51 protein-coding genes and 1 pseudogene (1 of these 52 only partly in view) are annotated in these 55101 nt (G+C 68.1%); 13 read left to right on the top strand and 39 right to left on the bottom strand.

Annotated features, from left to right (window positions below; translation table 11 throughout):
• On the top strand, positions 1-921 hold the 3' portion of the coding sequence (locus tag ACFOMP_RS16775) for an ABC transporter permease (RefSeq protein WP_379032605.1). The gene continues 66 nt to the left of window position 1, outside the view; the window shows 921 of its 987 coding nt (coding positions 67-987); its start codon lies off the left edge, out of view; its stop codon occupies positions 919-921.
• Positions 922-962: 41 nt separating this feature from the next.
• Here the strand turns inward: ACFOMP_RS16775 and ACFOMP_RS16770 are convergent, their stop codons facing one another.
• From ACFOMP_RS16770 to ACFOMP_RS16760, 3 genes are read right to left on the bottom strand one after another with little or no spacing between them, the layout of a single operon-like run.
• Positions 963-1607: a thiamine diphosphokinase gene (locus ACFOMP_RS16770; RefSeq protein ID WP_379032602.1), complete on the bottom strand. Its 645-nt coding sequence runs from the start codon at positions 1605-1607 to the stop codon at positions 963-965.
• The gene (locus ACFOMP_RS16765; RefSeq protein ID WP_019353909.1) at positions 1604-1816 is read right to left on the bottom strand and encodes a DUF2842 domain-containing protein; all 213 of its coding nucleotides are present in this window, start codon (positions 1814-1816) and stop codon (positions 1604-1606) included. The genes ACFOMP_RS16770 and ACFOMP_RS16765 overlap by 4 nt, the downstream gene beginning before the upstream one ends.
• A 10-nt stretch (positions 1817-1826) precedes the next feature.
• Complete coding sequence (locus ACFOMP_RS16760; protein ID WP_379032598.1) at positions 1827-3119, bottom strand: adenylosuccinate synthase; 1293 nt, start codon at positions 3117-3119, stop codon at positions 1827-1829.
• Between the two features lie 272 nt (positions 3120-3391).
• On the opposite strand from ACFOMP_RS16760, the gene ACFOMP_RS16755 reads away from it, so the two are divergent.
• Complete coding sequence (locus ACFOMP_RS16755) at positions 3392-3613, top strand: hypothetical protein (protein ID WP_289893252.1); 222 nt, start codon at positions 3392-3394, stop codon at positions 3611-3613.
• 75 nt (positions 3614-3688) lie between these two features.
• Here the strand turns inward: ACFOMP_RS16755 and ACFOMP_RS16750 are convergent, their stop codons facing one another.
• The 4 genes from ACFOMP_RS16750 to recA all read right to left on the bottom strand — a co-directional run bounded on the left by ACFOMP_RS16750 (position 3689) and on the right by recA (position 8891).
• Complete coding sequence (locus tag ACFOMP_RS16750) at positions 3689-4483, bottom strand: class II glutamine amidotransferase (RefSeq protein WP_379032595.1); 795 nt, start codon at positions 4481-4483, stop codon at positions 3689-3691.
• A gap of 67 nt (positions 4484-4550) precedes the next feature.
• Positions 4551-4841: a DUF1330 domain-containing protein gene (locus ACFOMP_RS16745; RefSeq protein WP_289893249.1), complete on the bottom strand. Its 291-nt coding sequence runs from the start codon at positions 4839-4841 to the stop codon at positions 4551-4553.
• Positions 4838-7498: an alanine--tRNA ligase gene (alaS, locus tag ACFOMP_RS16740; protein ID WP_289893248.1), complete on the bottom strand. Its 2661-nt coding sequence runs from the start codon at positions 7496-7498 to the stop codon at positions 4838-4840. The genes ACFOMP_RS16745 and alaS overlap by 4 nt, the downstream gene beginning before the upstream one ends.
• Before the next feature lie 322 nt (positions 7499-7820).
• Entirely contained in the window at positions 7821-8891 is a 1071-nt protein-coding gene (gene recA, locus ACFOMP_RS16735; RefSeq protein WP_289893247.1) for a recombinase RecA, read from the bottom strand.
• Positions 8892-9131: 240 nt separating this feature from the next.
• On the opposite strand from recA, the gene ACFOMP_RS16730 reads away from it, so the two are divergent.
• Positions 9132-9716: a hypothetical protein gene (locus tag ACFOMP_RS16730; protein ID WP_379032590.1), complete on the top strand. Its 585-nt coding sequence runs from the start codon at positions 9132-9134 to the stop codon at positions 9714-9716.
• Positions 9717-9745: 29 nt separating this feature from the next.
• Here the strand turns inward: ACFOMP_RS16730 and ACFOMP_RS16725 are convergent.
• The 5 genes and pseudogenes from ACFOMP_RS16725 to ACFOMP_RS16705 all read right to left on the bottom strand — a co-directional run bounded on the left by ACFOMP_RS16725 (position 9746) and on the right by ACFOMP_RS16705 (position 16488).
• Positions 9746-11789 (bottom strand): annotated as a pseudogene (locus ACFOMP_RS16725) (ATP-binding protein).
• A 58-nt stretch (positions 11790-11847) separates the two neighbouring features.
• Positions 11848-12999, bottom strand: coding sequence for an RsmB/NOP family class I SAM-dependent RNA methyltransferase (locus ACFOMP_RS16720; protein ID WP_379032587.1), 1152 nt, complete (start codon positions 12997-12999; stop codon positions 11848-11850).
• Between the two features lie 67 nt (positions 13000-13066).
• Positions 13067-13741, bottom strand: a complete 675-nt coding sequence (locus tag ACFOMP_RS16715; protein WP_379032636.1) for a hypothetical protein — start codon at positions 13739-13741, stop codon at positions 13067-13069.
• 200 nt (positions 13742-13941) lie between these two features.
• Positions 13942-15390, bottom strand: coding sequence for an IMP dehydrogenase (gene guaB, locus ACFOMP_RS16710; RefSeq protein ID WP_289893242.1), 1449 nt, complete (start codon positions 15388-15390; stop codon positions 13942-13944).
• Positions 15391-15459: 69 nt separating this feature from the next.
• On the bottom strand, positions 15460-16488 hold the full coding sequence (locus ACFOMP_RS16705; protein WP_379032584.1) for a TDT family transporter: 1029 nt from the start codon (positions 16486-16488) through the stop codon (positions 15460-15462).
• Positions 16489-16653: 165 nt separating this feature from the next.
• Between ACFOMP_RS16705 and ACFOMP_RS16700 the strand changes: the two genes are divergently transcribed.
• Positions 16654-17775 (top strand): OmpP1/FadL family transporter, encoded by a 1122-nt coding sequence (locus ACFOMP_RS16700; protein WP_289893239.1) that lies wholly within the window; start codon positions 16654-16656, stop codon positions 17773-17775.
• Between the two features lie 158 nt (positions 17776-17933).
• Here the strand turns inward: ACFOMP_RS16700 and murD are convergent, their stop codons facing one another.
• The 9 genes from murD to ACFOMP_RS16655 all read right to left on the bottom strand — a co-directional run bounded on the left by murD (position 17934) and on the right by ACFOMP_RS16655 (position 28762).
• Positions 17934-19334: a UDP-N-acetylmuramoyl-L-alanine--D-glutamate ligase gene (murD, locus tag ACFOMP_RS16695; protein ID WP_379032581.1), complete on the bottom strand. Its 1401-nt coding sequence runs from the start codon at positions 19332-19334 to the stop codon at positions 17934-17936.
• 79 nt (positions 19335-19413) lie between these two features.
• Positions 19414-20496 carry a phospho-N-acetylmuramoyl-pentapeptide-transferase gene (gene mraY / locus ACFOMP_RS16690; protein ID WP_379032578.1) on the bottom strand — a complete coding sequence of 361 codons (1083 nt, stop codon included), beginning with the start codon at positions 20494-20496 and terminating at the stop codon, positions 19414-19416.
• Positions 20496-21881 carry a UDP-N-acetylmuramoyl-tripeptide--D-alanyl-D-alanine ligase gene (locus ACFOMP_RS16685; RefSeq protein ID WP_379032575.1) on the bottom strand — a complete coding sequence of 462 codons (1386 nt, stop codon included), beginning with the start codon at positions 21879-21881 and terminating at the stop codon, positions 20496-20498. Before ACFOMP_RS16685 ends, mraY begins: the two co-directional genes overlap by 1 nt.
• Positions 21878-23377 carry a UDP-N-acetylmuramoyl-L-alanyl-D-glutamate--2,6-diaminopimelate ligase gene (locus ACFOMP_RS16680; RefSeq protein ID WP_379032572.1) on the bottom strand — a complete coding sequence of 500 codons (1500 nt, stop codon included), beginning with the start codon at positions 23375-23377 and terminating at the stop codon, positions 21878-21880. Before ACFOMP_RS16680 ends, ACFOMP_RS16685 begins: the two co-directional genes overlap by 4 nt.
• On the bottom strand, positions 23377-25185 hold the full coding sequence (locus tag ACFOMP_RS16675; RefSeq protein WP_289893234.1) for a peptidoglycan D,D-transpeptidase FtsI family protein: 1809 nt from the start codon (positions 25183-25185) through the stop codon (positions 23377-23379). Before ACFOMP_RS16675 ends, ACFOMP_RS16680 begins: the two co-directional genes overlap by 1 nt.
• Positions 25182-25562 carry a cell division protein FtsL gene (gene ftsL / locus ACFOMP_RS16670; RefSeq protein ID WP_289893233.1) on the bottom strand — a complete coding sequence of 127 codons (381 nt, stop codon included), beginning with the start codon at positions 25560-25562 and terminating at the stop codon, positions 25182-25184. Before ftsL ends, ACFOMP_RS16675 begins: the two co-directional genes overlap by 4 nt.
• Positions 25562-26530, bottom strand: a complete 969-nt coding sequence (gene rsmH / locus ACFOMP_RS16665) for a 16S rRNA (cytosine(1402)-N(4))-methyltransferase RsmH (protein ID WP_379032568.1) — start codon at positions 26528-26530, stop codon at positions 25562-25564. The genes ftsL and rsmH overlap by 1 nt, the downstream gene beginning before the upstream one ends.
• A complete protein-coding gene (mraZ, locus tag ACFOMP_RS16660) occupies positions 26531-27037 on the bottom strand; it encodes a division/cell wall cluster transcriptional repressor MraZ (RefSeq protein WP_289893230.1) in 507 nt (168 codons plus the stop codon).
• A gap of 618 nt (positions 27038-27655) precedes the next feature.
• Positions 27656-28762, bottom strand: coding sequence for an Mrp/NBP35 family ATP-binding protein (locus ACFOMP_RS16655; protein ID WP_289893229.1), 1107 nt, complete (start codon positions 28760-28762; stop codon positions 27656-27658).
• Positions 28763-29103: 341 nt separating this feature from the next.
• Between ACFOMP_RS16655 and ACFOMP_RS16650 the strand changes: the two genes are divergently transcribed.
• Positions 29104-29334, top strand: a complete 231-nt coding sequence (locus ACFOMP_RS16650; RefSeq protein ID WP_289893228.1) for a DUF1127 domain-containing protein — start codon at positions 29104-29106, stop codon at positions 29332-29334.
• Positions 29335-29982: 648 nt separating this feature from the next.
• A complete protein-coding gene (gene rlmJ, locus ACFOMP_RS16645) occupies positions 29983-30750 on the top strand; it encodes a 23S rRNA (adenine(2030)-N(6))-methyltransferase RlmJ (protein WP_379032563.1) in 768 nt (255 codons plus the stop codon).
• Here rlmJ and ACFOMP_RS16640 read toward each other — a convergent pair.
• Genes ACFOMP_RS16640 through gatC form a run of 4 tightly spaced genes read right to left on the bottom strand, consistent with a single transcriptional unit; the run spans position 30747 to position 33827 of the window.
• Positions 30747-31472 carry an N-acetylmuramoyl-L-alanine amidase gene (locus ACFOMP_RS16640; protein WP_379032560.1) on the bottom strand — a complete coding sequence of 242 codons (726 nt, stop codon included), beginning with the start codon at positions 31470-31472 and terminating at the stop codon, positions 30747-30749. The two genes, rlmJ and ACFOMP_RS16640, sit on opposite strands and share 4 nt — an antisense overlap.
• Positions 31469-32038 (bottom strand): hypothetical protein, encoded by a 570-nt coding sequence (locus ACFOMP_RS16635; protein ID WP_379032557.1) that lies wholly within the window; start codon positions 32036-32038, stop codon positions 31469-31471. Before ACFOMP_RS16635 ends, ACFOMP_RS16640 begins: the two co-directional genes overlap by 4 nt.
• A gap of 23 nt (positions 32039-32061) precedes the next feature.
• Positions 32062-33543, bottom strand: coding sequence for an Asp-tRNA(Asn)/Glu-tRNA(Gln) amidotransferase subunit GatA (gene gatA, locus ACFOMP_RS16630; protein WP_289893191.1), 1482 nt, complete (start codon positions 33541-33543; stop codon positions 32062-32064).
• Positions 33540-33827: an Asp-tRNA(Asn)/Glu-tRNA(Gln) amidotransferase subunit GatC gene (gene gatC, locus ACFOMP_RS16625; RefSeq protein ID WP_289893189.1), complete on the bottom strand. Its 288-nt coding sequence runs from the start codon at positions 33825-33827 to the stop codon at positions 33540-33542. Before gatC ends, gatA begins: the two co-directional genes overlap by 4 nt.
• Before the next feature lie 142 nt (positions 33828-33969).
• Here gatC and ACFOMP_RS16620 point away from each other — a divergent pair, with 142 nt between their 5' ends.
• The gene (locus ACFOMP_RS16620; protein WP_379032553.1) at positions 33970-34662 is read left to right on the top strand and encodes a metal-dependent hydrolase; all 693 of its coding nucleotides are present in this window, start codon (positions 33970-33972) and stop codon (positions 34660-34662) included.
• Positions 34663-34752: 90 nt separating this feature from the next.
• Here the strand turns inward: ACFOMP_RS16620 and ACFOMP_RS16615 are convergent, their stop codons facing one another.
• The 13 genes from ACFOMP_RS16615 to ACFOMP_RS16555 all read right to left on the bottom strand — a co-directional run bounded on the left by ACFOMP_RS16615 (position 34753) and on the right by ACFOMP_RS16555 (position 43997).
• Complete coding sequence (locus ACFOMP_RS16615) at positions 34753-35589, bottom strand: urea carboxylase-associated family protein (protein WP_289893187.1); 837 nt, start codon at positions 35587-35589, stop codon at positions 34753-34755.
• A 182-nt stretch (positions 35590-35771) separates the two neighbouring features.
• Entirely contained in the window at positions 35772-35933 is a 162-nt protein-coding gene (locus tag ACFOMP_RS16610) for a hypothetical protein (RefSeq protein ID WP_289893186.1), read from the bottom strand.
• Positions 35934-36061: 128 nt separating this feature from the next.
• Entirely contained in the window at positions 36062-36844 is a 783-nt protein-coding gene (locus ACFOMP_RS16605; protein ID WP_019352677.1) for a succinate dehydrogenase iron-sulfur subunit, read from the bottom strand.
• A gap of 69 nt (positions 36845-36913) precedes the next feature.
• Positions 36914-37204, bottom strand: coding sequence for a hypothetical protein (locus ACFOMP_RS16600; RefSeq protein WP_379032548.1), 291 nt, complete (start codon positions 37202-37204; stop codon positions 36914-36916).
• A 23-nt stretch (positions 37205-37227) separates the two neighbouring features.
• Positions 37228-37578 carry a hypothetical protein gene (locus tag ACFOMP_RS16595; RefSeq protein ID WP_289893183.1) on the bottom strand — a complete coding sequence of 117 codons (351 nt, stop codon included), beginning with the start codon at positions 37576-37578 and terminating at the stop codon, positions 37228-37230.
• Complete coding sequence (sdhA, locus tag ACFOMP_RS16590) at positions 37578-39380, bottom strand: succinate dehydrogenase flavoprotein subunit (RefSeq protein ID WP_289893182.1); 1803 nt, start codon at positions 39378-39380, stop codon at positions 37578-37580. Before sdhA ends, ACFOMP_RS16595 begins: the two co-directional genes overlap by 1 nt.
• A gap of 9 nt (positions 39381-39389) precedes the next feature.
• Positions 39390-39779 (bottom strand): succinate dehydrogenase, hydrophobic membrane anchor protein, encoded by a 390-nt coding sequence (gene sdhD, locus ACFOMP_RS16585; protein ID WP_019352759.1) that lies wholly within the window; start codon positions 39777-39779, stop codon positions 39390-39392.
• A 16-nt stretch (positions 39780-39795) separates the two neighbouring features.
• Positions 39796-40188: a succinate dehydrogenase, cytochrome b556 subunit gene (gene sdhC / locus ACFOMP_RS16580; protein WP_289893181.1), complete on the bottom strand. Its 393-nt coding sequence runs from the start codon at positions 40186-40188 to the stop codon at positions 39796-39798.
• A 314-nt stretch (positions 40189-40502) separates the two neighbouring features.
• A complete protein-coding gene (locus ACFOMP_RS16575; protein WP_379032543.1) occupies positions 40503-41537 on the bottom strand; it encodes a MaoC family dehydratase in 1035 nt (344 codons plus the stop codon).
• Positions 41538-41546: 9 nt separating this feature from the next.
• Entirely contained in the window at positions 41547-41753 is a 207-nt protein-coding gene (locus ACFOMP_RS16570; RefSeq protein ID WP_289893179.1) for a DUF1737 domain-containing protein, read from the bottom strand.
• A 1-nt stretch (position 41754) separates the two neighbouring features.
• Positions 41755-42297: an NnrU family protein gene (locus ACFOMP_RS16565; RefSeq protein ID WP_379032540.1), complete on the bottom strand. Its 543-nt coding sequence runs from the start codon at positions 42295-42297 to the stop codon at positions 41755-41757.
• A 45-nt stretch (positions 42298-42342) separates the two neighbouring features.
• The gene (locus ACFOMP_RS16560) at positions 42343-43182 is read right to left on the bottom strand and encodes an HpcH/HpaI aldolase/citrate lyase family protein (RefSeq protein ID WP_379032537.1); all 840 of its coding nucleotides are present in this window, start codon (positions 43180-43182) and stop codon (positions 42343-42345) included.
• Between the two features lie 80 nt (positions 43183-43262).
• A complete protein-coding gene (locus tag ACFOMP_RS16555) occupies positions 43263-43997 on the bottom strand; it encodes a sulfite exporter TauE/SafE family protein (protein WP_289893175.1) in 735 nt (244 codons plus the stop codon).
• A 187-nt stretch (positions 43998-44184) separates the two neighbouring features.
• On the opposite strand from ACFOMP_RS16555, the gene mdh reads away from it, so the two are divergent.
• Positions 44185-45147 (top strand): malate dehydrogenase, encoded by a 963-nt coding sequence (gene mdh, locus ACFOMP_RS16550; protein ID WP_289893174.1) that lies wholly within the window; start codon positions 44185-44187, stop codon positions 45145-45147.
• Between the two features lie 66 nt (positions 45148-45213).
• Here the strand turns inward: mdh and ACFOMP_RS16545 are convergent, their stop codons facing one another.
• Positions 45214-47757, bottom strand: a complete 2544-nt coding sequence (locus tag ACFOMP_RS16545) for a beta strand repeat-containing protein (RefSeq protein ID WP_379032533.1) — start codon at positions 47755-47757, stop codon at positions 45214-45216.
• A gap of 332 nt (positions 47758-48089) precedes the next feature.
• On the opposite strand from ACFOMP_RS16545, the gene sucC reads away from it, so the two are divergent.
• The 5 genes from sucC to ACFOMP_RS16520 all read left to right on the top strand — a co-directional run.
• On the top strand, positions 48090-49283 hold the full coding sequence (gene sucC, locus ACFOMP_RS16540; RefSeq protein WP_289893172.1) for an ADP-forming succinate--CoA ligase subunit beta: 1194 nt from the start codon (positions 48090-48092) through the stop codon (positions 49281-49283).
• Between the two features lie 4 nt (positions 49284-49287).
• The gene (gene sucD, locus ACFOMP_RS16535; protein WP_289893171.1) at positions 49288-50172 is read left to right on the top strand and encodes a succinate--CoA ligase subunit alpha; all 885 of its coding nucleotides are present in this window, start codon (positions 49288-49290) and stop codon (positions 50170-50172) included.
• Between the two features lie 182 nt (positions 50173-50354).
• Positions 50355-51518 carry a glycosyltransferase family 2 protein gene (locus tag ACFOMP_RS16530; protein WP_379032529.1) on the top strand — a complete coding sequence of 388 codons (1164 nt, stop codon included), beginning with the start codon at positions 50355-50357 and terminating at the stop codon, positions 51516-51518.
• A 20-nt stretch (positions 51519-51538) separates the two neighbouring features.
• A complete protein-coding gene (locus ACFOMP_RS16525; RefSeq protein WP_289893168.1) occupies positions 51539-54505 on the top strand; it encodes a 2-oxoglutarate dehydrogenase E1 component in 2967 nt (988 codons plus the stop codon).
• A 1-nt stretch (position 54506) separates the two neighbouring features.
• Positions 54507-55101 (top strand): biotin/lipoyl-containing protein (locus tag ACFOMP_RS16520; protein ID WP_379032526.1); only part of this gene is annotated, 595 nt, incomplete at its 3' end.

Genomic DNA, 55101 nt, shown 5'->3' with positions numbered 1-55101 from the left:
CCGCCCGCCGATCCTGCCGGGGGCGGGACGCCGCCCGAGGTCCCGGCCCGCAGCCAGGGACGCGACATCTGGCGGCAGTTCCGCAGCCATCGCGTCGCCATGGTGGCGCTGGTGCTGTTCGTGGCGATCATCCTGTTCGTGACCGCCGGGCCGCTGGTCTGGACCATCGAGCCGACCTTCGTCGACATCCGCGCCCGCAACCAGGGCTTCAGCGTCGCGCATCCGCTGGGCACCGACCAGCTGGGCCGCGACCTGCTGGCGCGGCTGATGGCCGGGGGACGGGTGTCGCTGGCGGTGGGGCTGACCGCCATGGCGATCGCACTGACGCTGGGCAGCCTGATCGGCATCAGCTCGGGCTATTTCCGCCGGCTCGACGCGCCGCTGATGCGGCTGACCGAGCTGTTCCTGGCCCTGCCGCTGCTGCCGCTGCTGCTTCTGATGGTGACGCTGTTCCGCGAGCCTTTGGGCAAGGCGATGGGCCCGGCCGGCGGCACCTTCCTGCTGATCGTCGGCGCCATCGGCGTCACCTCGTGGATGCAGACCGCGCGCATCGTGCGCGGCGAGGTGCTGGGGCTGAAGGAGCGCGAGTTCATCCTGGCGGCGAAATCCATCGGCACGCCGGCGCCGCGGATGATCCTGCGTCATGTGCTGCCCAACGTGGTCTCGCCCATCGTGGTGGCGGCGACGCTGGGCATCGCCACGGCGATCATCACCGAAAGCGCGCTGTCCTTCCTGGGGCTGGGCTTTCCGCCGGATTTCCCGACCTGGGGCCGGCTGCTTTACGACGCGGTGGACCAGATGCAGATGTATCCCTGGCGGGTGGTGCTGCCGGGGCTGCTGATCTCGCTGACGGTGCTGTCGGTGAACTATATCGGCGACGGCTTGCGCGATGCCATGGACCCGCGGATCCGCAAGCGCTGAACGGCGCGGCTGCGGGGGTATTTGGAAAACGGTGAAGGCGGTCAGAGGGCGCCTGCGAGCGCCGGAAGCTCGGAACGCGGCAGGATCAGGAGCATCGGCCCCTCGCATTCCAGCGTGACCGGGCCCGTGGCTTCGTTCGAGGTGCCGCTGCGGCCGGTGGGCGCGAAGGCGAGCCCGTCGATGGGCCATTTCAGCCCGGTCGAGCGGCCCGAGGCCGGGCCCATCGGGAAAAGCGAGACCCGCGTGCCCGGCGCGAGGTCCAGCGCCAGGCGCGGCGGCGCAAGGGTGATCACGTCCTCGCCGGCGATCAGCAGGCAGGGCGGGCCGATGCGGCGGGCGAGCACGCCGAGCGCCGAGAGGAAATGGTCGTGGCGCGCGCCCGAGAACCCCAAGGCGATGACGAAGGGCGTGTCGAGCCGGGCCAGGCATTTCTCGAAATCGGTGCTGTCCTGTTCGGCGATGGGGTGCTGGTTCTCGGCCGGGATCTCGGCCCGGGCACGGGCCGAGATGCTGTCGAAATCGCCCCAGACCGCCGCCGGCATCAGCCCGTGGCTCAGCGCGGTGTCGGCGCCGCTGTCGGCGGCGGCCACCACCGGGGCAAGCCGCAGCGCCTGCTGCAGGTCGGCCCGGGCGACGACCGGCGCGCCGCCGATCAGCGTGACCGGGCGGGCGCTGGCGAGCCTCATTCGCCCTTGCCGATGCCGGTGAACACCTTGCGGAACGGCAGCGCCCAGAGGATGCCGAGGACCACATAGACTGCAAGCTCGACCAGGATCGGCTGGCGGCCCCAGCTCCGGTCCATCCAGTTCACCAGGCTTACCGCCACCACGATATAAAGCGGCAGCCCGACCAGCAGGATCAGCAGCGACCAGCGTTTGCGCGTCTTGAGGTCCATGGCGTCCCTATCAGTCCGCGAAGGGATCGGTGACCAGGATGGTATCGTCGCGCTCGGGCGAGGTCGAGAGCAGCGCGACGGGGCACTGGATCAGCTCTTCGATGCGGCGGACGTATTTGATCGCATTGGCGGGCAGATCGGCCCAGCTGCGCGCGCCTTGCGTCGAGTCCTGCCAGCCCTCCATCTCCTCGTAGACGGGTTTCGCGCGGGCCTGCAGCGCCGCGGCGGTGGGCAGGTGGTCGTAATGCTGGCCATCCACATCGTAGCCGGTGCAGATCTTCAGGGTCTTGAAGCCGTCCAGCACGTCGAGCTTGGTCAGCGCGATGCCGTCCACGCCCGAGATGGCGCAGGTCTGGCGCACCAGCACCGCGTCGAACCAGCCGCAGCGGCGCTTGCGGCCGGTGACGGTGCCGAATTCATGGCCGCGCTCGCCCAGGCGCTGGCCGTCGGCATCGTCCAGCTCGGTCGGGAACGGGCCTTCGCCGACGCGGGTGGTATAGGCCTTGACGATGCCCAGCACGAAGCCGATGGCCGAGGGGCCGAGCCCGGTGCCGCTGGCCGCCATGCCCGACATGGTGGTCGAGCTGGTCACATAGGGATAGGTGCCGAAATCGATGTCCAGCAGGCTGCCCTGCGCGCCCTCGAACAGGATGCGCTTGCCGGATTTGCGGGCGTCGTTCATCACCTTCCAGACCGGCTGGGCGTATTGCAAGAGCTTCGGGGCGATGGCCAGCAGCCTGGCGCGCAGCTCGGCCCGGTCGATGGGCGTGGCGCCCAGGCCCTGGCGCAGCGCGTCGTGATGCGCCAGCAGGCGGTCAAGGCGGGACTCCAGCGTCTCGGCATCGCCCAGATCGGCGACGCGGATGCTGCGGCGGCCGACCTTGTCCTCATAGGCCGGGCCGATGCCGCGGCCGGTGGTGCCGATCTTGCTGGCACCGGCGGCTTCCTCGCGCAGCTTGTCGAGATCCTGGTGCAGCGGCAGGATCAGCGGGGTGTTTTCCGCGATCATCAGGTTTTCCGGCGAGATCTCGACGCCCTGCGCGGCCAGCTTGTCGATTTCGGCGAACAGCGACCAGGGGTCCAGCACCACGCCATTGCCGATGACCGCCATCTTGCCCTTGCGCACGATGCCCGAAGGCAAGAGCGATAGCTTGAAGACCTGGTTGCCGATGACCAGCGTGTGGCCGGCGTTGTGGCCGCCCTGGAAGCGCGCGATCACATCGGCGCGTTCCGACAGCCAGTCGACGATCTTGCCCTTGCCCTCGTCGCCCCATTGCGCGCCGACGACCACCACATTGGCCATAGTGCTATCCCCTTGCGGTCATGAATGCCGCGGCTGGTATAATGGCCGAACCGCGCGGGGGAAAGCGCATTCCGCCCGCGGCACCAAATGCCGGGGATGCGCAAGACGCGCCGGCCGCCGGCCGCCCAGGGGCCGGGATTTCCCTTGCGCAGGCCCGCCTGGGCCGCCAATGCAATGCTGCATTGCAAAAGAAGCGGTGGCGGCGGCCGGAGGGCTGGCCTAAATTCGGCAGCAGGGGAGGAAACCATTCGCCGATACCGAAAGGGTTTCCCATGGCTACGATCTCGACCAACACTTCCGCGCCCCGGCTGCCGGCGCTGTTCGACGCGTTCCTGAAATGGCTGTCGCGCGGCACCGAGGCCTATATCGCCAGTCGTTCGCGCCGCGCCGAGATCGAGGCGCTGGAGGCGAAATCCGACGCCGAACTGGCCCGGATGGGTCTGACCCGCGACCGGATCGCGCTTTACGTCTTTGCCGATCGCTTCTACATCTGATCCCGCAGAGCGGCGGCTGCGGCCGGCGGAACCATCCGCTGGCGGCGGCCGGATCTGCGCGACCCCACCGGCGATTCAGGCGACGCTGCGCAGCGGCTCGGGCTGGAAGGGCGTGATCCCCAACTCGGCGCCGTCGAAGACACAGAAACTTTGCGCCGGCACTTCCAGCCAGCCGGTCTCGTCGCTTTCCAGCGGTTCCGAGACCACCGCCCGGCCGCCGCGCGTATCGGACCAGCGGTGGAACAGGCTCGGCGCGAGGTCGTCGCTGGCATAGCGCAGGGCATAAAGCCTTTGCCCGTCCGAGAAGGCCGCCGTCAGCCGCACATGCGGGGCGCTGCCCCTTTGTCGGGCCAGCGCCTCGAATTTCGCGGTGGCGCGGGCCATGGCGCCGGCGGGATCGTCCTCCAGCCCCTCGCCCAGGGCCATCAGGAACAGCGCCTCGCTGTCGGTGGCGCCCTTGCGATGCGGGTAAAGCTCATCCGGGATCAGCACCTCGGCATGGCGGCGATAGCTGTCATAGCCGCCGAACTGGCCGTTATGCATGAAGCTCCAGCGGCCGACCACGAAGGGATGGCAATTGTTGCGGCTGGTCGCCGTGCCGGTCGAGGCCCGCACATGGGCCAGGAACAGATGCGATTGCACCGTGGCGGTCAGGCTGCGCAGGTTGCTGTCCGACCAGGCCGGCATGATGTCGCGGTAAAGGCCGGGCTCGTCGCGTTCGCCATACCAGGCGATGCCGAAGCCGTCGGCATTGACCGGCGTGTGACAGCGCGTCGCCCCGTGGCTTTGCCGGACCAGCGAATGGCCGGGCCGGCAGATGACGTCCTCGAGATAGATCGGACTGCCGACATAGGCTGCCCAGCGGCACATTATCCTGCCCCTTTCCGCGCTTTTTCCAAGAGCTAGCACGAAAAGCCTGACGAATCACCAAAAAGTCTCAGGCGGGATTCTCTTCCACGATCACAAGGTCGCGCTCGGCCGCATCCCGGGCATGGTCCAGCGCCGCCTGGTATTCGGCCGAGCGGTAGCAGGCCACCGCATCCTCGACGCTGGGGAAGCGCGCCACGACATTGCGGGCGCGCTCCTTGCCCTCGAGCTGCACATAGCGCGAGCCGCGGGCCAGGAAGGTGCCGCCATGCGCGGCGATCGCCGGCCCCGCCAGCCGGGCATATTCGCCATAGGCTTCGGGGTCGGTGACGGTCACATGGGCGATCCACAAAGCGGTCATGCTTTCTCTCCGATCAGGGTTTCGACGGCCGAGATGGCGTTGTCCGCCGCGGCCAGGCTGGGCGCCCCGCCCTGGGCGCGGTCGGGACGGCCGCCGCCGCCCTTGCCGCCAAGCGCCGCGGTCGCGGCCTGCACCAGTTCGACGGCGCTGATCCGGCCGGTCAGGTCGGGGGTCACGCCCGCCGCCACCGTCGCCTTGCCATCCGCCTCGGCCAGCACCACCACGGCGCCCGAGCCGAGCCGCGCCTTCATTTCGTCGACCAGCGGGCCCAGTTCCTTGCCGGTCACGCCCTCGACGCGGCGGGCGATCAGCTTGATGCCGTTGATCTCTCTGGGCCCGTCCTCGGACCCGCCGCCGCCCATGGCCAGCTGGCGCTTGAGCTGCGCGATCTCGTTGGCGAGCGCCTTGCGCTCCTCGGCCAGGGCGCGGACCTTGTTCACCACGTCGCCCGATTGCGCCTTGAGGATGCCGGCGATCTCGGAAAGCTCGGCGTCCACGCGGCGCAATTGCTCCATCGCCGCCTGGCCGGTCAGCGCCTCGATGCGGCGGATGCCGGCGGCCGAGGCGGTTTCGGCGGTCAGGGCGAACATGCCGATATCGCCGGTGCGCGCGACATGGGTGCCGCCGCACAGCTCCAGCGAATAGGTCTGGCCGCCGGTGCCCTTGCCCGAGCCCGCCAGCTCGCCCATCGAGACCACGCGCACCTCGTCGCCGTATTTCTCGCCGAACAGCGCCTGCGCACCTAGGGCGCGGGCATCGTCGGGGGACATGATCCGGGTCTCGACGGGGCTGTTCTGGCGGATGAAGTCGTTCACCTCGCGTTCGACCTGCGCCAGTTCCTCGGCGGTCATCGCCTTGGCATGGCTGAAGTCGAAGCGCAGCCGGTCCGGCGCGTTCAGGCTGCCGCGCTGCGCGACATGCTCGCCCAGGGCGCGGCGCAACGCCTCGTGCAGCAGATGCGTGGCCGAATGGTTGGCGCGGATGGCGCTGCGGCGGTCGTGATCGACGGCAAGCTGCGCGCCCTGGCCGCGCTGGATCGTGCCCAGCGTCACCTCGGCGATATGGATGAAGACGCCGCCCGACTTCCGGGTATCGGTGACGCGCGCCGCGCCGGTTTCGGTCTTGATCAGGCCGGTATCGCCGACCTGGCCGCCGGATTCGCCGTAAAAGGGCGTCTGGTTCACCACGATCTGCACCGTCTGGCCCTCGGCCGCCGCATCCACCGCGGCACCGTCCTGCACCAGCGCCAGGATCTGGCCCTCGCTGATCTCGGTATCATAGCCGAGGAATTCGGTGGCGCCGTGCTGTTCAGCGATGTCGAACCAGATCGCGGCATCCTTGGTCTCGCCCGAGCCGGCCCAGGCGGCGCGGGCCTTGGCCTTCTGCTCGGCCATGGCGGCGTCGAAGCCGGCGGTATCGACCGCGCGGCCCTTTTCGCGCAGCGCATCCTGGGTCAGGTCCAGCGGGAAGCCATAGGTGTCGTACAGCTTGAACGCCGCCTCGCCCGGCAGGTTCGCGTTCTCGGGCAGCTTCGCCAGCTCGTCGTCCAGCAGCCGCAAGCCGCGGTCGAGCGTCTGCTTGAAGCGGGTCTCCTCCAGCTTCAGCGTCTCCTCGATCAGCGCCTGGGCGCGGCCGAGTTCGGGATAGGCGGCGCCCATCTCGCGCACCAGCGCCGGCACCAGGCGGTGCATCACCGGATCCTTGGCGCCCAGCATATGCGCGTGCCGCATGGCGCGGCGCATGATGCGGCGCAGCACGTAGCCGCGGCCCTCGTTCGAGGGCATCACCCCGTCCGCGATCAGGAAGCTGGTCGAACGCAGATGGTCGGCGATGACCCGATGATGCACCTTGCCGGGGCCGTCCGGCTCGGCGCTGGTCGCATGCGCGCTGGCCTCGATCAGCGACCGCATCAGGTCGGTGTCGTAATTGTCATGCTTGCCCTGCAGAAGCGCGCCGATCCGCTCCAGCCCCATGCCGGTGTCGATCGACTGCATGTCGAGCGCGCGCATCGAGCCGTCCTCGAACTGCTCGTTCTGCATGAAGACCAGGTTCCAGATCTCGATGAAGCGGTCGCCATCTTCATCGGCCGAGCCGGGCGGGCCGCCCCAGATCTGGTCGCCGTGGTCGTAGAAGATCTCGGTGCAGGGGCCGCAGGGGCCGGTGGGGCCCATGCGCCAGAAATTGTCGTCGGTCGGGATGCGGATGATGCGGTCGTCGGTCAGGCCCGCGACCTTCTTCCAGATCGTCGCGGCCTCGTCGTCGGTGTGATAGACGGTGACCAGCAGCTTGTCCCCGGGAATGCCGAAATCCTTGGTCAGCAATTCCCAGGCAAAGGGGATGGCATCCGACTTGAAATAATCGCCGAAGCTGAAATTCCCCAGCATCTCGAAGAAGGTATGGTGGCGCGCGGTATAGCCGACATTGTCGAGGTCGTTGTGCTTGCCGCCGGCACGCACGCATTTCTGCGCGGTGGTGGCGCGCTTGTAATCGCGGGTCTCGACGCCGGTGAACAGGTTCTTGAACTGCACCATGCCCGAATTGGTGAACATCAGGGTCGGGTCGTTTCGCGGCACCAGCGGGCTCGAGTCGACGACGCGATGGCCGTTGCGTTCGAAATAGTTCAGGAAGGTTGAGCGGATCTCATTCAAGCTGGGCATATCGGGCCTTCATCGCAAAGCGGTCTTTCCGGCCAGAACCGGGTCGCCGCCCGGTCTAGCCCCAGCCATGGCGGCTGTCCAGCAATCCCGCACGGCCGGGCGCGGGCCCGGCTGCTTCACACGCAAATCGCCGGAAGGACACCTCCGGCACCCAGCGGGGGACAGAAGGTGAGACGTGCCGGCGAAGCATCGAAGCGGCGCGCACCCCGTTGAGAGCCGCGCGAAACGCTGAAGCAAAGCCCCCGGGGCACGCGAAATGCGCGGGGGCCGCGCCCCGCGCATCGGGAAGCGAGAGCCGCATGGGAAGCCGCGCAGCCTCCGATCAATCCTCGGTCAACGCCTCGTCGCCATCGTCCGTGGCGCCGAAATCCAGGCCGTGGCTGGCGCGGATCTTGTCCTCGATGGCATAGGCGGCATCGGGATTGTCGCGCAGGAACTGCTTGGCATTCTCGCGGCCCTGGCCAATGCGTTCGTCACCATAGGAATACCAGCTGCCGGATTTCTCGACCACGCCGGCCTTGATGCCAAGATCGATCAGTTCGCCGACCTTCGAGATGCCCTCGCCATACATGATGTCGAATTCGACCTGGCGGAAGGGCGGCGCGACCTTGTTCTTGACCACCTTGACGCGGGTGGCGTTGCCGACCACCTCGTCGCGGTCCTTGATCGAGCCGGTGCGGCGGATGTCCAGGCGCACCGAAGCATAGAATTTCAGCGCATTGCCGCCGGTCGTGGTTTCCGGATTGCCGAACATCACGCCGATCTTCATGCGGATCTGGTTGATGAAGATCACCATGCAGTTGCTGCGCCCGATGCTGGCGGTCAGCTTGCGCATCGCCTGGCTCATCAGCCGGGCTTGGCTGCCCATCTGCATGTCGCCCATGTCGCCCTCGATCTCGGACTTGGGGGTCAGTGCCGCCACCGAATCGACCACGACCAGGCTGACCGCGCCCGAGCGCACCAGCGTATCCACGATTTCCAATGCCTGTTCGCCGGTGTCGGGCTGGCTGATCAGCAGCTCGTCCAGGTTCACGCCCAGCTTCTTGGCATATTGCGGATCCAGCGCATGTTCGGCATCGACGAAGGCGCAGACGCCGCCCTTCTTCTGCTCCTCGGCCACGACATGCAGCGTCAGCGTGGTCTTGCCCGAGCTTTCCGGGCCGAAGATCTCAATGATCCGGCCCTTGGGCAGGCCGCCGATCCCCAGGGCGATGTCGAGCCCCAGCGAGCCGGTCGAGGTCGCCTCGATCTCGGCCACCGGGCTGTCGGCGCCCAGCTTCATGATCGAGCCCTTGCCGAATTGCCGTTCGATCTGGGCCAGGGCGCTGTCCAGCGCCTTCTGTTTGTCTGCGGATCGCTTGTCGTTCATGTCGAAAAGTGTTGCCCCTGCCATGCGGTCCTCATGCTTATTTCACACCCCGCCATCCGGGGCAATCAGCGCCCGCCCGCCCATTTTGTTCACGGGTTGTTCTTATTTGCGCCCTCTAGCGCGGAATTGCAAGTCCTGGTTGGCGAATCGGTCGGGCCGCGCCCTTCCCCACGCCAGACTGCCGGCGGAAGATTAAGAAACGGTTTACAGCCGTGAGGCGAATGGCTAATCCACGGCCTGCCGCAACGGCTTGAAGAGTCGGGAATGCTGATATTCTGGGAAAGACGTCTGGTCTTCCTCGCCACGCCGAAAGCCGGGTCCACCGCCATCGAATCCGCGCTCGAGCCGCTGGCCGAACTGGCGGTCCGGCGCCCGGCGGCGCTGAAACATGCCGACCTGTGCAGCTATCGCCGCCATGTCGAGCCCTGGTTGCATTCGGCCACCGGCGACCGCTTCACCACCGTGGCGCTGATGCGCGAGCCGCTGGGGTGGTTGCGCAGCTGGTATCGCTTTCGCCTGCGCGACGACGGCGAGACGCCCGACCATGTCATGCAGGGCGTCAGCTTCGCGGATTTCGCCCGGGCCTATGCCGATCCCGACGGCCCGCAGATCGCGCGGGTGGGCAGCCAGGCCGATTTCCTGACCGAGGCCGGGGATCGGGTGGACCGCATCTTCCGCTACGAGGACATGGAGACCTTCACCCATTTCCTCGAGGATCGGCTGGATTGCGCCATCAGCCTGCCGCGCGTCAACGTGCCGCCGGCCGTGGATGTCAGCCTCAGTCCCGAGCAGGAAGCGGACCTGCGCGACGTGATGGCGCGCGATTTCCGGCTTTACGACACGCTCTGACCGCCGTCCCCGGCAGCCGGTATCCCTAGCTAGCGCTCGACCCGTTCAAGCTGCCGCGTCACCAGCGCCGTCAGGTCCGACAGCGAAAAGGGTTTCGACAGGAACGCCGCGCCCGGCACCGGCGGCCGCCCCTCGGAGAAAATGTCCTCGGCATAGCCCGACATGAAGATCACCCTGGTGTCCGGCCGGTCGCGCAGCGCGGTGCGCACCCAGGCGGGACCGTCCATGCGGCATCACCACGTCGGTCACGAAGACATCCACCACAAGGCGCTGATCGGCCCGCAGCGACAGCGCGTCCTCGGCGCAGGCGGCCTCGAGCACGTTGAAGCCCTGCAGTTTCAGCGCCCGGCTGGCGAAAGCGCGGACCGGCGCCTCGTCCTCGACCAGCAGGACGGTGGCCTCGACCTCGCGCCGGGCGCGGATCGCACCGGCCGCGGCGGGCGATTCGGGCGTCTCGGCCATCTCGCCCCGGTCATGCGCCGGAAAGAACAGCGAAAAGCAGCTGCCCTCGCCCGGGGTGCTGTCGCAGAAAATGTAGCCGCCCGTCTGCTTCACGATGCCATAGGCGGTCGAGAGGCCGAGCCCCGTCCCCTCGCCGGTGCGCTTGGTGGTGAAGAAGGGCTCGAAGATCTTGGCCAGGTCGTCGGCGGCAATGCCGCAGCCCTGGTCGCGGACCTGCACGCGCACATAGTCGCCGGCCGGCAGGGTGGCGCGGCCGAATCCGGCCGAGCTCTCCAGCCGGACATTGTCGGTGCCGATGGCGATGTCGCCGCCATCCGGCATGGCATCGCGGGCATTCACCACCAGGTTCATGATCACCTGTTCCAGCTGGCGCCGGTCGGCGCGGATCATCCGCAGCGAGGGATCGAGATCGAAGGTCAGCACGATCCGCTCGCCCACCAGGCGATTCAGCAGATGCGTCAGCTCGGACAGGGTGTCGCGCAGGTCCATGATCTGCGGCTTGAGCGTCTGCTTGCGCGAAAAGGCCAGCAATTGCCGCACCAGTGCCGCCGCCCGGTTGGCGTTCTGGCTGATCTGGTCCAGGTCGGCGTAATCGGGATCGCCCTTGTCGTGGCGCAGCATCAGCAGGTCGCAATGGCCGGTAATCGCCGTCAGCAGGTTGTTGAAATCATGCGCGATTCCGCCGGCAAGCTGGCCGATCGCCTGCATCTTCTGGCTTTGCACGAACTGCGCCTCAAGCGTTTTCAGCGCGCTGGCATCCGACAGCACCGCAGTGACGCAATCGCCCCGCCCCCGGGTCAGCGAGACCTGCACGAAACGCTGCGGCCCCTCGGCCTTGACATGCAGCACCTCGGTGCCGCCCTGGGTGCGGCCGGCGCAGACATCCGCGACCCAGTCGCCGAGCTCGCGGCCCAGCCCGTCCAACAGGGCCGACAGGTTCTGGCCGGCAATCTCGCCGCCGAGCAACTGGCAGGCGGCGGCATTGGCCCGCAGGATGCCGGCCGCGGGATCCAGCACCAGCACCGCGACCGGCAGCAGGTCGAAATCGTCGCCCCCGGTTCGGGAGGGGGCCTGCGGCGGTGCCGGGCGTTCGGCCAGCGCCGCCTGCCAGAGCTGCACCGCCGCCCCGGCCTCGCGCGTCACGACATATTCGCCGAAATCGCCCAGATCGGCGCGCAGGCGGCCGTTCCGGGCCAGGCTGATACCCAGCTCGCGCCATTTCGCCTGCGGATCGGCATGCCGGCGGCCCAGCCGGTCCTGCACCTGCCGGCCGACCAGATCGCCCAGCCGGTCCAGCGCCAGCTGATTCTGGGCCAGGACCAACCCATCGGGATCGACGGCAAAGGCGGGAAGATCATGGCCCAGAACCCCCGGCGCGACCCGGGCCAGGTCGCGGCGGATGGCCAGCCCCCGCCACAGATGCCGGGCCGAGATGGCGCCGCCAAGCAGATACCAGGACGCCGCCGCCGCGCCGAAGCCCAGAAGCGCGATGCCGGCTTCCGCGTCGGCCGGCCGCAGCGCCAGCCAGAGCGCGCCGATCACCGCCGGCAGCGCCAGGAAAGGCACCAGGATTTGCGCGGAACGCAGGATCTCTGCCCGTTCGGAAATCATCAAACCCCTCGCCAGCGACCGTTTCCGCCGGGAATAGCGCATGGGCATTAACGAAGGGTTAACGGCGCCGCATCAGCGCGAGGTAAAAGCCGTCCGAGGCGGTCAGCGGCGAATAGCGGCGCTGCAGGATCTCGTCGAATTGCGGATTGCGGGCCAGGAACGCGGTCCTCTGGTTCTCGTTCTCGGCGGCAAGAACCGAGCAGGTCATATAGGCCAGCCGCCCGCCGGGCGCGACGAAGCCGGCGGCCTGGTCGAGGATGCGGGCCTGCAGCACCAGCAGGCGCTGCAGATCCTCGAGCGTCAGACGCCATTTCGCATCGGGGGTCCGCCGCCAGGTGCCGCTGCCCGAACAGGGCACATCGGCGACGACCGTATCGTATTGCCCGGCGACCTTCCCCGGCGCGGCGATGCGGATGCGCAGCCCGGCCCTGTCGGCCCGGGCCGGCAGGTCGGCCATGCGCCCGGCGTCGATGTCATGCGCGGTCACCGGCCCCGCCCCGCGCGCCGCCAAGGCCAGCGCCTTGCCGCCGCCGCCGGCGCAGAAATCCAGCAGGCTGCCGCGTGGCGGCAACAGGGCGCAGGCCATCTGCGGCGACAGGTCCTGCAGCTCGACCAGACCGTCGCGATAGGCGCGCGATCCCGCCAACCGCCGGGCGCCGTCGGTGACGCGCAGCGCCGAGGGCAGTTCGGCATGCGGCTCGGCCGCGATGCCTTCGCCGGCCAGCGCGGCCACGGCCGCCCCGGATTCGGCGCGATGCAGGTTGACGCGCAGCCAGACCGGCGCGCGATCGCGCATCGCCAACGCCACGGCTTCCGCATCCGGCCCCAGCGCCGCCCGCCAGGCCGGCAGGATCCAGCCGGGCAGATCCAGCGCCGCCTCGGCATCCGGCGCCTGGCCGCCGGCGCGTTCGGCGTCCGAAAGCGCCGGCGGGGCGTGCCGGTCGCCGGTGAAGATCGTGTCGGGGTCGATCCCCTCCTCGCGGCACAGGCCCAGCATCAGCCCGCGGCCGGAACGCCCGCCGCCCAAGGCCGCGCGCGAGCGCAGCCGGCGCAGGCTGTCGAACACCAGGTCGCGCACCGCTGCCCGGTCGCCGGACCCGGCAAAGCGGCTGGCGCGCGACCAGCGCAGCAGCGCGGCTTCGGCAGGCTGGCCGGCAAGGATCTGGTCGAGGATGGCGGTCGCCGCATCGACGCGGGCGGCTGGAGTCATGATGCCTGCGCCCCCGGCGCGGAAGGTTGCTGAACCGCGGTGCAGAAAATCCGCGGGGCCGCGAATGTCAATCCCAGGCGTCGGGCGGCCCGCCCCCGCGCGCCGGCACCGCCAGCAGCGGCCCGCGCGAGGCCAGCAGCAGCGGTCCGCGCGGCGCGGTGATCGCCGCGCCGCGCCCTTGGCCGATGGCAGCCAGCGAGCCGGGCGTGCCGGTGACGCCGGTGCCCAAGGGCGCGCCCAGCAGCATCACCCGTTCCCGCACCCGCTGGCGCTGGCCCGAGGCGATGGAGGCGAAGCTGTTATAGGTCTCGGGCCCGCCGGTCAGGCCCTGGAAGCCGCGCTCGCGCAGCATCTGGCGCAGCGTGTCGAAGCGGGCGAGGTATTTTTGCGCGTGAACCTGCGTGCGCGAGTGGAATGCCCCGGCCGCGCGGCGCCAATCCCCGGTCTCGCCATACAGATCGCGCACGAAACGCGCGGCATAGCGGGCATTCTGCAACGGATCGAACATCTGCGCGACCGAGGAGAAGTTCCCGCCATGCCAGCGATAGTTCAGCTGGAAGCAGCCGATGTCGATATTGGTGCGGCCCTGCGCCACGCGATCCTCGACAAAGGCAACGGCGCTGGCGGGGTCGTCGAACCATGTCCCCTCGCCCTCGGCATTGGCGCTCCAGGCCCAGGGGCGGACGAGGCCGTCCAGCCGCCGTCCCGTCTCGGTCAGGGTCAGGGCGCCCATGATGTCCATGGGCACGCCATATTCCTGCGCCGCCTGCTGCGCCGCCCATTCGCAGACTGCGGCCGAAGGCAGGGCCAGGCCCCGGCCGGGACCGAAAACCGCAAGGCAAAGCGCCAGAAGACAAGGGAAAGCCCGAAGAAACATGAAAGGCCGCGAAGGTGGTTCCCCCGCGACCTTAAGGCCAATCCGGTCAAGATTCGGTAAACGGCTCAGCCCATGCGGTAGTTCGGGCTTTCGCGGGTGATCTGCACGTCATGGACGTGGCTTTCCTTGAGCCCGGCGCCGGTGATGCGCACGAACTGGCAGCCGCCGCGCATCTCGGCCACGGTGGCGTTGCCGGTATAGCCCATGGCGGCGCGCAAGCCGCCGACAAGCTGGTGGATCACCGCGGCGGCCGAGCCCTTGTAGGGCACCTGGCCCTCGATCCCTTCCGGGACCAGCTTGTCGCTGGCCGCGTCCTTCTGGAAATAGCGGTCGGCCGAACCGCGCGCCATGGCGCCAAGGCTGCCCATGCCGCGATAGGATTTGAAGCTGCGGCCCTGATAGAGGATCACCTCGCCCGGCGATTCATCGGTGCCGGCGATGGCCGAGCCGACCATGGCGCAGGACGCCCCCGCCGCGATGGCCTTGGCGAAATCGCCCGAGAACTTGATGCCGCCATCGGCGATCACCGGCACCTCGCCGGCGCCGCGCACCGCGTCCATGATCGCGGTCAATTGCGGCACGCCCACGCCCGCGACGATGCGGGTGGTGCAGATCGAGCCCGGACCGATGCCGACCTTGATCGCGTCGGCGCCGGCATCGACCAGCGCCCGGGCCGCCTCGGCGGTGGCGACATTGCCGGCCACCACCTGCACCTGGTTGGAATGCGCCTTGATGCGGCTGACGGCGCGGGCCACGCCCTCGGAATGGCCATGGGCGGTGTCGATGACCACCAGGTCCACCCCGGCCTCGACCAGCGCCAGGCTGCGCTCATAACCCTCGTCGCCGACGGTCGAGGCGGCGGCGACGCGCAGCCGGCCCAGCTCGTCCTTGCAGGCCAGCGGGTTCAGCACCGATTTCTCGGTATCCTTCAGCGTCAGCAGGCCGGTCAGCCTGCCATCGGCATTGGTGATCAGCAGCTTCTCGATGCGGCGGGCCTTCATCAGGTCGATGGCCTCGGCCCGGTCGGCGGGCTCGCGCAGGATGGCAAGGTTCTCGGCCGTCATCACGGCCCGCACCGGCATGTCGTCGCTGTTGGCGAAGCGCATGTCGCGGTTGGTGATGATGCCGACGACCCGGCCGGCGGCGTCCACCACCGGAAAGCCGGTGACGTTGTAGCGTTCCTGCAGGGCCTTGGCATCGGCGATGGTCTGGTCGGGGGTCAGGGTGATCGGGTCGTAGACGATGCCCGATTCGAAGCGCTTCACGCGGCGGACCTCGTCGGCCTGCTGCTCGGCGGTCAGGTTGCGGTGGATCACGCCGATGCCGCCGGCCTGGGCCATGGCGATGGCCATGCGGCTTTCGGTGACGGTATCCATGGCGCTGGACAGCAGCGGAATGTTCATCCGGATCTGCTTGGTGACATAGGTCGTCACATCGGCGGTCGAGGGCATCACCGAGGACGCCGCAGGAACCAGAAGAACATCGTCGAAGGTCAGAGCCTCACGAATCTGCATGGGAGCATCCTTGTCAGGGGTTCGTTTGGCAGTTTCCCATTTCACGCGCGGCCGGGAATGTCCAGCCTGTCAGGCGACGGCCGCGTTGGTTTTCGCGGCCAGCCCGCCCGCCGCCCAGGCCCGCCAGATCCGGAACAGGATCCACAGCACCACCAGGCTGGCCATCACCAGCAGGATCAGCGCCGGCAGCGCCCAGCCGGGCGCGAAGCCGGCGACCGCGCTCCACAGCCCCGCCGTCGCCGCCAGCGGGAAGGTGAAGGCGCCCCAGAGCGGCGAGAAACCGGCCTCGGTCAGCCAGCGCCCGCGCAGCACGGCAAGCCCCAACACCGCCGCCGCGACGAAGGCGAGGCCCAGCGCCACCCGCGGCCAGCCCAGCGCGGCGGCGACATGGCCCAGCATGGCGACCGGCGCCAGATGGATCATCAGAAGCGGCCGCAGCGGCGCCGGCACGCGCTCGGCCAGGGCCTGGCGCAGGCTGAGCAACCAGACCAGACCGGCCGTCGCCGCCATCGGCCACCACAACCCCTGCGCGAGCGCGGTCCAGCCAAGCCCCGCCGCCGCCTGCGCGGCGACGATGGGCCCGACGAAGGTCAGTTGCCAGACCGGCGTCACCCGCCCCTGCCCCGGCACCCGCGTCATGACCGGGATCGCCACCGCCCAAAGCACCAGTTGCGCCGCCATGCCGGTCGCCAGCACCACCCGGGCCAGCGCCGGCGCAAACGGGGACAGCAGATGCGCCGCGGCATAGATGCCGACGACGGCGGCAGCGATACCGGCGCGGCCGGGCAGGATGCGCAGCTCCTCGGCCAGCACCGCGGGACGGCGCAGCAGCTTGCTGCCATAGGCCAGCATGGCAAAGCCCCATGCCGCGATGGCCATGCCCGCCATCAGCCCCGGGACCGCCGGCGCAAGACCCAGCGGCAGCGCCGCCTGCCATGCCAGCGCCAGCCCCAGCGCGCCCAGCAGCGGCGGAAAGATCGCGGGCGGGACGCTGCGCCAGAGTCCGGGCGGCCTGGGACGGGCCATCACCGGACGGGGCAGCACCGGGCGGGGCATCATGGGGCGGGGCAGCGGGGCACGGGGCGGGGTGAACGGCATGGCGACCTCCTGCCCCGCATCTCATAGCGTTGCCGGCCGGCCACGCCAGAGCGGCCGGGCGCTTCAGAACGCCGCGTCATGGAGCCCAGCCGATTGACGCAACCGGGGAGCGTGCCGCAGGCTGGATGCAGCGGCCCGGCAAGGGCCAGACCATGGGAGGAAATCATGAAAAAGATCGTCACCGGCATCGGCGCTCTGCTGGCCACGGCCGCGCCTGTCCTGGCCGGCGGGATCGAACGCGCGCCGCAATCGCTGGCGCCGCTGTTCGAGAACGGGAACTATGCCGAGCTGAGCTTCGGCGGCGTCAATCCCAGCGTGCGCGGCACCGACGCCGCGGGCTTCGAGACCGGCGATGTCGCGCAGGGCTATGGCTTCTTCGGCCTCGCCTACAAGCACCAGTTCACCGACAACCTTTCCGGCGCGATCATCGTCGAGCAGCCTTTCGGGGCGGATGTCCTTTATCCGATAGCGAGTTCGCCGGTACTGGGCGGCACGCGGGTCGAGGTGAACTCGACCACCTATACCGCGCTGCTGCGCTACAAGTTCGACAACAACTTCTCGGTGCATGGCGGTGTCCGGGGCTCGCATGCCGATGGCGGCGTCCGGCTGCAGGGCGCGGGCTATGCGACCACCTCGGGCTACAATCTGGACATCGACGGCGCCTGGGGCGTGGGTTGGGTCGCCGGCGTCGCCTATGAGATGCCCGAGATCGCGGCGCGGGTCTCGCTGACCTACAACTCGCCCATCGAGCACGACTTCGACATGTCGGAAAGCGGCGGGCCGCTGCCGATCACCTTCAAGGACCAGTATACCGTCAAAACCCCGCGCAGCTGGACGCTGGAGGGCCAGACCGGCATTGCCAAGGATACCTTGCTGTTCGGTTCGATCCGCTGGGTGAAATGGTCCGAGTTCGATGTGGACAACCTCCTGTTCCCGATCGCTTCACCCGCCGGAGAGATCCCGCTGGTCGAACTTGAGGACACCACCACCTACACCATCGGCGTCGGGCGCAAGTTCACCGATAACTGGTCGGGCTCGGTTTCGTTCCTCTATGAGCCCAGCGAGGGCGACACGGTGTCGCCGCTGGCGCCGGTGAACGGCCGCAAGGCGGTGACGCTGGCGGCGATCTACTCCATGGACAACATCAAGATCACCACCGGCATCAACTACACCAAGCTGGGCGACGCCACCCTGGGCGTCGGCCCGAGCGGCGCCAAGCGCGAGGTCGCCAAGATGGACGACAGCGAGGCCTGGGGCATCGGCGTGCGGATCGGCTATTCCTTCTGATCCGGGCGGCAACGATCAAGGCCCCGGCGGCTCTGCCCCGGGGCCTTTTCATGCGCTTCATGCCCCAGGCGGCCCGGCTGCATGCGCATTGGGGGAACGATGCGCCGGGTGCCGACCTCTGGGTCCACGCGCCTTGGGTATTTGGAAAACGGTGAAGGTCAGCCCTGCAGCGCCCGGACCAGGGCGATGAAATGCTCGCCGCGTTTCTCGAAGTTCGGGTATTGGTCGAAACTGGCGGCGGCGGGGGCGAGCAGCACGGTGTCGCCCGGCTGCGCCTCGGCCGCGGCATGGGCCACGGCCTGTTCCATGGTCTCGGCGATCTCGTAGGGGGTCTGGCCGATCTCCAGCGCGAAGTCGCGGGCGGAATGGCCGATCAGATAAGCCTTGGTGACATGGCCCAGATGCGGTTGCAGGGCGGCGATGCCGCCCTCCTTGCCAAGGCCGCCGGCGATCCAGCGGATGTTCCTGAACGCCGTCAGCGCCTTGGCCGCGGCATCGGCATTGGTGGCCTTGCTGTCGTTGACCCAGGCCACGCCGCCGATCTCGGCCACGGTCTGGCTGCGATGCGGCAAGCCTTCGAAACTGTGGAAGGCGCGCTCGATCTCGCGCGGGGCAAGGCCCAGGGCGCGGGTCGCGGCATAGGCGGCGCAGGCGTTCTGGTGGTTGTGCTCGCCCGGCAGGCCCTTGATGTCGCGCAGGTCGATCGCGGCCACCTGGCGGCCCTTGCGGTATTCCGCGAGATAGCCCTTGCGGGCAAAGACCGACCAGCCGAACCGTTCGAGTTTCAAACCCGAGGAGATGCGGATCACCCGATCGTCCGAGGGCGCCATGGCAAGCTGGTCGGCAAGATAGCGGCCCTCGATCTCGTCGACGCCGATCACGGCCCGGTCGGGGCCGCCCTCGGCGAAAAGCCGGCGCTTGGCGGCGAAATAGCCGCCCGGGCCGCCATGGCGGTCGAGATGGTCGGGCGAGAGGTTGGTGAACACCGCGATATCGGGGGTCAGGGCGCGGGCGAGGTCGGTCTGGTAGCTGGAAAGCTCCAGCACCACCACCTCGCCGTCATGGGCCGGGTCGAGCGACAGGACCCCGGTGCCGATATTGCCGCCGATTTGGGTCGGGCGGCCGGCCTCGCGCAGGATGTGGTGGATCAGCGCCGTGGTGGTGGACTTGCCGTTCGAGCCGGTGATGGCGATGACGCGCGGCGTGGTGTCGTAGCTTTCCCAGTCGCGGGTGGCGAAGCTGCGGAAGAACAGCCCGATGTCGTTGTCGACGGGGATCCCCAGTTCATAGGCCTTGGCGATGACCGGATGCGGTTTCGGGTAGAGATGCGGGATGCCGGGGCTGGTGATCAGGGCCGAGATGCCCTCCCAGTGGGCGTCGCGGGTCAGGTCGAGGATGCGCAGCCCCTGCTGTTCGGCCTGTTCGCGGGTGTCGGCGCCGTCGTCCCAGGCGACGACATGGGCGCCGCCGGCGGCGAGCGCGGCGGCGGTGGCGCGGCCCGAGCGGCCGAGGCCGAGCACGGCGATGGTCTGGTTTTCGACGCCTTGGACGGGGATCATGGTTCTGCCTTCGGTAGAGGAAGGCCGGGGGCGCTTCGCCCCCCGGACCCCCCGAGGGTATTTGTCAAACGGAGAAAGATCAGCGCAGCTTGAGCGTGGCAAGCCCGATCAGCGCCAGGATCAGCGCGATGATCCAGAAGCGGATGACGATCTGCGCCTCGCCCCAGCCCTTCTTCTCGAAATGGTGGTGGATGGGGGCCATCAGGAACACCCGCTTGCCGGTGCGCTTGAAGTAGAGCACCTGGATGATCACCGAAAGCGCCTCGACCACGAAGAGACCGCCGACGATGGCCAAGACGATCTCGTGCTTGGTCACCACGGCGATGGCGCCGAGCGCGCCGCCGAGCGCGAGGCTGCCGGTATCGCCCATGAAGACGGCGGCGGGCGGCGCGTTATACCACAGGAAGCCCAGGCCGCCGCCGATCAGCGCCGCGACGAAGACCGCCAGCTCGCCGGTGCCGGGCACGAAATGCACGCCGAGGTAATTGGCGAAATTCGCGTTGCCGACCATATAGGCGATCACCGCGAAGGTGGCGGCGGCGATCATCACCGGCATGATCGCCAGCCCGTCCAGCCCGTCGGTCAGGTTCACCGCATTGGCGGCCCCGAGGATCACGATAACGGTGAAGGGCACGTAGAGCAGCGACAGGTTGATCAGCGCGTTCTTGAAGAAGGGCAGCGCCAGTTCGCCGCTGAGCGGGGCCGGGTGCAGATAGGCGGCGGCGGCTCCGGCGGCGGCAGCGATGCAGAGGCCGATCAGCAGCCGGACCCGTCCCGAGAGCCCGGCGTGGTTCTGCTTGGTGACCTTGGCATAGTCGTCGGCGAAGCCGATGGCGGCAAAGCCCAGCGTCACCAGGAGCACGATCCAGACATAGCCGTTGTCGAGCCGCGCCCAAAGCAGCGTGCCGAGCGTCAGCGCCGCGAGGATCAGCAGCCCGCCCATGGTCGGGGTGCCGGCCTTGGACAGGTGGCTTTGCGGGCCGTCGTCGCGGATCGGCTGACCCTTTTTCTGCTTGCGGCGCAGAAGGTCGATCAGCGGCCGGCCGAAGAAAAAGCCGAAGATCAGCGCGGTAAAGAAGGCGCCGCCGGCGCGAAAGGTGATATATCTGAAAAGATTGAAGAAATCCCCGCCGTCGGAGAGGTTGGTGAGCCAATAGAGCATTACGCTGTCCTTTCGCCAGGCGGCGTGCTTTGGCGCGTCCGCCGCAGCGCGTCAACCACCGTCGAGACCTTCGAGGACTTCGAGCCCTTCACGAGCACGATATCGCCGAGCGCGACCAGCTCGCCCAGCCGCGCCGCCAGTTCAGCGGCGGTTTCGGCATGCAGCCCGCGGCGGGTTTCCGGCAGCGCCTCGTGCAGGGCGCGCATGCGCGGGCCGGCGGTATGGACCAGATCGACGGCGGCCATCGCCGGATCCTCGGCCATGCCGGCATGCATGGCGATCTCCTCCGGCCCCAGTTCCAGCATGTCGCCCAGGATCGCCACCCGCCGCCCGCCGGTCAGCCGCGCCAGCGTCGCAAGGCCGGCCGAGAGCGAGGTCGGGTTCGAGTTATAGGCATCGTCGATCAGCCGGATGCCGCCCAGTTCCTCGACCGCGCCGCGACCCAGCGGCGGGTTCCAGTCCGAGAGATGCTTCGCCGCCGCGGCCAGATCGGCGCCGGCGGCCGACAGCGCAGCCAGCACGCCGACCGCATTCATCACGAAATGCGCGCCGGCGGTGGCGAGGGTGAAATCCACCGTCTCCCCCAGGATGCGGGCGCGGACCCGGGTGGCGCCGTCCACGGTCTCGGCCTTGACCGGCTTGGCCATGCCGTGCTGGCCGAAGCCGATCACCAGCGCGCCCGCCGCATCCGCGCAGTCGCGCAGGATCTGCGTCACCGCCAGGTCCTCGGGGATGATGGCATGGCCGGCGGGTTCAAGGCCGGCAAAGATCGCGCCCTTCTCGCGGGCGATGCCCTCGATGGCCCCGAAGGCTTCCAGATGCGCGGCCGCGACGGTGGTGATCATCGCCACCTGCGGGCGGGCGAGGCGTGCCAGCGGCTCGATCTCGCCGGGATGGTTCATGCCGATCTCGATGATGGCGAAATCGGTGTCGGCGGGCATCCGCGCCAGCGTCAGCGGCACGCCCCAGTGATTGTTGTAGCTGGCTTCGGCCGCGTGGATTCGTCCCTGCCCGGAGAGGGCGATGCGCGCCATTTCCTTGGTCGAGGTTTTGCCGACCGAGCCGGTGATGGCGACGACCTTGCCGCGCATCCGGGCGCGGCCGGCGCGGCCAAGCGCCTCCAGCGCCGCCAGCACGTCGGGGACGACCAGCAGCGGCGCATCATCCGCCACGCCCTCGGGGATGCGGCTGACCAGCGCGGCGCCGGCCCCCTTCTGCAGGGCCTGGGCGACGAAGTCGTGGCCGTCGCGGGCCGCTTGCAGGGCGACGAACAGATCGCCCGGTCGGATGGTGCGGGTGTCGATGGAGACGCCGCCGATGGTGAAATCACGGGTGGCGCGGCCGCCGGTCGCGGCGGCGGCATCCGGCGAGGTCCAGAGCGTCATATCTTGCCATCCAGCGCCGCGACGGCGACCGAGGCCTGTTCGGCATCGTCGAAGGGATAGACGTCGCTGCCGATGATCTGACCGGTCTCGTGCCCCTTGCCGGCGATCAGCAGCGCATCGCCCGGCTGCAGCGCATCGACGCCGCGCAGGATCGCCTCGGCGCGGTCGCCGACCTCGATGGCGTCCGGACCGGCGCCGGCGATGACCTCGGCGCGGATCGCGGCCGGATCCTCGGACCGGGGATTGTCATCGGTGACAAAGACCACATCGGCGAATTGCCGCGCCGCCTCGCCCATCAGCGGGCGTTTCAGGCGGTCGCGATCGCCGCCGGCGCCGAAGACCACGACAATGCGGCCCATGACATGCGGGCGCAGCGATTGCAGGGCCGAGGCCAGCGCGCCGGGCTTGTGGCTGTAATCGACAAAGACCGCGGCGCCGTTTTCGCGCACCGCGGCCAGTTCCATGCGACCGCGCACGGTGGTCAGGCCTGGCAGGGTCCCGATCACGCGGGCGGGATCGTCGCCGGCGGCGATGGCGAGGCCGGCGGCGGCCAGCACGTTCTCGGCCTGGAAGCCGCCGATCAGCGCCAGCCGCACCAGATGCGCCTGGCCGAAAAGGCTGAAACGCAGATCCTGGCCGGTGGCGTCGTAGCGCTGGCCGAGGATGCGCAGGTCGGCGCGCTCATCCTTGCCGATGGTGGTCAGTTCCAGGCCACGCTCGCGCGCGATCTGCGCCATCTGCCGGCCGCGCGGGTCGTCGATGTTGATCACCGCCCCGGCGCCCTCGTCCAGGATATGGTCGAAAAGCAGCGCCTTGGCGGCGAAATACTCGTCGAAATCCTTGTGATAATCCAGGTGATCCTGGCTGAAATTGGTGAAGGCGCCGGCCTTCAGCCGCACCCCGTCCAGCCGGCGCTGGTCGAGCCCGTGCGAGCTGGCCTCCATCGCCGCATGGGTGACGCCGGCCGCGGCCGCCTCGGCCAGCACGCGGTGCAGGGTGATCGGTTCGGGCGTGGTATGGGCCAGCTTGGCCTGGTAGTCGCCCTGCACGCCCATGGTGCCCAGGCTGATCGCCTTGTGGCCCAGCGCCTGCCAGATCTGCCGGGTGAAGGTCGCGACCGAGGTCTTGCCCGAAGTGCCGGTGACGGCGACCATGGTCTCGGGCTGGGCGGCGAACCACAGCGCGGCGGCCCCGGCCAGCGCGGCGCGCGGATCCTCGGCCACCACCAGCGCCGCGTCCGATCCGGCCAGTTCGGCCGCCGCGATCTCGGCGCCCTTGCGGTCGGTCAGGATCGCGCCCGCACCCTGACGCAACGCGTATTGGATGAATGCGCCGCCATGCGTGGCCGAGCCCGGCAGGGCCGCGAACAGATGCCCGGGCCTGACCTGCCGCGAATCGACGGACAGCCCCGTCACCCCGGGGTCGCGCCCCTTGTCCCCCCGAAGCCCCAGAAGGGACAGCCGCATCACCCGTTCGGTCACGGAACCTCCGCTCATCAGTTCGAGACGAGCTTTAGCCCATCGGGCAAAGGCCGTTCAACCATCGGCAGTTCGGATTCGGTGGCGGGGCGCAGGCCCAGCAGCGGTGCGACGCGGCGGATCACCTCGGCCGCCACCGGGGCCGAGGTCGCGCCGGCGGTGCGGGTTTCGCCGCCCCCGCGCATGGTCGACGGCTCGTCCAGGGACAGCACCAGCACATATTGCGGATCGCTGGCCGGGAAGATCGAGGCGAAGTTCGACACCACCTTGTTGCCGTAATAGCCGCCGGTCGGGCGCGGCTTGTCGGCGGTGCCGGTCTTGCCCGCCACCTCGTAACCCTCGACATTGGCGCTGCGGCCGCTGCCGCGGATCACCACCTGGCGCAGCATCTGCACCGCGATGCGCGCCGCCTCGGGCGACAGCACCTGTTCTCCCGGGCGCTGCTGGTTGCGGTCGTGGATCAGCGTCGGCACCACGCGCCGGCCGCCATTCGCGACCGTCGCATAGGCGGTGGCAAGATGCAGCGGGCTGGCGGCCAGGCCATGGCCGAAGGCCACGGTGGCCGAGGTCACCGCCGGCCAGCGCTTGGGCACCAGCGGCTTGCCGGTCGGCGCCTCGCTCATCTCGATCGGCGTCGGCTCGAAGAAGCCCAGCTTTCCCAGGAACTCCTTCTGCCGCTCGGCGCCCAGCAGCTGCGCGACGCGGACGGTGCCGACGTTCGAGGATTTCACGATGATGTCGGTCACCGAAAGCGTGCCGTAATTGTGGCCGCGGAATTCGTTGATCAGGTATTTGCCGATTTTCATCGGCGCCTTGGCGTTGATCATGGTGGTCGGGCTGATCAGCTTCAGGTCGATCGCCTGCGCCACCGGAAAGATCTTGAAGGTCGAGCCCAGCTCGTATTGCCCCTGCACCGCGCGGTTGAACAACGGGCTGTCCGAGGGATCGCCCTTGAGCAACGGCCGCGGCCGGTCATTGGGGTCGAAATCTGGCAGGCTGGCCATGGCGACGATCTCGCCGGTCCTGACCTCCATCAGGATGCCGGTGGCGCCCTTGGCGTTCATGACCTTCATGCCGTTCGACAGCACCTCCTCCATCGCCGCCTGCACGGTCAGGTTCAGCGACAGCACCAGCGGCGCCCCGTCATTGGCCGGGTCGCGCAGCCAGTGGTCGAAGGCTTTCTCGACCCCGGCCACGCCGACGACCTCGGCGCTGGCCACGTCCTCCTTGCCGAAGGTGGCGCCGCCCAGGATATGGCTGGCGATGCGGCCGTTCGGATAAAGCCGCATCTCGCGCGGGCCGAACAGCAGTCCCGGCTCGCCGATGTCGTGGACGGCCTGCATCTGCTCGGGGCTGATCTTCTTCTTGATCCAGACGAAGGTGCGCTTGCCGGTGAAGTCCTTCAGCATCCGCTCGAGGTCCAGATCGGGGAAGATCTTCTTCAGCTCATGCGCGGCGCGTTCCGGCTCGACCATCTGCTGCGGGTGGGCGTAAAGCGAATGGGTCAGCAGGTTGGTGGCCAGCACCCGGCCCTGCCGGTCGGTGATGTCGGCGCGCTGCGAGATGATCTGCGCCCCGGTGGTCTGCACCCGCGGCTCGCTGGGCTGGCTCGAGGCCAGGACGCCCATCTTGGCGCCGACGGTGCCAAAGGCGACGGCGAAGGCGCAGGACATGAAGAACAGCCGCGTGCGGGCGCTGCCGCGCGCCCGTTCCTGGATCTCGGCATGCCTCTGGGCGCGGTTCTCGGCCTCGATGGCGTCGGGATTCTCGCCTTTTTCGCGGGCGCGAAGGATGCGGGCCAGCGGGCGCAGCGGGGTGCGGATCATGGCGTGCTCTCCTGTGGTCGGCGCGGCGGATAGCCGGCGGGGCGTTCGGCCGGGATGCCTGCGGCGGCGGGCGGCGGCTCGGGGGCCTTGGGCGCCGGGAAGGCCACCTGCCCCACATCGACGAACTGGTCCGAGCCGAAAGGCACCAGCTTCAGCTTGTCGAAATTCAGGTTCACCAGCTGGCGCAACCGCTCGGGCCGGTTCAGATAGGCCCATTCGGCGCGCAGGACACCCAGATCCTCGCGCAGCCGGCCGATCTGGCGCTGGATGTCGCTCATCTCGCTGATCGCGGACTGGGTGCGGTAATTCTCGCGATAGGCCCAGAAGGCCAGGCCCATCACCACCAGCGCGGTCAGCAGGTACAGCACGGATCGCATCACGCCCCCCTTCCGGACAGCTGCGGCAGGCCCAGCATCGCCGGGTCGACCCGGCCGGCCGGCGCCCCGGTGCGGATGCCGACGCGCAAGAGCGCCGAGCGCGCCCGCGGATTCGTCGCCAGTTCCGAATCGTCCGGGCCGATGGCGCGGCGGAAGGGCAGCGTGAAGGCAGGCTCCTCGCGCGCGGCCTCGGGCGCGTAGCGACTGCCGCCGCCGGCGCTGTTCGAGCGCGCCTGCATGAAGCGCTTGACGATGCGGTCCTCGAGCGAATGGAAGCTCACCACGGCGAGCTTGCCGCCCGGCCGCAGCGCCCGCTCGGCCGCCGCCAGCCCGGCGACGAGCTGGCCGAACTCGTCGTTCACCCAGATGCGGATCGCCTGAAAGCTGCGGGTCGAGGGATGGCTCTGCCCCGGCTTCGCGCGCGGCAGGCAGCCGGCGACGACATCCGAAAGCTGGCCGGTGCGCGACAGCGGCCGCGCCGCCACGATGGCCTTGGCGATGCGGCGCGAGGCACGTTCCTCGCCGTAAAGGTAAAGCACGTCGGCGATGACGGATTCGGGCGCGGTGTTCAGCAGGTCGGCCGCCGTCGGCCCCTCGCCGCTCATGCGCATGTCCAGGGGGCCGTCGCGCAGGAACGAGAAGCCGCGCTCGGGCTGGTCGAGCTGCATCGAGCTGACGCCCAGGTCCAGCACCACGCCGTCGACCGGCCCCCCGGCCAGCGTGTCGAGTTCCGAGAAGGTGCCCTCGACCAGCCGCAGCCGGTCGCCGTATGCGCCGGCCCAGGCCGCGGCCATGCGGAACACGGCCGGGTCGCGGTCGATGCCGATCACGCACTCGGCGCCCTGTTCCAGCAGGCCGCGCGCATAGCCGCCGGCGCCGAAGGTGCCGTCGACCCAGGTGCCCTTCACAGGCGCAACGGCCCGCAACAGCGGGCCAAGCAGGACGGGAATATGCGGATCCTCGGCCATCTATCCCTCGTCCTTCGAGACCGGGGCCAGCAGCGACAGCGGATCGGCGCCCGGCTCCAGCTCGGGCACGCGGGCCTCCAGCGCACGTTCTTCCTCGGCATAGGCTTCGGGGGTCCAGACCTTCAGGCTGTCGCCGGCCGAGATGAAGAAGGCGCTGTCGGTCAGGCCGATCTTCTCGCGCAGCTTCTGGGCCAGGACCAGACGGCCGTCGCCGTCGATCTCGGCCTCGTCGGCATGGCCCTGATAGATGTTTTCCAGAAGGTTGCGGGCGGCCGAGCCGCGCGGCATGCGGGCGATGCCGTCCTCGATCTCTTCCATGGCGTCGATGGTGAAAAGCTGCAGCCAGTTCCAGTCGCGGGTGCCGTAGACGATCACCAGTTGCGCGCGCTTGCCGGCCTGCCAGTCGGGATCGGAGGCTTCAAAGACCCGGCGGAACTTGGCCGGGATGGAAACGCGGCCCTTCGCGTCCACCTTGACCTCTTCCGATCCTCTGAAACGGCGTGCCAAGGGCGCGCCCTCCTTTCACTGTCCCGACCCTTTCGGTCATTGCCGAAAAGGAAAGGCGGACCGGGCTGCTGCCACTGCCCGATCCGCCGCCCTCGTTCCCATCTCTGGGCCCCGTAGTTTCGGGGATCGCGCCCTGCGTTTCGCGCCACCTGGGGGAGGTGCTGCTCGCGCGCCGCAGAGGTCGTTTCGGAAGCGGGTTGCCTGTATGAAAGCTGCTTGTCGCCTTATGGGGTCTTGCTGCCCCTTCTGCCCGTTCCGTGAGGAAAGGGATGCCATGGGAATTTATGGGACGCAATGGATTTATTCGGGCCCAAACCCCAGGCAGGCAAAGCTCCGCCGGCGAACAGCCAGCGAACAAGTTCACAGCAATGCGAGGTATCGGAGTTTGACGCGGCGCCACCACTAGATATGGTGTCAGCCCAGCTGTGGCAAATAAATCCCACGCATTCCCGAAATCGACAGCGGCGGCCCCGAAGGCCGCCGTTCGGCCCCGGTCGGAGCCGCAGTCCCTAGGCAATTCCGCCCATGCTCACGCGCAATCACGCGGCGGTGATTCGGGATCGGCCGGCATTCCCGTGAAATCCCAGCCGCCATTCCCATGCTTTCCCGAAAGCGGCGTCAGGCCATGCCGCCGGCGATCAGCCGATCGGCCAGCCGGGCGAAGGCCTGGGCCACCGGACCGTCGCCGGCCGCGACCGGGGTGCCCTCGTCCCCGGCCAGCCGCACCTCCAGATTCAGCGGGATCTCGCCCAGGAAGGGCAGGCCCAGCTTCTGCGCCTCGGCCGCGACGCCGCCATGGCCGAACAGATGCGCCTCATGGCCGCAATTCGGGCAGATATAGGTGGACATGTTTTCGACCAGGCCCAGCACCGGAGTCTTGAGCTTGTCGAACATGTCGATGGCGCGGCGCGCGTCGATCAGCGCCACGTCCTGCGGGGTCGAAACGATCAGCGCCCCGCTGACCTGCGCCTTCTGGCACAGCGACAACTGCACATCGCCGGTGCCGGGCGGCAGGTCGACCAGCAGCACGTCCAGCTCGCCCCATTTCACCTGGTTGAGCATCTGCTGCAGCGCGCCCATCAGCATCGGGCCGCGCCAGACCACCGCCTCGCCTTCCTTCATCATCAGGCCCAGCGACATGACGGTGACGCCATGGGCGTGCAGCGGCTCGATCATCTGGCCGTCGCTGGTCGGGCGCTGCCCGGTCAGGCCCAGCATCCGCGGCTGCGAGGGACCGTATATATCGGCATCCAGCAGCCCGACCCGGCGGCCCTTGCGCGCCAGCGCCACCGCCAGATTCGAGGTCAGGGTGGATTTTCCCACCCCGCCCTTGCCCGAGCCGATGGCGAGGATCCGCGCCACGCCGCTGACCGGGGCCGGTCCGGCCTGGGGTGTCGGGTGGCGGCCGATCTTCAGGCTGGGCGGCGCCTCGCCGCCCGAACGTGCCGCGACCTGCGGCGGGGCGGCGCCACGCGGCGCGGCGGGGGCGGTGGTGACGATCTGCACCTTCTCGACCCCGGGCAGCGCGGACAGCAGGCGCTGCGCCTCGGCCTCGACCGGGCCGAGCGCGCGGGCGGCGCCGGCATCCTCGGCCTCGATGACGAATCGGATCACCCCCGATTCCACGTTCAGCGCCCGCACCAGGTCGCGCGAAACCAGGGTTCCACCCCCCGGCACCGCGATCCGTGCCAGCTCCTCAAGCACACGTTCCCGTGAAATCGCCATGACTTCCCCCGATTTGCAGCGGCGGCAGCATGGCAATTTGCGCCGGGAACGGCAAGCAAGCGCAAAGGTCCAGCGCGCCTAAGTTGCTGTGACCCCGCGTAAAATACGACCGATCAGATAGGAAATGACCGTGACCGCCGTGAATCGGGACAGAAAATTTCGCGAAATATTAAGCATTTGTAACAGGGTTCCTGGAACAGCCATGCCGTTTCTGCATAGCAGCATGTCGCCTTCGGCCGTTGTGCAATCGCAGAAAAAGCCCCATGTTCGCCCTAACAGCACGGCAGGCTGAAGACGAAACGCCCGCCGCGCCATCCGCAAGACGAAGAAGAGTGTATGAAATGGCTGTCCTCGACCTGATCCATGGCGGTATGCACCGCAACGACGTCGCCGGCAATGGCGGGATCGCGAAGTTCGTGGCCAATATCCGTGAGAATATGGCCCGCCGCGCGGTCTATCGCCAGACCCTGCGCGAACTGGGTGAACTCTCGAACCGCGACCTGGCCGATCTGGGCCTGAACCGCGGCAGCATCCGCAGCGTGGCCTATGAGGCCGCCTGGGGGGCCAAGTAAGGCATAGAACACCCGACCCACTCCTCCTCCCTTGGGTCCGGGTTCAGGCGGCATCCTCCCTCCTCCTCCCTGAGGATGCCGCCGCTCTGATACGGTGAAGCCCCTCCTCCTCCCTGGGCTTCCCGGTTCCGGCGGCACCCTCCCTCCTCCTCCCTGAGGGTGCCGCCAAGAAATACCGCCGCAGGGCGGAACAAGATGCGACGGTCCTCTCCTCCTCCCTGGGATCGTCAGCACGCGGTAATGGCTCCCTCCTCCCTGCCATTGCCGCACCCCATACGGCGAGACCCCTCCTCCTCCCTGGGTCTCGCGGTTCCGGCGGCCGCCTCCCTCCTCCTCCCGGAGGCGCCGCCAAACCGATACGGTGAAGCCCCTCCTCCTCCCTGGGCTTCCCGGTTCCGGCGGCACCCTCCCTCCTCCTCCCTGAGGGTGCCGCCAAGAAATACCGCCGCAAGGCGGAACAAGATGCGACGGTCCTCTCCTCCTCCCTGGGATCGTCAGCACGCGGTAATGGCTCCCTCCTCCCTGCCATTGCCGCACCCCATACGCGGCCCCTCCTCCTCCCTGGGCCAGCGTTGCGCGGCGGTGCCCCCTCCTCCTCCCTGGGCGCCGCCGCTTTTCATTTCCGGGCCATCGGGTTAATCGCGGGACATGTTGTCCTATCAGCACGCCTATCACGCCGGGAATCTGGCCGACCTGCACAAGCACGCGCTGCTGGCTTGGATGCTGGCCTATCTGACCGCCAAGCCGAAACCGCTGTCCTATCTGGAAACCCATGCCGGGCGCGGGCTTTACGACCTGGCGGCGCCCGAGGCGGCAAAGACCGGCGAGGCGGCGGCCGGCATCACCCGGGCGCTGTCCGAAAGCTGGCTGCCGCGGGACCACCCGCTGCGGCTGGCGCTGGACGCGGTGCGCACCCGCCACGGCGCGACCGCCTATCCCGGCTCGCCGCTGATCGCGCGGCATTTCCTGCGGCCGGGCGACGCGGCGCATCTGGCCGAACTGCACCCGGCCGAGCACGCGGCGCTGGCGCAGGTCGCCGGTTTCGCGCATCTGCACCGGCAGGACGGGTTTCAGATGGCGCAGGCGCTCTGCCCGCCGCTGCCGCGCCGGGGCCTGCTGCTGATCGACCCGAGCTATGAGGTCAAGACCGATTACGACGCCATCCCGCGTCACATCGCCAAGCTGGCGCGCAAGTGGAACGTGGGCGTCATCGCGCTGTGGTATCCGATCCTGACCGACAGCCGCCATGCACCCATGGTCGAGGCGCTGCGCGGGGACCATCCCCAGGCGCTGATCTCGGAGGTGCGGTTTCCGCCGGCCCGGCCCGGCCACGGCATGATCGGCTCGGGCATGGCGGTGCTGAACCCGCCCCATGGGCTGGCCGAGGAAGCCCGGCGAATCGAGGCGCTTTTCTAGGGCCGCGGGTCCGGACATCGTTGCGGGGGGACTGCGCGTCCCCCGTCCGCCGCTGGCGCGGCGGCCTTCCCCTGCGGGGTATTTCGGCAACGAAGAAGCGGATGGTCGGCCAGCGCCGCGGCCAGCCGGCGATCGGTGGCGTCCTCGGGGCCGCAGGCCCAGGGGCGGAAGCGCAGGCGGAAGGCGGCGAGCCGCGCCGGGTGTTCGGGATAGCCGATGCGGGTCAGGCTATCGGCCAGCGGCCGGTCTTCGGCCGCGCCGTCCGGCCAGAGCGCCAGCCGCTGCAAGGCCAGCCGCCGCCAGTCGAAGCGCGGGCCGGGGTCGATCTTGCGGCCCGGCGCCAGGTCGGAATGCGCGATCACGCCGGCGGGCCCGATCGGCCAGCGCGCCATGATGCCGCGCAACAGCGCCTCCAGCGCCGCCATTTGCGGCTCGGGGAAGGGTCGGTCGCCGGGATTGGCCAGCTCGATGCCGATGCTGCGCGAATTCACGTCCTCGCGCCCCTGCCAGGATCCGGCCCCGGCATGCCAGGCACGGCGCGGCTCGGGCACCAGCGGCTCGGTCCGGCCATCCTCGTGGATCAGCCAATGCGCGCTGACCTCGGCCCCGGGATCGCAGAGCCGGGCGCGGGCCGAGACCGCGTCCGCCATGCCGGTGTAATGGATCACCACCAGCGACGGAACCTGCCCGCGCCGGTCGCCGTGATTGGGCGAAAGGCTCAAAGCCGGGGCTGGCGGAAGGGGCGCGGATCCCAGCCGCAGACGAAGCCGTCGCCGTCGGGGTCCAGTCCGCGCGGGTCGATCACCGGCCCGCCCGCCGCGATGAAGGCGGTCTGCGCCGCATCGGCGCCGGCATAGCCGCGGCAGGTCCGCGCCGCCGCCGATTCGGAGCCACCGCTGCGCTGATATTTCCGCGTGCCCCGCGCCTGGGTTTCCTGATGCGCGTAACGCACCAGCACCGGGGTCGAGCCGGGATAGGGGCCGGTGGTGGCGACCTGCGCATTGGCCGGAACCGCCGCGGGGGCCGGGGCGCGCACGGTCGTCGTCCCCGCCCGTTTCGCCGGCGTGCCGGCGATATCGGCGGCGGTCGGCGCCTGCACCGGCAATTGCACGGGAATTGCCGCCGGCACCGGTCCCCTGCCCTGCAGCGCGATCTCGCGCTGCTGAAGGTATTCGGCATAGCGCGAGCCATTGTGCATGGCGCTGTAATTCGGGTTCCAGCCGGTATTCTCGCCGCAGGCCGCCAGCGCCAGCAGCGGGGCAAGGCCCAGGATCGCCAGGTTCCGCATCGGTCTCTCCCGTTTGAAGCCGGTCACCACCAGCGCGAGGGTTTCGCCGTGAAGCCTGCCGCAGATTCGAGGGCCTGCGCAAGGTTCAACAGGTTGCCCTCGTCCCAGGGGCGGCCGATCAGCTGCATGCCCAGCGGCAGGCCCTGCTTGTCCAGCCCCACCGGCACCGAGATGCCCGGCAGCCCGGCAAGGTTCACGGTCACGGTGAAGACGTCGTTCAGATACATCTCGACCGGATCCTTGCCCGCCATCTCGCCCAGGCCGAAGGCGGCGCTGGGGGTGGCCGGGGTCAGGATCGCGTCGATGCCCTCGGCATAGGCCTGGTCGAAGTCGCGCTTGATCAGCGCCCGCACCTTGCGGGCGCGGTTGTAATAGGCGTCGTAGAAGCCCGCCGACAGCACATAGGTGCCGATCATCACCCGGCGCTGCACCTCGGGGCCGAAGCCTTCGGCACGGGTCTTTTCATACATCTCGACGACGCCGTCGCCGGCACCCAGCTTCGCGCGGCGGCCGTAGCGCACCCCGTCATAGCGCGCCAGGTTCGAGGAAGCCTCGGCCGGGGCGATGACATAATAGGCCGGAAGCGCATATCTTGTATGCGGCAGGCTGATATCTACAACTTCCGCGCCGGCATCGCGCAGCATCTCGGCCGCCTGGTGCCACAGCGCGTCGATCTCCTCAGACATGCCCTCCATGCGGTATTCGCGCGGAATGCCGATGCGCTTGCCGCGGATGTCGCCGGTCAGCGCCGCCTCGTAATCGGGCACCGCGCGCTCGGCGCTAGTCGAATCCTTGGGATCGACCGAGGCCATGGCGCCCAGCATGATCGCGGCGTCGCGCACCGATTTCGTCATCGGCCCGGCCTGGTCCAGCGAACTGGCGAAGGCGATCACCCCCCAGCGGCTGACCCGGCCATAGGTCGGCTTCAGCCCCACCGTGCCGGTGAAGGCCGCCGGCTGGCGGATCGAGCCGCCGGTATCGGTGCCGGTCGCGGCCAGGCACAGGTCGGCGGCCACCGCCGCCGCCGAACCGCCCGAGGAGCCGCCCGGCGTCAGCCGGCGTTCGTCCACCTTCCACGGGTTCACCACCGGGCCGTAGCAGGCGCTTTCGTTCGAGGATCCCATGGCGAATTCGTCCATGCTGAGCTTGCCCAGCATCACCGCGCCCGCATCCCACAGATTCTGCGTCACCGTCGATTCATATTGCGGCAGGAAGCCTTCGAGGATCCGGCTGGCCGCCTGCGAGGGCACTGCCCTGGTGCAGAACAGGTCCTTGATGCCCAGCGGGATGCCGCACATGGCCGGCGCCTCGCCGGCCGCGATGCGCTTGTCGGCCGCCTCAGCCATCTGGCGCGCCTTTTCCGGGGTCTTGTGGGAATAGGCGTTCAGCGCGCCCGCCGCCTCGATGGCGCCCAGACAGGCTTCGGTCAGCTCAGCGCTGGTGAACTCGGCCTTGCGCAACCCGTCGCGGGCGGCCGAGATGGTCAGTTTGTTCAGATCGCTCATTCCACCACCTTCGGCACGGCAAAGAAGCCCTCGCGCGCATCGGGCGCGTTCTTCAGGATCAGCTCCTGCATCTCGCCATCGGTGACGACGTCCTGGCGGCGCTTGAGGCGCATCGGTTCGACGCCGGTCATCGGCTCGACGCCTTCGACATCGACCTCGTTCAGCTGTTCCATGAAATGCAGGATGCCGTTCAGCTCCTGCGCCAGCGCGGGCAGGTCGGCGTCCTTGACCGCAATCCGCGCCAGATGCGCGACCTTGCGGGCTTCGTCCTCGGTGATCGCCATGAGAGGCTCCTTTCGCTTGCGCCGGGTTTTACCGGGGCGGCCGGGGCGGGGCAAGCACCCGCGCGGGCGGAACTTGCGGCGGAACTTTACGCCCGCCGCCCGGCTTGGCAGGATGCGGCAACGCAAGCAAAGGAGCCTTCCGATGAAACTGACCTGGCTTGGCCATTCCGGCTTCCGGCTGGAGATCGAACAGGCGGTGATCCTGATCGACCCCTGGCTCTCGGGCAACCCGATGTTCCCCGAGGACAGGCGGGACGAGGCGATCCGCGGCGCCACCCATGTCCTGCTGACCCATGGCCATGGCGACCATACCGGAGACACGCTGTCGATCGCGCGCGAGCTGAAGATCCCGGTGGTCGGCATCTACGACCTGATCAACACCTGGCAGACGCATCAGGACATCGAGGGCATCGGCTTCAACAAGGGCGGCACCGTCGATCTGGGCGGCGCCAGGGTGACGATGGTCAATGCCAGCCATAGCTCGTCCTTCGACGGCAACGAGGGGCCGGTCTATGCCGGTCACGAATCCGGCTACATGATCGCCGGCGAAGGGCATGTGATCTATGTCTCGGGCGATACCGACATCATGGCCGACATGGAATGGATGGGCGAATACCATCGGCCCGATATCGGCATTCTCTGCGCCGGCGGGCATTTCACCATGGACATGGAACGCGCGGCCTGGGCGGCGCGGAAATATTTCGACTTCAAGACCGTGATCCCCTGCCACTACCGGACCTTCCCGCTGCTGGCGCAGGATGCCGAACCGCTGAAGGCCGGCCTGCCCGGCGTGCAGGTGATCGAGCCCGAGGTGATGCGGCCGATCACGCTCTGACGCGTTTCCGGCGCAAGCCGCTGCGGGCTTTGCGCCCGGACATGCGCGGGATCCAAGCCGCTGCAGCCCTCCGGGCGCATGGCCGAAACGCTACTCGGGCCAGCGATAGCCGCTGGGGCGGGGCTGCGCGCGCGCCGCGGGCCGGGCCGGCGCGAAGATCTCGACCAGCAGCGGATGGCAGGCGGCGGCGTCGCTGGAATGCTCGCTGCCGCAATCGCCGCCCGGACAGGCGGACAGCCCGCCGATCAGGTCGATCTCGGCGAAGAACTCGATATGGTCGCCGGGGCGCACCGGGCTCGCCTTCATGAAATACTGCCCGGTGTCGCGGGTGAAGCCGGTGCACATGAAGACGTTCAGCACGTCATGCACCAGCGGCTCGGCCTCGGCGCGCGGCAGACCCAGTTCGGCCATCAGCGCGTTGACCAGGTTGGAATGGCAGCAATGGTGGTAATCCTGCCCGTGCAGCAGGCGATGGGTATAGGGATCGCAGCGCGTGCCGATCACGTCATGGACCGAGCCGCCATATTCGTCGATGCCGTACCATTCCAGCGTGTCCTCGGTCACGGTGGCCAGCGGGCGCAGGTTGGGAAAGTTCGACCACATGCGGTCGCCGCGCGTCAGATGCGTGCCATGCAGCGCCCGGGTCTTGCCGGAATAGAACCGCTCGCGCGGATCGGCGGCGGACCACAGGTTCAGATCGCCGACCTGCGGCCCCTCGACGCTGGTGATGCGGAAGAAATGCCCGGCCGGGACATGGAAGCAGCGCGCCTCGCGCGGCGGCACCAGGCATTCGCCGGATTTGCGGGCGGTCAGGCGCACCGCCTGCAAACCGAGCAGGTCCGGGTCGGGAAGCGTGTGGTTCGGATAACAGATGACCGGGCGGACGGCTCGGCGCTCGGCGGCGTCTTCGGGAATGGTTCGGATCATGGCGCGGATGCTATGCGCGCGTCCACGGCAGCGCAAGCGCGCGCTGCCCCATGGGTATTTGGACAACAGAGAAGCGAGGCGCCGCCTTGCCGGCTTCTCTGTTGTCCAAATACCCAAAAAACAAAAGCGCGGCCGGGAAGCCGCGCCGGAAGGCCCGCGAGACGCGGGCGGGTGACCGGGCCTCAGGCGGCGCGGCGGATGTCGGCTTCAAGCGGCAGCGGGTCGAAGCTGAAATAGCCATACATCTGCTCGAGAACGGCCAGGGCGGCACGGCTCTCGGCCTTGGCCGGTTTCAGCATGGTCAGGTTGGCGGTCGGTTTCCGGGTTTCGGCTTGGGATGTCATCTGGGAATCTCCGGGTCGCATTGTGCTCTCCCCGCCGAAAAGATAACGCCGCGACGCAGAAAAATCCAGTTCTGCGACGCGGCGTCAATCGGTATGTCACGGCATACCGGCCATGACCGGCCTGCAGATCAGACGATCCGATCCACCATCATGTGCTTGATCGAGGCGATGGCCTTGGCCGGGTTCAGGCCCTTGGGGCAGGTATTGGTGCAATTCATGATCGTGTGGCAGCGGTAGAGCTTGAACGGGTCTTCGAGCGCGTCCAGCCGCTCGCCCGTGGCCTCGTCGCGCGAGTCGATGATCCAGCGATAGGCGTGCAGCAAGGCCGCCGGGCCCAGATAGCGGTCGCCGTTCCACCAGTAGCTCGGGCAGGCGGTCGAGCACGAGGCGCACATCACGCATTCATAGAGACCGTCCAGCTTCTTGCGGTCCTCGATCGACTGGCGCCATTCCTTGTCCGGGGTCGGCGTCTCGGTGATCAGATAGGGCTGGACCGAGGCGTGCTGGGCATAGAAATGCGTCAGGTCCGGCACCAGGTCCTTGACCACCGGCATATGCGGCAGCGGATAGATGTTCACGTCCTTGCCCTTGACCTCGTCGATGCCGAAGATGCAGGCGAGGTGGTTGCCGCCGTCGATGTTCATCGCGCAGGAACCGCAGATCCCCTCGCGGCAGGAGCGGCGGAAGGTCAGGGTCGGGTCAATCTCGTTCTTGATCTTGATCAGCGCGTCCAGCACCATCGGCCCGCATGTGTCCAGGTCGATGAAATAGGTGTCGATGCGCGGGTTTTCCCCGGTGTCCGGGTCCCAGCGATAGACGTTGAAGCGGCGGACATTCTTGGCGCCCGCCGGCTTCGGCCAGGTCTTGCCGACCCGCATGCGGCTGTTCTTGGGAAGGGTAAGTTGGACCATTGGGTAACTCCTGGTGGTCAGAGCGCCGCCTTGCGACGGCCCGTCATGCGGTGGGCTTGGGCCGGGGCGTCAGCGCGCCCTCCAGCCGGGTTGTTCGTAGAGCGGCCGCGTCGGCATCTGGCCCGAGCGGCGCTGCACGCATTCCTGGAAAATCTGCGACGGATCGCGGCCCATGACATAGTCGGACGAGATGCCGACCTCGATGAAGCCGCCCCGCACGCCTTCGGAGCCGACGCCGAAGCCGGCCCGGGTCCGGGGGCCAAGCGCGTCGCGCGCGCTGTCGCGGCAGATGCGCTCGGCCTGGTCGACGGGCAGCGGCGCGCAGGCGGCCAGGCCCAGCATCGCCGGGGCCAAAGCCATCAGAACGCGCCGCGCCCCCGGCATCACGCCCGCTTGGCCGCGGCGGCGGCGCCGGCGATGCATTGCGAGGTCGCCGGACGGCCGACGATGGCCGCGACGGCACCGCTGGCATTGGCGCTGTCGGCGATGCCGGCCAGTTCGGCCGTGGTCGCGTTCTGCATCACGCAATCGGTATAGGGCGCGACATTGGCGCCGGGCAGGCGCCGGGCCATCTCGCGGTTCACGACCACCCGGGCCGAGGAGCGGACGGCCGCATCGGGCGCCGGGGTGGCGATCGGCGGAACCGGCCCGGGGGCGGGTGCCATGCCGGGATTCTGCACCACGCAGCCCGAAAGGGCCAGCGCGGCGGCGGTCAGGATCAGGGGAAGACGCATCAATAAACCCTCGCTTTGGGTGCGATCTTTTTCAGGTCGATCCCGCCCTCGTCCTGGGTCGTCAGGGGTTCAAGATGAACGGGCCGATAGGCCAGTTTAACATCGTTGCCTTCGACCCAGGCAAGCGAGTGCTTGCGCCAGTTGGCATCATCCCGCTCGGGCCAGTCCTCGTGGGCATGGGCGCCGCGGCTTTCCTTGCGCGCCTCGGCGCCGACGATGGTGGCCAGCGCGTTGGGCATCAGGTTGGTCAGTTCCAGCGATTCCATCAGGTCGCTGTTCCAGATCAGGCTGCGGTCGGTGACCTTGAGATCGTCCATCTTGGCGGCGATGCGCGTCATCTTCTCGACGCCCTCGGCCAGGGTCTTGTCGGTGCGGAACACCGCGGCGTCGGCCTGCATGGTGCGCTGCATCTCCAGCCGCAGCTCGGCCGTCGGCACCGCGCCATTGGCGTTGCGGATGCTGTCGAAGCGGTCCAGCGCCTTGTCCACCTGTTCCTTGTTGGTCGAGGGGATCGCCGCCTTGCGGTCGATCACCTGGCCGGCGCGGATCGCCGCGGCGCGGCCGAAGACCACCAGGTCGATCAGCGAGTTCGAGCCCAGCCGGTTCGCGCCATGGACCGAGGCGCAGCCGGCCTCACCCACCGCCATCAGGCCGGGGAACACGGCGTCGGGGCTTTCCTCGGTCGGGTTCAGCACCTCGCCCCAATAGTTGGTGGGGATGCCGCCCATGTTGTAATGCACGGTCGGCAGGATCGGGATCGGCTCGCGCGTGACATCGACGCCGGCGAAGATCTTCGCCGATTCGCTGATGCCCGGCAGCCGTTCGGCCAGGCTTTCCGGCGGCAGGTGCATCAGGTTCAGGAACATGTGATCCTTGTGCGGGCCGACGCCGCGCCCTTCGCGGATCTCGATGGTGATGCAGCGGCTGACCACGTCGCGGGACGCCAGATCTTTGTAGGTCGGGGCATAGCGTTCCATGAACCGCTCGCCTTCCGAGTTGGTCAGGTAGCCGCCTTCGCCGCGCGCGCCCTCGGTGATCAGGCAGCCCGAGCCGTAGATGCCGGTCGGGTGGAACTGCACGAATTCCATGTCCTGAAGCGGCAGGCCGGCGCGCGCCACCATGCCGCCGCCGTCGCCGGTGCAGGTATGGGCCGAGGTGGCGCTGAAATAGGCGCGGCCATAGCCGCCGGTCGCCAGCACCACCATCTTGGCGTTGAAGACATGGATGGTGCCGTCGTCCAGCTTCCAGCACACCACGCCGGTGCAGGCGCCGTCGGTGATGATCAGGTCGAGGGCGAAATATTCGATGAAGAACTCGGCCTTTTCCTTCAGCGACTGGCCATAGAGCGTGTGCAGGATGGCGTGGCCGGTGCGGTCGGCGGCGGCGCAGGTGCGCTGCACCGGCGGGCCTTCGCCGAATTCGGTGGTGTGGCCGCCGAAGGGACGCTGATAGATCTTGCCCTCCTCGGTGCGGCTGAACGGGACGCCGTAATGCTCCAGCTCGTAGACCGCCTTCGGGGCCTCGCGCGCCAGATATTCCATGGCGTCGGTGTCGCCCAGCCAGTCCGAGCCCTTGACGGTGTCATACATGTGCCACTGCCAGTTGTCGGGGCCCATGTTCGACAGGCTGGCGGCGATGCCGCCCTGCGCCGCGACCGTGTGCGAGCGGGTCGGGAACACCTTGGTCACGCAGGCGGTGCGCAGCCCCTGTTCGGCCATGCCCAGCGTCGCGCGCAGGCCCGCGCCGCCGGCTCCGACGACCACGACATCGTATTCGTGCGTTTCGTATTTGTAAGCAGCCATGGCGGAACCTCAGACGACGACGATCGCGCCAAGACCCATCCGGGCCAGCGCATAGACGGCGGCGGCGATCACCGCCCAGCCGAAGATGACGGAAAAGATGATGGCCGCCTTGCGCGTGCCACCCTGGAAATAGTCGTCGATCATGATCCGCGTGCCCTTGATGAAGTGGACCATGCCCACGATCACGAACAGCGCGGTGATGAGCGCCGGGAAGGGCCGGCCGAAATAGGCCAGGAACTGCTCGTGCGGCAGGCCGATGGCGCGGGCGACGACGATCATGAACAATGGCGTCAGCACGGTCAGCGCCACGGCGCTGACGGTCATGGCCCAGTGATGCTGGGTGCCTTCATGGGCCGAGCCAAGGCCTTCGGCGGCTTTGCGGGGGGTGATGTAACGCATGATCCCTGCCCTTTCCTCAGAACGCGAAGAAGATGATCAGCGTCAGCACGGCCAGCACGACCGAACCGGCGATCAGCGCCTGGCTGGACCGCTCGGCCTGCCGGATCTCGAGCCCGTAGCCGGCATCGTAGAACAGATGGCGCAGCCCGGCGAGCAGGTGATACCACAGCGCCCACATCGAGCCGGTCAGGATGATGAAGCCGAGCCAGGACCGCACCACCCAGTCGGCGCAGGCGAAGGCGCCGGGCGAGGCCACGGCGGCGACCAGCCACCAGACGATCAGCACGATCCCGGCGACCAGGGCGTGTCCGGTGATGCGGGTCATGATCGAGGTGATTGCGGCAAGTGGCAGGCGATAGACCTGCAGATGCGGTGACAGTGGCCGGTTGCCCCGGTTGACGTCAGCCATGATGCGCTCTCCTGCGTTCAGGCCCCGCACGCGACGGCTGGCGGCGAGGGCTGGCCGAAATTTGGTTTGCTTTTAGCCGTCTTGTTGCATCTGTCACGGGCGGAAACCAGACCGAAGCCGGATATGCGGAAGATTTTCCGGTTTTGTGATCACGCAAACGCCGGCTGTGATCACACGATCCTTCCCGACAGCGGAAATGATGCCGGTCTCACGCCGGACTCGGCCGGTCCGCCCGGATGGCCGAGAGTTTCTGTCATGTTCCGCCCGGGCAGCGGGCCGATTCGTCAACCGTCGGACGTGGCGCTGCGGGCCGGTCATTTCGGCATCAGGGCCCAGTAATCCAGATCCAGCAGCACCTGCGGCGGGTACTTGCCGTCCCCGGTCTTCAGCACCTGATCACCGGCCGGGCCCTTGTGGGCGACCAGCCGCAGACGGATCGCGCCGATGCCCGGCGCATGGGTGTCGGCCTTGTCCAGCACCTCGGACCAGGCACGGATGGTGTCGCCGGCAAAGCAGGGATTGGCATGGGCGCCACCGTTCAGCGCCACGATCATCTGCGCATTGGCCAGCCCGTTGAAGCTCAGCGCGCGGGCCATGCTGATGACATGGCCGCCATAGATCAGCCGCTTGCCGTCCTCGCGCGCCGTCACGTCGAAATGCACCTTGGCGGTGTTCTGCCACAGCCGGGTGGCCAGCATGTGTTCGGCCTCCTCGACGGTGACGCCATCGACATGGTCGATGATCTCGCCGACCTGGTAGTCGCCCCAGCGATGCGGCTCGCCGGCCAGATCGAAATCGTATTGGGCGAAATCCATGCCCTCGGGCACCACCAGATCGGCGGGCGCGACCGCCTTCGCCAGGTCCGGCACCACCGGCTCGGGCGCCGGGGCCGCGGCGTCGCGCTTGCGCACCATGACCCAGCGCACATATTCCAGCACCACCTCGTCGAGCTGGTTCAGCCCGCGCGTGCGCACATAGACCACGCCGGACTTGCCGTTCGAGTTCTCGCGCAGGCCGATCACCTCGGATTCCGAACGCAGCGTATCGCCCGGCCAGACCGGCTTCAGCCAGCGGCCCTCGGCATAGCCCAGATTGGCGATGGCGTTCAGGCTGATATCCGGCACCGTCTTGCCGAAGACGATGTGAAAGGCGATCAGGTCGTCCATCGGGCTGCCCTCCAGCCCCGAGGCCGCCGCGAACTCGTCCGAGGAATAAAGCGCGTGCCGCGCCGGATAGAGCGCGTGGTACAGCGCGCGCTCGCCCTCGGCCACGGTGCGGGGGACGGCATGGCGGATCACCTGGCCGATGTGGTAATCCTCGAAGAAGCGGCCCGGATTGGTCTTGCTCATGACGGTCCCTTACTGTTGGCCCAGTTTCATCTCGGGGTGATAGTCGGCCTCGATCTCCTTGGTGACGGCCTGGGCGCAGCGCATCACGCCGCGCGCCGCGTCGAAGGCATAGGCCGGGGCGCCATGCAGCGCCCAGCCTTTCGCCAGCGCCTCGCTGACCTTGTGGCAGAAGGCCGAGGTGTCGTCCTCGGTCAGCAGGCGATAGATCTTCGGCATGTCAGCCTCCAAAGGGATTATAGCCCAACCAGGCGTGGATCAGCCCCACGACCAGCATGACGATCAGCGCGCCGACCACCGCCATCGCCTCCTTGCGGGCCGGGAACGGTCCGGCGGGCGGGGTCCAGCGCGGCTCGGCGCGGTTGATGACCGCCATCTCGACCAGCGCCCAAAGCAGCAGGCCGCCGAACAGCACGAAGCTGGGCAGGTCGCCGTTCGGCACGAGATGCGCAAAGGCCCAGAGCGCGAAGCCGGTCAGTTGCGGATGCCGCAGGCGGCGGGTGATACGGGTCTTCATGCCGTCGGCGGCGAACAGGTAAAACGCCGCCAGCACCAGCAGGTTGTTGACGCCCTTGAGCGGCGCCGAGGCACCCCACCAATAGGGCCCGTCGGTCATGCGATAGCCGACCACCATCAGCACCACCGACAGCAGCAGCAGCCCCGCGACGCCGCCACGGCCCAGCCGGGCGCGGGCTTGCGGCGCCAGGCGCTTGAGCAGATGCGCACCCCACCACAGGGCGAGGCCAAGGATCAGGATCAACATCTGGCTATTCCTTTCCGCTGGATGTTAATGGCCCTTACTTTGCCATCACCCTGCCAGTTCGGCAATCGCCGCCGCCTTGGCCAATGTGGCCCGCGCCGTCTCGACATGCAGGTTCTCGACGATCTTGCCGTCCACCACCGCGACGCCCCTGCCCTGCCCGCTGGCCTCGTCGAAGGCCTCGATCTGACGGCGGGCCAGTTCCACCTCCGAGGCCGAGGGCGCGAAAACCTCGTTGGCGATGGCCAGTTGCGCCGGGTGGATCAGCGTCTTGCCGTCGAAGCCCATGTCGCGGCCCTGTTCGCATTCGGCGCGCAGGCCATCCTCGTCCTTGAAGGCGTTGAAGACGCCGTCGACGATCACCCGGCCATGCGCCCGCGCTGCAAGCAGGCACAGGCCCAGCCCCGGCATCATCGGCAACCGGTCGGCGCGGAAGCGGCTGTTCAGTTCCTTGGCCAGGTCATTGGTGCCCATGACCATGCCCTGCAGGCGCGGATGCGCGGCGATCTCGGCGGCGTTGAGCATCCCTGCCGCCGTCTCCATCATCGCCCAAAGCGGCGTATCGGGCACCAGCGCCGCCACCCGGTCCAGATCGGCGCCGCAGCTGACCTTGGGCACCAGCACCGCATCGGCGCCGGCGGCAAAGGCGCGGGCATCGCCCTCGCCCCATTCGGTGTCCAGCCCATTGATGCGCACGATCCGGGCCCGGCCGCCGTAATCAGCCAGCAGCGCCTTGGCCAGAAGCTCACGCGCGGCGAGCTTTCCCGACGGCGCCACCGCGTCCTCGAGATCGAAGATGATCGCATCGGCCGCCAGCGTCTGGGCCTTTTCCATGGCCCGCGGATTGGCGGCCGGAATATAGAGGACGGAGCGGTAGGGACGGGTCATCGGGGCCTCGCGTAATAATCTTGCGCGAAACTGCCCGGAAACGACCCGAATCGCAAGCACTCATTTGCCGCGCTGCGGCATCAGATCCCGTCCCAGATCAGCTTGGCCGAAACCAGCATCAGCGCCCAGGTGATGAAGCCGTAGAAGACGCGCGGCGACATACGCCTGACCAGCCACAGCCCGGCCAGCACCCCCAGCACGCCGGGCAGCATCAGCACCGCCGCCACCGCCAGGTTATGCGCCGAAAGCTGGCCCAGCATCGCATAGGGAATCAGCTTCACCGCATTGCAGATGGCAAAGAAGATGGTCGTGGTCCCGGCATAGGTCATCGGCGTCATGCGCAGCGGTTGGGCATAGACCTGATAGGGCGCCGCCCCGGAATGCGACACGAAGCTGGTATAGCCCGAGACCACGCCCCAAAGACTGCCCGCCCCCCAGCGCGGCGGCCGGGCGCTGCCGTTCACATGGCTGCGCAGCAAGGCGTTCAACGCGAAAGCCAGGCCGATCACCCCGACGATCAGCCCGACCTGCGCATCGTTGACGTGACGCGCGGTGGCCCAGCCCAGCCCGATGCCGGTGATCGCCCCCGGCACCACGGTCCGCAGCACCCGGGCGTCGAAATCGCGCCGGAAGGCGATCAGCCCGCCGATATCCGAAACGATATAGACCGGCAGCAGGATCCCCGCCGCCTGCACCGGCGACATGACCAGCGCCATCAGCGGCACCGAGATGGTGCCGACCATGGACAGCCCCCCCTTGGCCAGCCCGATGGAAAAGGCGGCGACCACCGCCAGCACCCAGCCCAGCATGTCCATGCGCGCGCTCCTTCGGCCTTTGCACGCAGCAGTAAGCCAGGGCGGGCGGCTCCGCAACGCAGGAGGGGTCTGCCTGTTAGCGCTTGACATGGGGCGATTTCATCCGTCGCGCCGCAGGCAAGGCTTGCGATTCCCATTCCAAGGGACTAGGCCACCGCCCGAACCATGATGGAAATCGGAGGTTACCATGGCCCGACCCAAGATCGCACTCATCGGCGCGGGGCAGATCGGCGGCACGCTGGCGCATCTGGCCGCGATGAAGGAACTGGGCGACGTCGTCCTGTTCGACATCGCCGAGGGCACCCCTCAGGGCAAGGCGCTGGACATTGCGGAATCGGGCCCGTCCGAGGGCTTCGACGCCGTGCTGAAAGGCACCAACGACTATGCCGACATCGCGGGCGCCGATGTCTGCATCGTCACCGCCGGTGTGCCGCGCAAGCCGGGCATGAGCCGCGACGACCTGCTGGGCATCAACCTCAAGGTCATGAAATCCGTGGGCGAGGGCATCAAGCAGCACGCCCCCAACGCGTTCGTGATCTGCATCACCAACCCGCTGGACGCCATGGTCTGGGCGCTGCGCCAGTTCTCGGGCCTGCCGCATGAAAAGGTCGTCGGCATGGCCGGCGTGCTCGATTCGGCGCGCTTCCGCCACTTCCTGTCGCTGGAATTCGGCGTCTCGATGCGCGACGTGACCGCCTTCGTGCTGGGCGGCCATGGCGACACCATGGTGCCGCTGGCCCGCTATTCGACCGTCGCCGGCATCCCGCTGCCCGACCTGGTCAAGATGGGCTGGACCACGCAGGAGAAGCTGGACGCCATCGTGCAGCGCACCCGCGACGGCGGCGCCGAGATCGTCGGCCTGCTGAAGACCGGCTCGGCCTTCTATGCCCCGGCCACCTCGGCCATCGAGATGGCGGAAGCCTATCTCAAGGACCAGAAGCGCGTGCTGCCCTGCGCGGCCTATGTGGACGGCGCCTATGGGCTGGACGGGCTTTATGTCGGCGTGCCGACCGTGATCGGCGCCAAGGGCATCGAGAAGGTGATCGACATCAAGCTCGACAAGGACGAACAGGCGATGTTCGACAAGTCGGTCGACGCGGTGAAGGGCCTGGTCGCCGCCTGCAAGGGCATCGACGCCACCCTGGCCTGAGCCGGACCGCACCGGAACGGACAACCCCGCGGGTCGCGCCCGCGGGGTTTTTCTTGCGCGCTCGCCCTAGATGAAGACGAAATCCGAAGCGTTCAGCGCCCCCGCCTGCACCCCGGCCAGGGTGATCGAGGTGCCGCCGAAGCTGACCACGGCATTGCCGCCCGCCTGGGTGACGGTCAGGTCGTCGAAACCGTCGTAGCGCTGGCCCTGCCAGTTGCCCGAGACGATGCGGATCCGGTCCAGCCCGTCCTGCCAGTCGGTGATCCGGTCGACGCCGTTGCCGACCGCGAAGACGAAAGCGTCCGCCCCAGCGCCGCCGGCCATGAAATCGTTGCCGGCGCCGCCGGTCACCACGTCATTGCCGACACCGCCGAAAAGCGTGTCGCTGCCGGCGCCGCCCTGCAGCACGTCGTTGCCCCCCAAGCCCTCCAGCCGGTCATGGCCGCCGCCGCCGTTCAGCCGGTTGTTCACGCCATTGCCGACCAGCCGGTCCCCGTAATTCGAGCCGTTCACCGCCTCGATCCCCAGCAGCAGGTCGCTGCCATGGCCGCCGCCGATCGCCTGGGCCGTGGTCAGCCGCAGGTCGACGCGGATGCCGCCGGTGGCATTGCCATAGCCGGCGGTATCGAAGCCGGCGCCGCCGTCCAGCCGGTCGTTGCCGACCCCGCCGTTCATCAGGTCGTTGCCAAGGCCGCCGAACAGCTGGTCATGGCCGCCCAGCCCGTTGAGCACGTCGTTGCCGGCAGCGCCGTTCAGCACGTTGCCCACCACGCTGCCGGTGATCGCATCGGCAAAGCGCGAGCCGTTGACGTTCTCGATATTCGTCAGCGCATCGGTGCCCTGCCCGCCGCCGATGACCTGGGCCGAGGTCAGCGACAGGTTCACCCGCACGCCGCCGCCGGCCGCGCCATAGCCGACCAGGTCGATGCCGGCGCCGCCGTCCAGCCGGTCGTTGCCGGCACCGCCGAACAGCAGGTCACGCCCGGCCCCGGCATCGACATAATCGCTGCCCGCATAGCCGACGAAGATGTCGTTGCCGTCCTGCAGATAGATCGTGTCATAGCTGACGGTCTGGCGGATGCCGCTGATGTCGAAGACATCGTTGCCGCCGGTGCCTGCGATATCGTAGATCGAGAAGTCCAGCGTCTCGGTGCCGATCACCTGGGCGGCGGTCAGGGTCAGCCGGGCCACGGTCACGTCGCTGGTCAGCCGGATCCGGTCGGCGCCGGCGCCGCCATCATAGACGTCCTGCCCGAAATCGGTGCCGCCGATATAGAAAGTGTCGTCGCCGGTGCCGCCGATCAGCCGGTCATTGCCGGTGCCGCCGGTCAGGTAGTCGCTGCCGGCCCCGCCATTCAGCGTATCCACCCCCGAGCCGCCATTGACCTCGTCGCTGCCGGCATAGCCGACGAAACTGTCGTTGCCGTCCGACAGATGGATCCAGTCATAGCTGACGGTGTAGGTGATGCCGCTGATATTGAAGACATCGTTGCCGCCAGTGCCCTGGATGTCGTAGATCGAAAAGTCCAGCGTCTCGGTGCCGATCACGTTGGCGGCGGTCAGCTGCAGGCGCGAGACGGTGATATCGCCGGTCATCCGGATCCGGTCTGCGCCTTCGCCGCCATTATAGACATCCAGCCCGAAATCGGTGCCGCCGATATAGAAGGTGTCGTCGCCGGTGCCGCCGATCAGCCGGTCATTGCCGCCGCCGCCGGTCAGATAGTCGTTGCCGGCGCCGCCATTCAGCGTATCCGCCCCCGAGCCGCCATCGGCCTCGTCGCTGCCGGCATAGCCGATGAAGCTGTCGTTGCCGTCCGACAGATGGATCCAGTCATAGCTGACGGTGTAGGTGATGCCGCTGATGTCGAAGGCATCGTTGCCGCCGGTGCCGCGGATGTCGTAGATCGAGAAATCCAGCGTCTCGGTGCCGATCACGTTGGCGGCGGTCAGCTGCAGACTGGCCACGGTCACGTCCCCGGTCAGCCGGATCCGGTCCGCGCCTTCGCCGCCGTCATAGACATCCAGCCCGAAATCGGTGCCGCCGATATAGAAGGTGTCGTCGCCGGTGCCGCCGATCAGCCGGTCATTGCCGCCGCCGCCGGTCAGATAGTCGTTGTCGGCGCCGCCATTCAGCGTGTCCGCCCCCGAGCCGCCATCGACCTCGTCGCTGCCGGCATAGCCGATGAAGCTGTCGTTGCCATCGTAAAGATAGATCCAGTCGTAGCTCACCGTGTAGGTGACGCCGCTGATGTCGAAGACATCGTTGCCGCCGGTGCCGCGGATATCGTAGATCGAGAAGTCCAGCGTCTCGATGCTGGTCAGATGGTTGCCGTTCAAGAGCAGGCTGGAGACGGTGACATCGCCGCTCAGCCGGATGCGGTCGTCACCGTCGCCGCCGTCAAAGACGTCCTGGCCGAAATCGCTGCCGACGATATAGAAGGTGTCGTTGCCAGAACCGCCATGCATGGTGTCGTTGCCGCTACCGCCGGTGATGGTGTCGTTGCCGCTGCCGCCGGTGATGGTGTCGTTGCCGCCGAGTGCATTTATGACATCGGCATCCGCGGTTCCCACAAGGGTATCCGCCGCGTCGGTTCCGTTAATGGTCGCCATGACAAGTCTCTCGTTCAATCAAATAAGGAATGGTGCGGGAAATACCGCCCATCGCGTCGCGCTTGTCAAAGGGAAATGCCGCGCCGGGCGGGGTTTTGGCAGGCTTTTCCGCAGGTCACGGGAATCGTTTCGCGGCCGCCCCGCCCGGCACCCGCCGGAGCCCGCCGGCCTTGCCGGCAGCCTCTGTCCTGGGTTTTGTGATCGCAGGGTCGAAGGCTGTGATCACAAAACCGCAAAACCACGCAATTTTCCGCAAGGCGCCGCGCATAGGGCTTTAGAGCCCAGGGCGGATGTGGCACAAGCCCGCCAACCGATAACTGCGGGGAAGTAGCATGAACATCCATGAATACCAGGCCAAGGCGTTGCTGCGCCAATACGGCGCGCCGGTCTCCGACGGGCGGGTGGTGATGAAGGCCGATGAGGCCAAGGCGGCGGCGGGGGAACTCGACGGTCCGCTCTGGGTCGTCAAGGCGCAGATCCATGCCGGCGGCCGTGGCAAGGGTCACTTCAAGGAGAAGGAAGCCGGCGAGAAGGGCGGCGTGCGCCTGGCGAAATCCGTCGCCGAGGCCGAAGAGCTGACCCGCCAGATGCTGGGCCGCACCCTGGTCACCCACCAGACGGGCGAGACCGGCAAGCAGGTCAACCGCATCTATATCGAGGACGGCTCGGATATCGAGCGTGAGCTCTATCTGGCGCTGCTGGTCGATCGCGGCACCTCGCGCATCAGCTTCGTCGCCTCGACCGAGGGCGGCATGGACATCGAGGAAGTCGCGGCCTCGACCCCGGAAAAGATCGTCAGCTTCAGCGTCGATCCGGCCTCGGGCCTGTCGGATTTCCACGGCCGCCGCGTGGCCTTCGCCCTGGGTCTGAAGGGCACGCAGGTCAAGCAATGCGTCCAGCTGGTCAAGAACCTGTATCGCATGTTCATCGAGAAGGACATGGAGATGCTGGAGATCAACCCGCTGATCGTGATGAAGGACGGCAACCTCAAATGCCTCGACGCGAAGATGGGCTTCGACAACAACGCCCTCTATCGCCAGTCCGACGTGTTGGCGCTGCGCGACGAGACCGAGGAGGATCCCAAGGAACTGGCCGCCTCGAAATTCGACCTGAACTACATCGCGCTGGACGGCGAGATCGGCTGCATGGTGAACGGCGCCGGTCTGGCGATGGCCACGATGGACATCATCAAGCTGTTCGGGGCCGAGCCGGCGAACTTCCTTGACGTCGGCGGCGGCGCCACCAAGGAAAAGGTCACCGAGGCGTTCAAGATCATCACCTCGGACCCGAACGTGAAGGGCATCCTGGTCAACATCTTCGGCGGCATCATGCGCTGCGACATCATCGCGGAAGGCATCATCGCCGCCGTGAAAGAGGTCGGCCTGCAGGTCCCGCTGGTCGTGCGCCTGGAAGGCACCAACGTCGAGCTGGGTAAAGAGATCATTTCGAAATCCGGCCTGAACGTGATCGCGGCCGACGACCTGTCGGACGCGGCGCAGAAGATCGTGAAAGCGGTGAAGGGATAAGAAGATGGCCGTTCTCGTCAACAAAGACACCAAAGTCATCTGCCAGGGCATCACCGGCTCGCAAGGCACCTTCCACACTGAACAGGCGATCGCTTACGGCACCAAGATGGTCGGCGGCGTGACCCCCGGCAAAGGCGGGTCCGAGCATCTGGGCCTGCCGGTCTTCAACTCGGTCCACGAGGCCGTCGCGAAAACCGGCGCCAATGCGACCGCGATCTATGTCCCGCCGCCCTTCGCGGCCGACTCGATCCTGGAAGCCATCGACGCCGAGATCCCGCTGATCGTCGCCATCACCGAGGGCATCCCGGTCCTTGACATGATGAAGGTCAAGCGCGCGCTGCAAGGCTCGAAATCGCTGCTGATCGGGCCGAACTGCCCCGGCATCATGACGCCCGACGAATGCAAGATCGGCATCATGCCCGGCAGCATCTTCAAGCGCGGCTCGGTCGGCGTCGTGTCGCGTTCCGGCACGCTGACCTATGAGGCGGTCAAGCAGACCTCGGACGTGGGCCTTGGCCAGTCCTCGGCCGTCGGCATCGGCGGCGACCCGATCAAGGGCATGGAGCATATCGACGTGCTGCGCATGTTCCTGGACGACCCCGAGACCGAGTCGATCATCATGATCGGCGAGATCGGCGGCTCGGCCGAGGAAGAGGCCGCCGAGTTCCTGGCCGAGCAGAAGCGCAAGGGCAAGTGGAAGCCGACCGCTGGCTTCATCGCCGGCCGCACCGCGCCGAAGGGCCGCCGCATGGGCCATGCCGGCGCCATCGTCTCGGGCGGCAAGGGCGACGCGGAATCCAAGATCGAGGCCATGAAATCGGCCGGGGTCGTGGTCGCCGACAGCCCGGCGGGCCTGGGCGAGGCGGTGCTGAAGGCTCTCGGCCGGTAACGTCTTCGCAAGACTTTTGACTTAGGCTTGGCCCCCGCCTACCTTCAGGGGGCCTCGCCGAACCCATGCAAGCCAGGTGCCAGATTGGACGTCCTTCGTCGCCAGATCGTCGCCAGACCCGCCGGGGCATCGTCTTGTCCTCGCCGCGGGCGACCTGCCGGCCAGCCGCTGCGAGGGACGAGATGAGCGCCCCTGCCGCCGCCGCCCTGCCCGACGCGCCGCCGGTCCAGGCACGGGATTGGGCGCTTTGCGTCGCGACCTACAATCGCGGCGACATCCTGCGCGAATGCGTCCGCCACGCGCTGGCTTCGGACGAACCCCCGGCCGAGATCGTCGTCGTCGATGCCAGCACCGACTGGCAGGCGAACCGCTCGGGCGTCGAGGCGGCGATCGCCGAGGCCGGCGGTTGCCCGCTGAGCTATGCGCCGGCGCTGCGCCGTTCGCTGACCGTCCAGCGCAACCAAGCCATCGCCATGGCGCGGGCCGACATCCTGTTCCTGATCGACGACGATGCGCTGCTGCATCCCGTCTGCGCCGGGCGGATCATGGCGCATTACCGCGCCGATCCGCAGGGCCGCATCGTCGCCATCTCGGCCTGCGATACGCCCCTGCCGCACGAGCCGGCCGCGGACGGCGCGCTCAAGCAGACCAACCGGGCCGGGGCGCTGGTCTCGGGCCGGCCGGCGGCGCTGCAACGCGGCATCGACTTCGCCCTGCGCCACCTGCTGATGATCCCCGCCGATCAGCGGTTCCTGAGCTATGACCGGCCCGAGCGGCGCTATTCCGGCGACACCTCGCTGCCGCCGGATCTGGTGCGGGTCGCGTTCATCGTCGGCTTCGCGCTGACCGTCCGCCGCGCCGTCGCCCTGCGCGAGCCCTTCGACGAGGGGCTGGTCGGCAGCGCCATCGCCGAGGATCTGGACGCGAGCTATCGCTTCGGCCGGCACGGCCTGCTGGCCTTTGCCGCCGACGCGCCGATCCGGCATCTGCAAGCGGCGGCGGGCCGGGACCGGCGCCGGGTGAACACGGCGCTGGCGCTGCTCAACATCGCCTATTTCGTCCGCCGCCAGTCAGAACGGCAGGGCCGCGACTTCGCCCGCTATGCGCTGTGGTACCTGCGCATGACGCTGGCCGAACTGCCCAAGGATCTGGCCGGCGGCCGCTGGGATCTGCCGCAACTACGCGGCGCCCTGCTGGCCGGCCGCAGCCTGCCCGCCCTGCTGCGCCGGCCCCGCGCCGGCCTGCCCGAATGGTATCAGGACCACCAGACAAGGCTCATGACCGGCGCGCCGCGCGGCCGTGGCCGGAACCATGCAACCGCCCCTGATCAAGGCGGGAACCGATAGAATTTCCCGGAGGCAATCCAATGAACGATCAATCCCCCAACTCGGCCTTCCACGATTCAAGCTTCCTGCAAGGCCACAACGCCGCCTATGTCGAGCAGCTCTACGGCCAATGGGCGCAGAACCCGGCGGCGGTGGATCAGGCCTGGGACGCCTTCTTCCGCAGCCTGGGCGACGAAGAGGCCGTGGTCACGCGCGAGGCCAAGGGCGCCAGCTGGCGCCGCACCGACTGGCCGCCGCTGCCGTCGGACGACAACACCGCGGCGCTGACCGGCGAATGGCCGATGCTGCCCAAGGCCGATGCCAAGGCGGCGCTGGACAAGATCGCCGCCAAGGCCGGCGAAAAGGGCGTCAGCCTGACCGACGAGCAGCTGAAGCGCGCCGTGCTGGACAGCGTCCGCGCCATCATGCTGATCCGCGCCTTCCGCATCCGCGGCCACCTGCATGCCGATCTGGATCCGCTGGGGATGCGCGACGTTCCCGACCACGGCGAACTGAAGCCCGAGACCTACGGCTTCACCGCCGCCGACCTGGACCGGCCGATCTTCATCGACAACGTGCTCGGCCTGCAGATCGCCACGATCCGCCAGATCACCGACCTGATGAAGCGCACCTATTGCGGCACCTTCGCCATCCAGTTCATGCATATCTCGAACCCCGAGGAAGCCGCCTGGCTGAAGGAGCGGATCGAGGGCTATGGCAAGGAGATCGCCTTCACCCGCGAAGGCCGCCGCGCCATCCTGAACAAGCTGGTCGAGGCCGAGGGCTTCGAAAAGTTCCTGCATGTCAAGTACATGGGCACCAAACGCTTCGGCCTTGACGGCGGCGAGGCGCTGATCCCGGCCATGGAGCAGATCATCAAGCGTGGCGGCGCGCTTGGCGTCAAGGACGTGGTGATCGGCATGCCGCACCGCGGCCGCCTGTCGGTGCTGGCCAACGTCATGGGCAAGCCCTACCGCGCCATCTTCCACGAGTTCCAGGGCGGCAGCTACAAGCCCGAAGACGTGGACGGCTCGGGCGACGTGAAATACCACCTCGGCGCCAGCTCGGACCGCACCTTCGACGACAATACCGTGCACCTGTCGCTGACCGCGAACCCCAGCCACCTGGAGGCGGTGAACCCGGTGGTGCTGGGCAAGGTCCGCGCCAAGCAGGACCAGCTCTCTGACCAGACGCATCGCATGGCGGTGCTGCCGATCCTGCTGCATGGCGACGCGGCCTTTGCCGGCCAGGGCATCGTCGCGGAATGCTTCCAGCTTTCCGGCATCAAGGGCCACCGCACCGGCGGCTGCATCCATATCGTGGTGAACAACCAGATCGGCTTTACCACGGCGCCGCATTTCAGCCGCACCTCGCCCTATCCGACCGACATCGCGCTGATGGTCGAGGCGCCGATCTTCCACGTCAACGGCGACGACCCCGAGGCGGTGGTGCATGCCGCCCGCGTGGCGACCGAGTTCCGGCAGAAGTTCCACAAGGACGTGGTCATCGACATCTTCTGCTATCGCCGCTTCGGTCACAACGAGGGCGACGAGCCCATGTTCACCAACCCGGCGATGTACAAGGCGATCAAGGGCCACAAGACCACGCTGCAGCTTTACACCGACCGGCTGGTCGCCGACGGGTTGGTGCCCGAGGGCGAGATCGAGGAGATGAAGGCCGCCTTCCAGGCGCATCTGAACGAGGAGTTCGAGGTCGGCAAGAACTTCAAGCCGAACAAGGCCGACTGGCTGGACGGCAAGTGGTCGGGCCTGGCCGCGGAATCCGAGGAATACGCCCCGGGCCAGACCGGCATCGCCCCCGAGACCATGGCCGAGATCGGCACCGCGCTGACCCGGGTTCCGGACGGCTTCGACCTGCACCGCACCGTCGGCCGGCTGCTGGAATCCAAGAAACAGATGTTCGAGACCGGCAAGGGCTTCGACTGGGCGACCGGCGAGGCGCTGGCCTATGGCTCGCTGCTGGTCGAGGGGCATCCGGTGCGGCTGTCGGGCCAGGATTCGACCCGCGGCACCTTCTCGCAACGCCATTCCGCCTTCATCGACCAGGCGACCGAGGAACGCTTCTACCCGCTGAACCACATCCGCGGCGGGCAGGCGCGTTACGAGGTGACCGACTCGATGCTGTCGGAATATGCGGTGCTGGGCTTCGAATACGGCTATTCGCTGGCCGAGCCGAACACCCTGACCCTGTGGGAGGCGCAGTTCGGCGACTTCGCCAACGGCGCGCAGATCATGTTCGACCAGTTCATCAACTCGGGCGAGAAGAAATGGCTGCGCATGTCGGGCCTGGTGGTGCTGATGCCGCATGGCTACGAGGGCCAGGGCCCCGAGCACAGCTCGGCCCGGCTGGAGCGCTGGCTGCAGATGTGCGCCGAGGACAACTGGATCGTGGCGAACTGCACGACCCCGGCGAACTATTTCCACATCCTGCGCCGCCAGCTCAAGCGGCCGTTCCGCAAGCCGCTGATCCTGATGACGCCGAAATCGCTGCTGCGCCATCCGCTGGCGATCTCGACGACCGAGGACTTCACCACCGGATCGAGCTTCCACCGCGTGCTGTGGGACGATGCCGAACGCGGCAATTCGCAGCTGGCGCTGAAGCCCGACAATGAGATCCGCCGCGTGGTGATCTGCTCGGGCAAGGTCTATTACGATCTGCTGCAGGCGCGCGATGCCGCCGGGACCGACGATGTCTACCTGATGCGCCTGGAGCAGTTCTACCCGTTCCCGGCCCAGGCGATGTCGAAGGAGCTGGAGCGCTTCAAGGATGCCGAGATCGTCTGGTGCCAGGAAGAACCCAAGAACATGGGCGGCTGGACCTTCGTCGAGCCGAACATCGAATGGGTGCTGTCGCGCATCGGCGCCAAGCACGGCCGCGCCCGCTATGTCGGCCGCGCCGCCGCCGCCTCGCCGGCGACGGGCCTCGCCTCGCGCCACAAGGCCGAGCAGGAGGCGCTGGTGACCGAAGCCATCACGATCGGTGCCTGAGATGGCCGTGGAACTACGCGTCCCCGCGCTTGGGGAATCGGTATCCGAGGCGACCGTGGCCACCTGGTTCAAGAAGCCGGGCGACCGCGTCGCCGTCGATGAGATGCTGTGCGAGCTGGAAACCGACAAGGTGACGGTCGAGGTGCCCTCGCCCGTCGCCGGCAAGCTGGCCGAGATCGTCGCCCCCGAGGGCGCGGTGGTCGCGCCCAACGCCCTGCTCGCGCAGATCATGGAAGAGGGCGATGCGGGCCCCGAGGAAATGTTGCCCAAGGCAGATGCGGGCACGAAAGCCCAGGAAGGACAGAAGAAGATGAGCGGAAAATCCGTCGACGTGATGGTGCCCACCCTGGGCGAAAGCGTGACCGAGGCCACGGTGGCGACCTGGTTCAAGAAGGTCGGCGACACGGTCGCCCAGGACGAGATGCTGTGCGAGCTGGAAACCGACAAGGTCTCGGTCGAGGTGCCTAGCCCCGCCGCCGGCGTGCTGGCCGAGATCCTTGCCCCCGAGGGCGCGACGGTCGAGGCCAGCGCCCGGCTGGCCATCGTCACCGAAGGCGCGGCCGGCGCTGCAACCGCGGCCAAGGCCGAGGCCCTTG

Source organism: Paracoccus simplex, assembly GCF_042648325.1.
GTDB lineage: Bacteria > Pseudomonadota > Alphaproteobacteria > Rhodobacterales > Rhodobacteraceae > Paracoccus > Paracoccus simplex.
The sequence above is the reverse complement of the archived record's forward strand: the minus strand, read 5'-3'. Positions and strand labels throughout refer to the sequence as shown.

Excerpts from the sequence above, each read along its gene's own strand:
- ACFOMP_RS16770 (WP_379032602.1), bottom strand. The coding sequence starts at position 1,607 with ATGAGGCTCGCCAGCGCCCGCCCGGTCACGCTGATCGGCGGCGCGCCG.
- ACFOMP_RS16765 (WP_019353909.1), bottom strand. The coding sequence starts at position 1,816 with ATGGACCTCAAGACGCGCAAACGCTGGTCGCTGCTGATCCTGCTGGTC.
- ACFOMP_RS16760 (WP_379032598.1), bottom strand. The coding sequence starts at position 3,119 with ATGGCCAATGTGGTGGTCGTCGGCGCGCAATGGGGCGACGAGGGCAAG.
- ACFOMP_RS16755 (WP_289893252.1), top strand. The coding sequence starts at position 3,392 with ATGGCTACGATCTCGACCAACACTTCCGCGCCCCGGCTGCCGGCGCTG.
- ACFOMP_RS16750 (WP_379032595.1), bottom strand. The coding sequence starts at position 4,483 with ATGTGCCGCTGGGCAGCCTATGTCGGCAGTCCGATCTATCTCGAGGAC.
- ACFOMP_RS16745 (WP_289893249.1), bottom strand. The coding sequence starts at position 4,841 with ATGACCGCTTTGTGGATCGCCCATGTGACCGTCACCGACCCCGAAGCC.
- alaS (WP_289893248.1), bottom strand. The coding sequence starts at position 7,498 with ATGCCCAGCTTGAATGAGATCCGCTCAACCTTCCTGAACTATTTCGAA.
- recA (WP_289893247.1), bottom strand. The coding sequence starts at position 8,891 with ATGGCAGGGGCAACACTTTTCGACATGAACGACAAGCGATCCGCAGAC.
- ACFOMP_RS16730 (WP_379032590.1), top strand. The coding sequence starts at position 9,132 with ATGCTGATATTCTGGGAAAGACGTCTGGTCTTCCTCGCCACGCCGAAA.
- ACFOMP_RS16720 (WP_379032587.1), bottom strand. The coding sequence starts at position 12,999 with ATGACTCCAGCCGCCCGCGTCGATGCGGCGACCGCCATCCTCGACCAG.
- ACFOMP_RS16715 (WP_379032636.1), bottom strand. The coding sequence starts at position 13,741 with ATGGACATCATGGGCGCCCTGACCCTGACCGAGACGGGACGGCGGCTG.
- guaB (WP_289893242.1), bottom strand. The coding sequence starts at position 15,390 with ATGCAGATTCGTGAGGCTCTGACCTTCGACGATGTTCTTCTGGTTCCT.
- ACFOMP_RS16705 (WP_379032584.1), bottom strand. The coding sequence starts at position 16,488 with ATGCCGTTCACCCCGCCCCGTGCCCCGCTGCCCCGCCCCATGATGCCC.
- ACFOMP_RS16700 (WP_289893239.1), top strand. The coding sequence starts at position 16,654 with ATGAAAAAGATCGTCACCGGCATCGGCGCTCTGCTGGCCACGGCCGCG.
- murD (WP_379032581.1), bottom strand. The coding sequence starts at position 19,334 with ATGATCCCCGTCCAAGGCGTCGAAAACCAGACCATCGCCGTGCTCGGC.
- mraY (WP_379032578.1), bottom strand. The coding sequence starts at position 20,496 with ATGCTCTATTGGCTCACCAACCTCTCCGACGGCGGGGATTTCTTCAAT.
- ACFOMP_RS16685 (WP_379032575.1), bottom strand. The coding sequence starts at position 21,881 with ATGACGCTCTGGACCTCGCCGGATGCCGCCGCCGCGACCGGCGGCCGC.
- ACFOMP_RS16680 (WP_379032572.1), bottom strand. The coding sequence starts at position 23,377 with ATGAGCGGAGGTTCCGTGACCGAACGGGTGATGCGGCTGTCCCTTCTG.
- ACFOMP_RS16675 (WP_289893234.1), bottom strand. The coding sequence starts at position 25,185 with ATGATCCGCACCCCGCTGCGCCCGCTGGCCCGCATCCTTCGCGCCCGC.
- ftsL (WP_289893233.1), bottom strand. The coding sequence starts at position 25,562 with ATGCGATCCGTGCTGTACCTGCTGACCGCGCTGGTGGTGATGGGCCTG.
- rsmH (WP_379032568.1), bottom strand. The coding sequence starts at position 26,530 with ATGGCCGAGGATCCGCATATTCCCGTCCTGCTTGGCCCGCTGTTGCGG.
- ACFOMP_RS16655 (WP_289893229.1), bottom strand. The coding sequence starts at position 28,762 with ATGGCGATTTCACGGGAACGTGTGCTTGAGGAGCTGGCACGGATCGCG.
- ACFOMP_RS16650 (WP_289893228.1), top strand. The coding sequence starts at position 29,104 with ATGGCTGTCCTCGACCTGATCCATGGCGGTATGCACCGCAACGACGTC.
- rlmJ (WP_379032563.1), top strand. The coding sequence starts at position 29,983 with ATGTTGTCCTATCAGCACGCCTATCACGCCGGGAATCTGGCCGACCTG.
- ACFOMP_RS16635 (WP_379032557.1), bottom strand. The coding sequence starts at position 32,038 with ATGCGGAACCTGGCGATCCTGGGCCTTGCCCCGCTGCTGGCGCTGGCG.
- gatA (WP_289893191.1), bottom strand. The coding sequence starts at position 33,543 with ATGAGCGATCTGAACAAACTGACCATCTCGGCCGCCCGCGACGGGTTG.
- gatC (WP_289893189.1), bottom strand. The coding sequence starts at position 33,827 with ATGGCGATCACCGAGGACGAAGCCCGCAAGGTCGCGCATCTGGCGCGG.
- ACFOMP_RS16620 (WP_379032553.1), top strand. The coding sequence starts at position 33,970 with ATGAAACTGACCTGGCTTGGCCATTCCGGCTTCCGGCTGGAGATCGAA.
- ACFOMP_RS16615 (WP_289893187.1), bottom strand. The coding sequence starts at position 35,589 with ATGATCCGAACCATTCCCGAAGACGCCGCCGAGCGCCGAGCCGTCCGC.
- ACFOMP_RS16610 (WP_289893186.1), bottom strand. The coding sequence starts at position 35,933 with ATGACATCCCAAGCCGAAACCCGGAAACCGACCGCCAACCTGACCATG.
- ACFOMP_RS16605 (WP_019352677.1), bottom strand. The coding sequence starts at position 36,844 with ATGGTCCAACTTACCCTTCCCAAGAACAGCCGCATGCGGGTCGGCAAG.
- ACFOMP_RS16600 (WP_379032548.1), bottom strand. The coding sequence starts at position 37,204 with ATGGCTTTGGCCCCGGCGATGCTGGGCCTGGCCGCCTGCGCGCCGCTG.
- ACFOMP_RS16595 (WP_289893183.1), bottom strand. The coding sequence starts at position 37,578 with ATGCGTCTTCCCCTGATCCTGACCGCCGCCGCGCTGGCCCTTTCGGGC.
- sdhA (WP_289893182.1), bottom strand. The coding sequence starts at position 39,380 with ATGGCTGCTTACAAATACGAAACGCACGAATACGATGTCGTGGTCGTC.
- sdhD (WP_019352759.1), bottom strand. The coding sequence starts at position 39,779 with ATGCGTTACATCACCCCCCGCAAAGCCGCCGAAGGCCTTGGCTCGGCC.
- sdhC (WP_289893181.1), bottom strand. The coding sequence starts at position 40,188 with ATGGCTGACGTCAACCGGGGCAACCGGCCACTGTCACCGCATCTGCAG.
- ACFOMP_RS16575 (WP_379032543.1), bottom strand. The coding sequence starts at position 41,537 with ATGAGCAAGACCAATCCGGGCCGCTTCTTCGAGGATTACCACATCGGC.
- ACFOMP_RS16570 (WP_289893179.1), bottom strand. The coding sequence starts at position 41,753 with ATGCCGAAGATCTATCGCCTGCTGACCGAGGACGACACCTCGGCCTTC.
- ACFOMP_RS16565 (WP_379032540.1), bottom strand. The coding sequence starts at position 42,297 with ATGTTGATCCTGATCCTTGGCCTCGCCCTGTGGTGGGGTGCGCATCTG.
- ACFOMP_RS16560 (WP_379032537.1), bottom strand. The coding sequence starts at position 43,182 with ATGACCCGTCCCTACCGCTCCGTCCTCTATATTCCGGCCGCCAATCCG.
- ACFOMP_RS16555 (WP_289893175.1), bottom strand. The coding sequence starts at position 43,997 with ATGGACATGCTGGGCTGGGTGCTGGCGGTGGTCGCCGCCTTTTCCATC.
- mdh (WP_289893174.1), top strand. The coding sequence starts at position 44,185 with ATGGCCCGACCCAAGATCGCACTCATCGGCGCGGGGCAGATCGGCGGC.
- ACFOMP_RS16545 (WP_379032533.1), bottom strand. The coding sequence starts at position 47,757 with ATGGCGACCATTAACGGAACCGACGCGGCGGATACCCTTGTGGGAACC.
- sucC (WP_289893172.1), top strand. The coding sequence starts at position 48,090 with ATGAACATCCATGAATACCAGGCCAAGGCGTTGCTGCGCCAATACGGC.
- sucD (WP_289893171.1), top strand. The coding sequence starts at position 49,288 with ATGGCCGTTCTCGTCAACAAAGACACCAAAGTCATCTGCCAGGGCATC.
- ACFOMP_RS16530 (WP_379032529.1), top strand. The coding sequence starts at position 50,355 with ATGAGCGCCCCTGCCGCCGCCGCCCTGCCCGACGCGCCGCCGGTCCAG.
- ACFOMP_RS16525 (WP_289893168.1), top strand. The coding sequence starts at position 51,539 with ATGAACGATCAATCCCCCAACTCGGCCTTCCACGATTCAAGCTTCCTG.